We start from the raw sequence: 57,671 nt of genomic DNA on the forward strand, positions 1-57,671 counted from the left end.
CAAGCTCCTCGTCCTGGCCTACGGCGTCCTTAAGTCCGGCCGACCGTTCGATCCCAATCATGGGCTTGCATCGTGATTTCTAAGACGGTATCTACAATCGCTGAGTAGGTCGGCAATCCCTTGCCGACAAATGCGCCTCTTCGTGCGCATTCGAGGCCCTCCCAGCCGAATTACCTCGATACTCCCCCCAAGGCGCATGAGGGAGGCGGTTTGTAGGAGTCCAGGGAGCCCACCGGCACGTTCGGACACTGTTCGACGCTGCGTCGGAAATCGGTCGTGATGGTGTTCGCATAAAAGATCCAGGTGTTGTAGGGCTCGGCGGCCTGCCGCTCTTCCCGCGGATCGCGGGTCAGGTCGACTACCTTCGGCGCGGTCGAGAAGCGCTCGACCGGACTGTATTTCGTCTCCTGCCAGGCGTAGTGGATTTTCCAGTTCCGCCACTTCACCGCCCTCAGGTCGTCGCCCACATAGATCACGAAACCCTCGCGGCCGGAGTCTTCCCGTTTTCCCAGAAAGAAATCGGCCATGTCGATGCCGTCGATGGGGCGGTCATCGGGAACCTTGGCTCCGGCGAACGCCGCCAGCGTCGGGAAGATATCCACCAGGTGCACGATCGCGTTGTTGACGGCGCCGGCAGGCACTTTGCCCGGCCAACGCATGATGAAGGGCACCCGTATGCCGCCCTCCATCGCCGTGACGTAGGTGCCGGCCCAAGGTCCGCTCCAGCCGCTGAATTGGCCGTCTCCGGCATCGGGGTCCTCCACCCCGTTATCGGAGGCGAAGATCACCACCGTGTCGTCCTCGACGCCGAGTTCGGTGAGGGCATCGAGCATTCGGCCGACGTAGTGGTCGGTCTGCACCAGCATATCCGCATAGTCGCCGTGGCCGCTCTTTCCCGCGAAGTCGGGATGCGGGAGAGTGGGATAATGGGTCGCCGTGAGCGGCACATACGCGAAGAACGGCTTTCCGCTTCTGACGTTGCGTTTCATGAAATCGATCGCCCGCCGGGTGAGTTCGGCGTCGATCAGCCGGCGCTCGTTCAGATCGTAGAGCTTGACCCGCTGAGGCTCGCTTCCCTTGCGGCCCTCCATGATCCAGGGCTGGTCGGCTTCCGGAACCTGGGCGTCCGCCGGGACCGAATACTCCTGAAGCACTTCAGGCGTCGTCCAGACGGCTTCGTCGGTACTGTTGGGGATGCCGTACCATTCGTCGAACCCCTGATCGGTCGGCCAGCGTCCGGGCGTGCGGCCGAGGTGCCACTTGCCGAAGGCGCCGGTGGCGTATCCGGCGTCGGACAGCGCCTCGGCAAGAGTCACCTCCCATGGCACGAGGCCGTAGAAGGAAGTCCCGATCGGCACATTCTGCGCGCCGCTGCGGACGGCGAGCCGCCCGGTCATCAGCGCCGCGCGGCTCGGCGTGCACTGGGCCTCGGCGTTGAAATTCTCGAGCCGCATGCCTTCCGCGGCGAGCTGGTCGATCCGCGGAGACGGCGCCCCGCGCAGCGCTCCGCCGCCATAAGCGCCCCAGTCCCCCCAGCCGGTGTTATCGGTGAGAATCAGCAGAACGTTCGGCTGGGCGGCCTGTGCCTCCGCGCAGATGAGGGGCTGGAGCAGAGCAAGGCAAAACGCCATCAGCAGCGGTCGCCTTGTGAGTGGAAACGTGTGGCGTTCAATCATTCGATGCCTCTTATCGGTCGTAGGGCGGCGCCGTTCATCCCCTCGAGAGTGTGGCCGCGACGCCGCCCGTATCGGGAAAAGACCGATCCCGCCGCATTGTGGCGGGACGCTTCACTATCGAGCCACCTTCAGAAGCCTATCTTGATGTTGGGCGGGTACTTTTCCAGGACGGCTTCGTAGCGTTCGGCTTCCTGGCTTATCACCGTCGTGACGGGGAGGTGCCTGATGCCTTCGCCGACATCTTCGCCCGGGTTGGTGTAGAGATTGACGACCGCGCCTCCGGGGATCGTTTCGACGATGGCACCGGTGAACCCGCCCGTATAGCCCCGGTCGAAGACCGCCTGCTCGAGCTCGACGACCATATACATTTTGAATTCATCGAGGCGAATCGCGGACATTTGATCACCGAGGGTATAGATGATACTGCGGCGATTCGATTCGCCCTCGTCGGCCAGCAGGAACGAGGTCTGGTCGATGCCGTCGATATAGTACCCGGTCGCGGGCACGTACTTGGCCACCTCGGCGCCGGGCGCTCCGGCCAGAGATGCCGCGGTGTTGAAGAGGTCGGTCAGATCGAACAAGCCGTCCGAGATTCTGGGCTTGATCACCCCTTTCCAGTAGGCGAAAGTCGGTACCCGTACGCCGCCTTCCCAGGTCGAGCCCTTGCAGCCGCGGAACGGGGTGCGGCCGTGGGGCGGCACTTCGCATTCGGGTCCGTTGTCGGAGCTCAGGATAATCAGCGTGTTTTCGATTTGCCCACTGTCCTCCAGGGCCTTGTACAAGCGGGCCAAAACATCGTCCATTTCCACCATGCAGTCGCTGTAGACGGTGCGCGCCGGGGACTTGCCCGCGTACTCCTCGTTGGGATAGTTGTCGAAGTGACAGCCTCGGGGCGCATGATAGAGGAACCAGGGCTGGTCGTTGTCGGCTCTATCCCGGATGAATTTTTCGCTGTAGGCGGCCCAGTCCTGATCCAGGTTCTTGATCGTCGTCAGGTTGATCTCGTAGGTGTTTTCGCACTGTTTCTGACCCTTCACGCAGTGCACGTTGTTGCGGTTGAAGGGCAGTTTTTCCATCATCTCGGTCCGCGAAGGACTCAGGGCGATTTCCGGGTTGAAGTACACGTCCCGCCACTCTGTGTACATGTCCGACACCGACAGGAAGCCGTAATAGTCGTCGTAACCCACATTTTGAGGCAGGGACCCTTCGTTCTCGCCCATGTGCCACTTGCCCACGCCCTGGGTGAAATAACCCAAATCGTCGAGCACGTCGGCGATAGTCACCGCTCCGTCCAGTCCGCCGGGTTCGGCGTACAGGGCCGGCCGCAAGAGCCCGTGGTGCAGGGGGTTCTGACCGGTATGAATGCTCGCTCGGGTCGGGGTGCAACTCGGCGTCGAATAGGCCGAGGTCAGGATCAGACCTTCCCGGGCCAGCTTGTCCATGTTCGGGGTGGGGTTGCCGACCGCGGTGCCGCCGCCGTTTAACCCTGGGTCCATCCAGCCCACGTCGTCCATCAGGAAAATAAGGATATTCGGCTTCTTACCGAATTTCTGTTCCAGTTCGTCGAGCTTCTGCCGGGCTTCCCGCTCCTGGTCGGCGTGCGGGATCACCGGTTCCATGTTTTCCGCGATGCTTTCCGCCTGAACGTGAAGGTATTGGTTGGGATGGTCGTACCCCGGGGCGTCGGTTTGGCCCGTGGTCGATCCGCGGGTAATGTCTGCGGCAGTCGCAGCCCCGGCAGTCAGCATCACGCTCGCCGCGAACGCGCATGTCAGCACGATCGAGTTGCCGCCGCTGGGACGTGGTGGTTTCCTACCGTACATGCTGTGCCTCCTTGTCGGCGTGTCATGCTCGTTCGACTCTCTCGCCGCTCAAGAACGATCGAGAGCCAGCCGACGATGCGCAAGATAACGCCTATTTGACAAGGGACGCGGACAACGATTCACATTTGAATCACGTTGTCGAACTTCGAAGGCGAAATCATCCTTGAGAGGAACGCACAGGATCGTTCTTCCGAGGCAATTCCTGTCTAATTGAGGAAGGAAAGGAAGCGAAACCACGAAAGGAGATCGAAATGGACGCACCCCGTTTTCAGAAGCGGCGCTTGGGCATGTTCCCCTGGTTGCCGTTCAGGGTGATCATACTGCTGGCGTTCTCGCTTGCCGCCGCATGGGCAGAGGGCCCGCGCGGCACGGTGCTGCCCGCGCCGGAGCCTGCCTTCAAGGGCAAGATCGGACGCACTTACAAGGACTCTCAGCCGGACAAGATTCCGGTTGTCAAAGCGCCGGCCGGTGCTCCGAACGTCCTGGTGGTTTTGATCGACGATTCCGGGTTCGGCCAGTGGGGCACCTTCGGCGGGCAGATTCCGACGCCCAATCTCGACCGGCTGGCGAAGGCCGGGCTAAGCTACACGCGTTTCCACACCACGGCTCTCTGTTCGCCCACCCGCGCGGCTCTTCTGACCGGACGCAATCACCACTCGGTCGGTACCGGCACGATCACGGAAACCGGCACCGCCTATCCCGGCTACACCGGCCAGATTCCCAAGAGCGCCGCGATGGTCTCCGAGATTCTGCGCCAGAACGGCTATAGCACCGCGTTCTTCGGCAAGAACCACAATGTCCCGGACTGGGAGACCAGCGTATCGGGCCCCTATGACCGCTGGCCGGGACTGCAAGGCTTCGATCATTTTTACGGCTTCCTCGGCGGAGAGGCCAACCAGTGGGCGCCGGCGCTCTACCGCGACCATCAGCGGGTGGAGATGCAGGTTCCGAAGGGCCGAGAAGGGCGCTACACGCTCAACGACGCGCTGGCGGACGAGGCCATCGACTACATCTTTCAGCAACAGTCGGTCACGCCCGACCGGCCGTTCTTCGTCTATTACGCTCCGGGCGCGACGCACGCCCCACATCATGTGCCGAAGGAGTGGCTCGACAAGTTCAAGGGACAGTTCGACCAGGGCTGGGACAAGTACCGCGAAGAGACCTATCAGCGCCAGCTCAAGCTGGGCGTGATCCCGCCGGATACCAAGCTCACACCCAGGCCGAAGGAAATACCGGCCTACGACTCGCTGACGCCCGACCAGAAGCGGGTGGCCGCGCGGCTGATGGAAGCCTTCGCGGCCTACACCGCCCAGACCGACTACGAGGTGGGCCGCGTGCTCGACGCCATCGAGCAGGTCGGCCAGTTGCACAATACCGTCGTCTTCTGGATCATCGGCGATAACGGCGCCTCCATGGAAGGCACTCTCTACGGCGCTTTCAACGAAATGGCGGCCATCGGCGGTTTATCCGAAGATCCGGCTTTGCTGGTGCAGCACCTGGACGAAATCGGCGGGCCCAACGCTTACAACCATTACCCGGTGGGCTGGGCCTGGGCGATGAACACGCCGTTTCAATGGGGCAAGCAGGTCGCCTCGCACCTGGGCGGCGTACGCAATCCGATGGTGGTTGCCTGGCCGGATCGCATCAAGGACAAAGGCGGCATTCGCACGCAATTCCACCACGTCATCGACATCGTGCCGACCATTTTGGAAGCGGCCAAGATCCCGATACCCACGGAGGTGAACGGCGTCAAGCAGAAGCCGATGGAAGGCGTCAGCATGCTGTACGGCTTCGATAATGCGAACGCAAAAGGCACGCGGCAGGTACAGTATTTCGAAATGTTCGGCAACCGGGCGCTGTACAGGAACGGCTGGATCGCCGCCGCCCGTCACGGCCGGCTGCCGTGGACCACCGGGACCTTCGATTTCGACGAGGATCAATGGGAACTTTACGACCTGGATCGCGATTTCAGCGAAGCCGACGATCTGGCCGCGAAACATCCCGACAAGCTCAAGAAGCTTCAGGACGAGTTTTGGGTGCAAGCCAAGAAGTTCCAGGTTCTCCCACTGGACGATCGCTTGACCGAGCGTACCGATCCCGGCTTGCGGCCCAGCCTGATCGAGGGACGGACACGGTTCACCTACTACCCGGGAGGTGTGCGCATTCCGGAAGGCTCGGCCGCTCCGGTCAAGAACCGCTCGCACATCATTACGGCAGAGATAGAAGTGCCCCAGGGCGGAGCGGACGGCGTACTCGTTGCCGAGGGCGGCGTGGTGGGAGGCTTCGCCCTCTACGTCAAGGACGGACGGCCGGTTTACGAGTACAACTACGTCACCCAGGCCCGTTACAGCGTAACCGGCTCGGAGCCGCTGTCTCCGGGACCGAATACCATACGCATGGAGTTCCGCTACGACGGTGGCGGCATAGGCAAGGGCGGCACGGCGGCGCTTTTCGTCAACGACAAGAAGGCCGGCGAAGGCCGGATCGAACATACCACCTGGGGACGTTTTTCCGCCGACGAAACCTTCGACATCGGCGAAGACTCGGGATCTCCGGTAAGCGCCGCCTACGCTTCGCCCAATCGGTTCACCGGCACCTTGAAGAAGGTGGAAATCGATGTTCAGCCCGCGAACCTGAGCGCCGACGATCGGGAAAGACTCCGAAGCATGGCGTCAAAGGCGAGGCAAGTCATGGACTAAGGGCCGGGGAAGGCGGGTCTTGCGATACCCACCCTCGGGGAACGTCATTTGGTCGTTTCAGGCTGGGCGATATTCGTCTGACTTTTGCGTTTTCGCGATGATGAGCAAAAATAGCCGGGACGTGGATGGTGCTCGTCCATGAATTTACCTACGTTTCCGATCGGCTCTTCAAAAAAGGATTCAACATGCTAAGAAATCGTCTTGTTGTTCTCGGCCTGATCGCCTCGGTTGTTTTTACCCCCCTGGCCCTGGCCGAACAGGTGCTGAAAATGGCGACCACGACGAGTACCGAGAACACGGGGCTCTTGCCGGTGCTTAATGCGCCGTTCGAGAAAAAGCACACGGCCAGGATAGACGTGATCGCCGTAGGCAGCGGCAAGGCGATGAAACTGGGCGAAAGCGGCGATGTCGACATCGTCTTCGTGCACGACCCCGATGCGGAAGAGAAATTCATGGCGGCGGGACACGGTGTGGACCGCAAGCCCGTGATGCACAACGACTTTGTCGTCGTCGGCCCGGAAACGGATCCCGCCGGTGTCAGGAGCGCAAAGACCGCGGCCGAAGCTTTCAGGAAAATCGCCGAGGCCAAGGCGGGCTTCGTTTCCCGCGGCGACGAATCGGGAACGCATGTCAAGGAAAAGACTCTTTGGCAGAAGGCGGGGCTGCGGCCGGAAGGCGAATGGTATCTTTCGGTAGGGCAGGGCATGGGAGCCGTGCTGCGAATGGCCGACGATAAGGCCGATTACACGCTGACCGACCGGGGAACCTTTCTCGCGGACAAGGACAAATTGACCGTGAAGCTTCTATTCGAGGGAGATCCGGCGCTGTTCAATCCCTATCATGTCATGGCCGTAAATCCGAAGAAGCATAAACACGTGAATTACGAGCTGGCCAAGAAATATATCGACTACGTCACGGGCACGGAGGGGCAAAAAACCATTGCCGACTTCAAAGTCGCCGATCAGCCGTTGTTTTATCCGGATGCGATTCCGAACGCCGAAAAATCGAAGAAATAGTTCGGAGGAACCAAAACCCTGAAAATGTGCCCAATTTAGAGGATTATCCGAATCCGGATACCGATATCGCGGGAACAGTTGCGCCACTGATGTTCCCGATTTTGTTATCGTAACAGGGAGATATCGATATGTTGCTTTGGATTATTTTCGGCGGGATCGCCGGCTGGGTTGCCAGCATGATCGTCGGTCGGGGAGACGAGATGGGAATGCTGGGCAATATCGCCGTGGGTATCATAGGCGCCTTTCTCGGCGGCTGGATTGCCGACCGTTTGGGATTCGGAGGAAAGCCGGGTGTGGAGCGTCCGACATCTTTGATAAGCTTCGCGACAGCGGTGCTCGGTGCCGTTATTTTTTTAGCCATTCTCAATGCCTTGATTTAGTGCGGAGTTCCGGAGAATCCGGTGTGTTTTGCCCGCCGATCGTAGGCGGTGGAGTTCTCCAGGACGATGTCGTTTTGGGGCGAGTACGAGAAACGGCTAAGGCGATCGCTGCAACCGGAAGTCTTGATGATTCCGAAGGCGGTGTAAACCGCTGAGCGAGGCAAAGGCCTCATGCCCGAATAGAGAGGCAGGCTCGCATAGATTTTCGCGGGGGATGATAGTGAACAATTGGTCAGTGAAGGCTTTGGGGGGATTTCTCGTCATATGGGCGTTTTCCTGCCCGGCCACGGCTCAGAAGTTCGGTCCGGTGCCGGACGTTGACGAAGGATTCGAAGAAGTGGAATCGGCCACCCTCAATGACGTCGATCTTGAATTCAGCGAGGACGAGCGGGTGAGGCTGAAGGAGCTGAGAGCATGGCTGCATCAGCGTAGTCGCGAAAGAGCGCGAGCCGCGGCGTTAAGTTCCGGAGACGTGGATGAAGCAAGCCGATTTGATTCGAGTGCCACATACCGAACGGTGCGCCCGCCGCAGCTCCTGCACGATGCACGAAACTGGCAAGGCCGGCCCAAGCTGCATATCGGTCGGGTACCCGACGATCGAGTGCGCGGCAGCTACGAGCCTCTCGATCCGAAAACCATCGTTTCTCCACGGCGGCAACCGACTCTAGACCCGGCCTCCGGGCGTCAAGCCGGCACTGCGGCGCCGCTGGAAACCAAGGCCAAAAAAAGCCGCGTCAGGCTGGTCTGGACCGCCGATGTGGCCCGGCACAAATCCGATTCATCCCCATCCTCCTCCAACGGCCGCCGCTGACATTGGCGCAGTTCTCGATCGGACCGGCTTGTCTATCTCTGGCTATGGCAGGCTAGAGCATTTTCCGATTCGGTGTCAGAGAGTCCAATATGTAGGTCGGCAATCCCTTCCCAATCGCAAACGGTCGCTTTAGTCGCGACCCTTCCAATCGCAAACGGTCGCTTTAGTCGCGACCCTTCCAATCGCAAACGGCCGTCCTGGGAGCGCCAGGACGCCCCTTCCCACAAAGTCCTTTGCCGAGCCGATAAGTCGGCAAGGGATTGCCGACCTACGTTCTTCCCGCCCGACACGAAGCCGTACACCGGGATGAAAAACGCTCTAGATCTCGCTAGTCTGCGCCTCGTCCGCTTTCGCGAGCTTGCTGTGGCGTACCGAGTAGACGAAATAGACGATCAGCCCGATACCGAGCCAGATTATGAACCGGTACCAGGTGGTTGTCGGAAGAAAAACCATCAGTGCTCCGCACGAGAGGACGCCGAGTATCGGGAGCACGGGGTTGGCCGGCGCCTTGAAAGGACGGTGCATGCCGGGGTCGGTGATGCGGAGAATCATGACGCCGAGGCAGACGAGTACGAATGCGAACAGCGTACCGATGTTAACCAGTTCGGCAAGCTCGCTCAGCGGCACGAAACCCGCTACGGATGCGATCAGAAAGCCGCACAGGATGATGACTCTCACCGGCGTTTGGGTTTTCCGGTTGACGGTCGAAAACCACGGAGACAGGAGACCGTCGCGGGCCATCGCGAAAATGATCCGGGTGAGCGCGTAATAGAGCACAAGCATGACCGTGGTCAGCCCGGCAATGACGCCAGTCGCCACCAGTGCGGACGCCCAGTTCAAACCCAATAGCTGGAGCGCGTGGGCCACGGGAGAGGACACGTTGAGTTCCGTGTAGGGAACGACCGCGGTCAGCAGGCCGGCGACCAGGATATAGACCAAGGTACAGAAAGCCAGCGCCGTCACGATGCCGACGGGCACGTCCTTTTTCGGGTTGCGCGCTTCTTCGGTGGCGGTCGAGACGGCATCGAACCCGACATAGGCGAAGAAAACGATGGACGCTCCCGCGAAAATGCCGATAGGTTTGCCCTCGGCCGTGTGGTCGAACCAGCCGAAAGGCATGAAGGGCTGCCAGTTGGCCGGATCGACGTTGAACAGCGCGACCGAGACGAATATGCCTATGGTCAGCAGCTTGATGAAAACCATCAGCGAATTGAGCCGGGCGCTTTCCTTGACCCCGATGATCAGCAGGATCATGAGAATCAGCACGATGCCGGCCGCCGGAAGATTGATGATGCCGCCCAGCTCCGGCGCATGGGTCAGGTAATCGGGCAGCGGCAAACCGATGGCGGTCAAGGCGTTATTGAAATAGCCGGACCAGCCGTTGGCCACGGCGGCTACCGATAGCCCGTATTCCAAGATCAGGTCCCAGCCGATGATCCAGGCTGTCAGCTCGCCGAACGCTGCATAGCTGTATCCGTAGGCGCTGCCGCATCCGCCGACGCTCGAGGCCAGCTCGGCATAGGCCAGCGCGGCGAAGGTGCAGGCGAGCCCAGCGATCACGAAGGAAATGATGACCGCGGGCCCCGCCTGAGTCGCGGCGGCAATGCCGGTCAGTACGAAGATTCCGGTACCGATGATGGCGCCGATGCCGAGGAGAGTCAGATCCATCGCTCCGAGGCAGCGTCTCAGTCCACTGTCCTGGAAGTCGTCCGTGGTGGTTCTTTTGGTGCGGAAAATCTGCATCATCGAATTCTCGCGGGCTGGTTTTATTAAAGGAATTATGCCTGATAAATTCGACCGATGACGATTTCCGCCGTCCAGCGAGCGGGAGATCTCGATTGGAGCGGAGGGCCGCCCCGCACGCGGTTGTCGTGGCCAAACCTGTCGTTGATCGACAATCCCTTGCCGACAAATGCGTCCGTTCGCCGGGAACGGCCAAGCATTCTCGCCCCGCCCTCCCCAAACTCCTTATTCGGCCAAACAGGAGGGCGAATTGGGGAGGACGTAGCGAGAGGGGACAAAGCGGGTTTGGAATGGGGAGCGCTTCATCTCGGCTTGCTTGGACTGCGCTCCTTTGGTTTTCAGTCAAAAGGCGATGGCCGATCGGGACTTGAAAGATGACGCGGCAAGCCGTGTTCCGCAGCCATCTCTCGGAGCCTCGCTTTAGTGGATTTCACCGCGCCAGGCGCCGGTTTCGTGTCCCCGTGACTCGAGAAAGTCCCTGAAGTTCTCCAGGTCCTCTTCCACATTGGAAGACACCATTCCGAGCATATCGCCGACCTTCTCCATCGTGGTCTCGGGCTGATATTCGATATCCACGCTGACACGGGTGCGGTCGCCGCCCACCGGCTCGAAACTCACGATCCCGTGGTTCTCCGGTCCGGCCGTGGTACGCCATGCGATGCGCTGATCCGGTACCTGCTCGACGATTTCGGTGTCCCATTCCTTGTGTTTTCCGCCGATCTCGGCATGCCAATGCACATGGCTATCGTCGATCTGGCGCACCTCCACGATGTTCTCCATGAAACTGGGAAAATCCTCGAACTGGGTCCACTGGTTATACGCAACTCTTACCGGCACGTTGACCTCTATGGATTTGTGCACGCTTGCCATTTCACACTCCTTCGGATCTGGTCTATTCGGTTTGTCCGGAATGCACCGGTCGAACGATGCATGGGTTCAATAAGTCGTTACCGATGGTGCCCAAAGCGCCGCAATCGCCGCCGTTCGATCACTCATCAGCTCAAAAATTAGACACCGGGCGATTGGCACGGTTCGAAAGGAATCCAGAAGCCAAGGGCGGCGTATGCCCGGATCACATCCGTGTGTTTTGGATGCCGGCATCTAGGACAAAGGTCTGCAATTCGGTCCGGCTCCATCCTTGGCTTCTTCGGCCAGTTTTCCACAGAACGCCGAATCTTCGGGAAAACCGCTTCGGTCATCGCGTATCAGTCTTATCAGGCCGAGTTCGTAAGCTTTTTCTGACTTGACGCGGGTAACAAGAACAATTCAGCATTCCGGCGCTTAACAGGATGGCGAAAAACTCTGACTGGTGCGCCGGGCGTCAACGGCGTGACCATATGAATGCCCGTCCGGCTTACCTGAAACAGTCCGTAGGGCGGGTTAGGCGATAGCCGTAACCCGCCTTGCCGCGGAATCGGCGGCTATCGCCTAACCCGCCCTACGAGCTGACCCATTCACGATTGGGCTGTGTGGCATAAGCGGTGAACAATGGATTACGAACTTAGACCTGCTACTTCTGATGACTACGCATACTGTTACCGTCTCACCAAGAGGAACATGCATGATTTATTCTGTAAACACTGGGGAGGCTGGGTTTCAACCGAGTTCCGTAACGGATTCGTCGTTGAGAACATAACCATGGTGATCATTGCCGGTAAACGAGCTGGTTACCTCAGCGTAATCAAAGAACCCACATCGATTTACATCGACAACATCCAGTTATCCCCTGCCCGGCAGGGCCAAGGTATTGGCACAAAGCTCTTGAACCGTCTACTTGCTACTTATTCAAAGGTCAGCATTCGTCTTACGACCTTTGAAGACAATCCGGCCAAAAGGCTGTATGAGCGAATGGGGTTTGTCGTCGTAGAAAGAAATGGCATGACAGTTAAGATGGAAAAACAGCCTAACGAGGCGGTGCACCGGAGCTGCTAACGCGGCCCGATTACCGGTGACGTTAGCAAAACGGCCCACGCTTTGGTTATTCGCTTTGATTTTTTTACGCAAAATGACGAAGTTCACTTAGCTGAACCAAGCCGAAGTTAAAACAACAAAAGCTTGACCCAGTCACCAAGCGCCGATTGTTCGGCACATGAGGCCACGTACCATATGTCCATCGCAAAGCTCAGATACTCAGATCTCCTTGATGCCTTCGAATTCGTGAGTTCCGGCGCGCCCTTTGACAGCAGGGCCTTCATCGATCGGGACACCGGAACGATTCACTATTTGTCACCCGAGTTCGACTTCGAAGAAGAAGTTCCCGACGATCTCGAAACATCAGACAGGTACGTCGAAGTTCCTCACAAGCACGATCTGGACTTGGGGCATAACCTGGTATTGTCATTCGTAGAGCAAGAACTCCCCGGCGAATACGAAACCGTTTCCGAGTTTTTTCGAAAGAAAGGCGCTTACGGTCGCTTCAAAGATTTCTTGAATAGCCGAAACCAGCTTGAACGCTGGTACGAATACGAATCCCGCGAGACTGAAAAGGCGTTGCGCCTTTGGTGCGACGAAAACGCCGTTGAGCTCACCGATGATTCATCTATGCCCTAGCCTCTCGGTCAACCGGGCCGTCTGCTGGTTGCGCTTGCAGGTTCCCGCCGCCTTATCGGCTGCTGCCCGGTCCGGGATTCCAATTCCGCGCGGTGCGGCCGGCGACAAAGAAAGTATTTTCTTCCGTTCTACGGGGCGACGATCAGTCGCGCCGCACCAGCTTGAAAAAACGGCTTATCTCTCCGCTCTGGGTCCTTTCCTGATATAGAAAAGCCAGCTTTTGCTCTTCGAACTTGTCGAAGAACGCCTCCCAGGAGATCCGCTCCAGCGTTTCACCGCCTTCGGTGAACCGGATGCGCAGGATGCCTGCCTCGTCGCCTTTGCCGGCGGTACCTTTAACGGTGGCGGGCCAGCCTCCCCGTTCTTCCACCCAGCGGCGAATCTCCTCGTGATTCGTCGTTTTTTTCGATTCGTGCGACATGACGACACCTCCTGGCATTGATCATTCGGTAATGAAGCCTTGCGGCGAGAACATTTTTTAGTTCGGTGTAGGGTGTGACGGTTTCGTATGCCGCCCGTTCCTGCACCCTAGTAAAAAACGTTCTAACCGTAGCTATGAATGATGCGGGGTCTAGGGAATCCCCCGCGTGCCCGGCGCACATGGTTTTCCAACTCTATGGCCCGATGAATCGAGGTATGGGCCGAAAGCACCTTGGCACGCGCCCGCTCGCCGATGCGGGTCCGTTCGGCATCCGAGGTCTCCTGGAGATGACGCAGAACGTCCTCGGCGCGTTCGGCCACCAGAATTTCTTCACCGATCTTGAAGAAGCTGTTGAGACCTTGCCAACGATCCGAGATGACCGGCGTCCCGCAGGCGGCGGCTTCGAACAGGCGCACGCTGGGCGAGTATCCGGCGCGTACCATCTCGTGGCGGGTGACGTTCAGCGTGAAACGCTGCGAGGTATAGAAGCGCCGGTGAGCGGCGGGCGGCAAGTGTTCGACGCGGTGAACGTTCGGAGGCCAGGCTATCGTTTCCGGGTATTGCGCTCCGACGATCGCAAATCGCCCCTGTGCCCACTGACGCGCGGGTTTCAGCAGCAATTCCTCGACCGCCGGCTGCCGGTCTTCGCTGTAAGTGCCCATGTAGCCGAGGTCGTACTCGATGGGGCCGAAGTCTGAAGAATGTAGATCCGGGTCTACCGAGCAGTAGAGCGGTTCCACCCGTTGAGCGCGGTACGAGCGTTTGAGCCAGGACAGGAGCGGACCGCCGGTGAAGGATAGATAAAGCTCGTAGCGGGGGATTAGATCCGGGTGCAGATATTCACAATCGCCGTGCACCAGTTTAGCCAGCGTGATCGGCGTATCGATGTCGTAGAAAGCGGTAAGGCCGCGCGCCGTGGCGATCACCCATTGTCCGACCTCGACGCCGTCCGGAACGTACGAGCCGACGATGACCAGATCGGCTTGCGCCACCTCGTCGGTGAACCGATCTTTCAGTTCGTCAAGATCGGCATAAAGGCGGGTCGTGCCGTAAGGCGGGTTGGGCAGGTCGCGGTTTTTCGCATACCAGGGCTGGTCGCGTTCCAGAAACAGTACGCTATGGCCGCGCGCGCTCAAGCCGTGTACCAGCGCCCGATAAGTCGTGGCGTGGCCATTGCCCCAGGATGACGTAATCGAGAGTCCCAGTATGACGATGTTCAATGGCTCGGACATGATCAAGCTCCTGTGTGTGGGTTTAAGGAGGGGTTGAACCGATCGGGAAGAGAGTTCTCCTCAGCATTGGATCGAGGCGCGGGCGTATTGCTCGAAACGCCGCCATCCGCCAGTCCGGTCAGAATACGGTGGACCAGCGCCGCCCGGTGCGCATAGGTATGCTCCGCGATCACCCGCCGCATGGCGGCGGCGCCGATCGCCCGAGCACGTTCTTCGGACGTCGTTTCAAGATGCCGGACGACATCGTCCCCGGTCCGGGCAACCAGAATTTCCCGGCCGGGTTCCAGAAATTGCTCGATGCCCTCCCAGGCGTCGGTGACGATGCAGGCGCCGGCACCCGCCGCCTCGAATACTCGGGTGGCGGGGGAGTAGCCGAAGCGCGCCATGCTGCTGCGGTTGATGTTGAGGACCATGCGCGAGCTGCAATTGAACGCGTTGTGATCCTGGGCGTATACATGGCCGAGATAGCGGAGATTGGGGAGTTCCGGTATGTTGCATTCCCACCCGTTTCCGCCGAGCAGGAAATCGGCTTTCGGGAGTTTCGCCGCGGGACTGAAGAAGAATTCGTGCACCCGCGTTTCCCGGTCGGGGAGGCGGTTTCCGAGAAATCCCAAAGTGGCGGCAAACCGGGGATCCGGTGTCACGGGATAATGAATGGCCGGGTCCAGCGCGTTATAGACCGGCACGCAATCGCGTGCGGCCAGTGCCCGGTAAGCCTCTACGACAGGCGGTCCGCCGCCGTAGGTCAGGATCAGGTCGTAATGGGGAATCAGGGTACGGAACGGATCGTTGGGATTCTGGTGAACCCGCTCCAAGGTGGCCGGGGCATCGACGTCCCAATAGATGACCATTCGGTTTGGCGCCCGAAGGCCCGGGATTTCGCGTTCCAGCCAGTCGTCGAACACGCCGACGCCGCTTGCCTTGACCAGGATATCCGCCTGCCGGGCGGCTTCCAGCGCTTTCGAAACGCCCTGTTCCGTGGCTGGATAAACCACGACGTTGGCCCAGGTCGGATTGGCCATATCGCGATGCTGCTGCCGCTCGAAGGCATCCGGCTCGTAGAAGGTAGTGCGGTACCCCAGCACGCTCAAGGCGCGAATCAGTCCGCGGTAGTACGTGGCCGCGCCGTTCCAGTAGGACGAGACCAGACTGGAGCCGAAGAATGCGACTTGCAGCCGGTGTTTCATGAAGACGTCTCCTATGTGACAGCGGGCTCTTTCCTCGATTTGTGTTCCGCGGAGCGGGACAGGCGCAGTTCGCGGCAGATGTCCAACAGCTCGTCGATTCGGTGCGCGCAGGTGTGGCGTCTGAGTATGGTGGCGCGTCCCTGCGCGGCCAGACTCTGCGCGAATTTGCGGTCGCGCAGAACCGCTGCGACGGCTTCCTCCATTTCGTGACGGGTGCGGGCGACCAGGAAATCCCGGCCGGGCGTAAACAAGCCCTCGACATCGTCCCAGGGCGCGCTGACCAGCGGAATGCCGCAGGCCAGCGCTTCGAAGGGGCGTATCGTGGGTATGCCCGGCAGCGCCCTGCGATAAGGCCGCCGCGGAATGTGTACCGTCACCTTGAAACGGGCGAACATTCGGGGAACCTCATAATTCGGCAGCCATCCGCCGTATTCGATTCCGGCGTCGGACAAGACGTCGAGCGCCCGTGCCGGGTAGCGCACGCCGTAAATGCGCGTCCTCAGCTTGAGCGTCTTGACCGGATCGATGAGAAATTCCTTGAGCTCGCGGGTGCGCTCGTCGTCGCCCCAGTTGCCTATCCAGATCAAATCTCCTTCGTCGGGCTCGCGCGGCATCGGACGGAATACGCGGGTATCGGCGGCCTCGTGCCAGGTCCAGGCCCGCGAGGCCCAGCCCCGGTCCAAATAGATGTCGCGCAGTACCTTGCCGAAGGCCAGCACCCCGTCGTAGTGTTCCAGATCGTATCGGGCGATCGATTCGGGATCGGTCACCGCCCGATGATGGGTGTCGTGGAACAGCAAGACGTAGTGCCCCGATCGGGCGCGATGGCGTCCGATCTTTTTGACCAAAGCGGGATCGTTCCACTCATGCACGATGACCACGTCGGCATCCGCCAGAACGGCGCCGATGTCGATATCGTCGACGTTATAAAAGCGGCTGAGCAGCTGTGGATAGGCCTCGAAAAAGCCCATCAGCGAGCCGGGAAGCCGCTCGGCGCGGAGGTTCTGAAGACTCCAGCCGTCGGTCGGTTCGTAAACCTCGACGCGGTGGCCGCGCTGCAGCAGTTCGGTGGCGATGCCCCGCAGGAAATGGGCATTGCCGTGGTTCCAGTCGGAGATCAGAGAGTGATAGAAGAGGACAAATTTCATTCTAAGATTCCATTGTTTTAGTTAGACGTGGTGATCGGGTCACACCGGCGCTCCCGGCGATGCCGTTTGCGAGTGAAAAGAGACGTTCGTCGTCTTGCCGGCCCGGCGTTTGGTCGTCCGTCGGTCGGCGATCAGATCGTGATAAGCATTCCAGTACGCGGCGGCCATCCGTTCCGGCGTGAACCAGGCCGCTCTGATCCGGGCCTTGGCCGCCCAGTCGTGCCGCAGGTCCGGCCGGTCGATCAGTTCCTGAAGCGTCGAGCGGAGTTGCTCGGTATCGTTCGGCGATACGAACAAGGCAGCGTCCTGCCAGATTTCGCGAAGGCTGGGGATGTCGCCGAGCACCAGGGCGCATCCCGCCGAGGCCGCTTCCAGCGCCGATAAACCGAATGGTTCGTAGCGGGCGGGCAGGGCGTAGATAGCGGCATGGGCGAACCAGTTCGCGAGTTGCTCGGGAGAAAGCCGCCCGAGGCAATGGGTGTCCGCGAAGTCGGACGTTCCGCCGTCGGGATGTCGGGCTTCGCCGGCGATGTAGACGGGCCATGACAGGCGCGGGGCGATTCGGGCGAGAGCGGCGATATTCTTGGCCGGGTCCCATAATCGGCCGGCCGAGAGGATAAAGGGCTTTTTGTTGCTCTCGGGCTGGCCGGCGCGCCCATTGGAGATCACGCGGGCTGTCGGCAAAGGACCGTACAGCCTGCGCAATTCGGCGAGCATGGCCGCGGTCGGTGCGACCAGGCAGTCCGCCGCCCGCAGCCCGGTTCGAACGACGTCCCGATAGCGGTCCAGGCGCTTCGGCGCCGGCTCGCCATATACCGCTTGCCACCACGACAGCACGCAGGAGTGGCCGACCATCAGGACCGGAGCCGGCCAGGCCAGATGGCCGTGGGGGTAATCGTTCAAATGAATCAGCGACGGATTGGCGTCCTTCGCCAGCTTCAGCAGCCACCGGCCGGCTGCTTCGAGATCCTCCCAGGGATCGTCCATCCAGACCAGTTTGTAGCGGCTCTCGGCCACCCGGACATGGTGAAGGGCCGCGGCTTCGCGCCGCTGTTCGGCGGACAGGGGGGCGCCCATCGTGGCCAGCACGATGTCCGCCCCGAAAGCTTCCAATCCGCGGGCCAGCTCCAGCGCGTACCGCCAGACGCCTCCGATCGTGTCGGCCGTCATGAGGATTTTCATCGTCCGTAGATCCTGTCGAGTACGGTTGCGATTTCGACGAACTGCCGGGCTTCCGGGGCGAAGCGCCCTTCTTGGCCGAGCCTCCGTGTCCAATCGATGAGCGCCCTCCCGCCCCAGGGGTCGGGAGGGCTGGCGACGGCTTCGCGCCGGGTTCCGTGGAAGCGTTCGACGATGAAGTCGTAGAAGGAGCCGTCGACATTGCGGAGCGCGGCCCCGCCCCCGGTGCCGTGGAAAGAGAAATCGATCGCCGCATCGCGGCCGGCCGAAAGCCGCCAGGAACAGGCGATGCGAGCGACGGCGCCGCCTCGGAATCCGATCTCCGCGACGGCATAGTCTTCGATCTCGGCAGCCGGTTTTGCCAGGAGCCTCCCGCGGGCGTACAGGCGGCTGACGACCTCGGTGACGTCCGGAAAATCCAGCATCCACAGCGCCAGATCCACGAGGTGGACGCCCAGATCCATGACGCAGCCGCCGCCCGCCAGGGCGAGGTCGTAGAACCACGGCTTGTCCGGGCCATAGGCGTTGTGGAAGGTCAGGTCCACGGCATAGATTTCGCCCAGATCGCCCCGGCGGATGGCGTCGCGAATTTCCGCCATGCCGCGTACGTAGCGGTAGCTCAAATCCACGCCCAACAGCTTGTCCGCACGGCGCGCCGCATCGACGATGCTTCGCGTTTCCTGCCGGGTCCTGGCCAGCGGTTTTTGGCAGAACACCGCAAGGCCTCTTTCGAGAGCGGCCATCGCTTGCCGGGCGTGAGCGGCGCTGGGCGTGGCAATGACTATCCCGTCCACAGAGTTCTCGAAGAGGCTCTCCGGACGTTCGCTCAGGGCGGCTCCGGGCGCGAGGTGCGACGCTTCCTTCAGGGCTTCCGGGGACGGATCGGCGAGGGCGACGATCTCGGCGCAACCCTCTTCCGCCAGGGCGGCCATCCGGTTGCGGCCGATCCAGCCGACGCCGAGAAAGCCCAGCCGCGGACGGTTCGGCCGAACTTCCGTAGTCGCGTTTTGTACCGGAGTCGCGCTCATAGCAGCACCACCGCTTTCAGAAAGCCATCCGGGCGCGACCGCATCAGCTCGAAAGCCTGGGGCAGCTCCTTGAGGGCGAATCGGTGGGTGTAAAGCGGCGACGGATCGATGCGTCCGGTGGCCACAGCCGCGATCGCGGCGTGCAGACCGTCGGCGTATCGCTGCGGGTCGCGTTCGTGGGCGTTGATGACGTCCAGGCCGCGCCAGTTCCACAATTGCATGTTCACCTGGCGCGGCCCGTCCTGATGGTAGCCGGCGATCACCAAGCGACCCCGTACTCGGGTCAATTCGGTGGCCAGATCCAGGGTGTACTGTTCTCCCCCGACCTCGATCACGCAGTCGCAGCCGACATCCCCGGTCAGTGCTTTGACGCGGTCGACGGCAGCCTGAAAATCACCGATCGACAGGGTTTCGTCGGCGCCTTGGCGGCGTGCGACATCGAGTGCGTAGGGACGGCGGGACAGTGCGATCACGCGGGCTCCGGCCTTGGCCGACAGGCCGACGAGCAGGGCGCCCAGAAACCCGATGCCGACGATGGCGACCGTTTCTCCGGACTTGATGCCGCTGCGGTGAAACACGTTCATCGCGCAAGCCAGGGGTTCGCCTGGGAAGATCTGGTCGTCGAGCACGGCGGGAAGAGGAATGGCGGCGCTGGCTTCGACCAGATCGTATCCGGCGTAGGCGTGATAGGACAAAACCGCTACCCGAGTGCCCACCGCCGGACGCTCGACGTCCGCGCCCACTGCCTCGACGCGGCCCCAGCCTTCGTGTCCGGGGGCGCCGGGCGGGAAGGGGTAGTCGAACCAGGGGCGTCCTTCCCAGACCGGGAGATTCGAACCGCAGACGCCGCAGCCTTCCAGCTTGACGCGCACCTGCCCAGGACCCGGTGGGGGCACCGAGACGGGCATTACTCGAAGGTCCTTCGGTCCTCTGAAAACCGCCGCCAAGCAGCGAATCTGGGCGACGGTTGCCTGTAAGGGAGCTTGTTCCGTTGCCGGTCTCACGCGTTGATGTCCTCCTTGTGCTCAGCCATCCATGCTGAGATTGTCCCGTTCCGGAAGCGGGCATCGGCCGGCAAGAGATCAGATGTTCATGCTGCTGACCGCTTCGCTATCGTTCCCTGTTTAAGCACTCTCGGATTCCACGCATCGGTCGGATTCCAAGGGGTGTCCAGTGCTAACTGTCGTGTTATTAACCCGGCCTATAAATATAGGCCGGGTTAATCCGGGGCAGGGATGCCCCGGCGCGGCGACAAGCCGCGTGAGCCCAGGCCGGGCGTGTACCGGGCCTGGGCGGCGGCCCGAAATACCAGGAGGGTATTTACGGGCCTGATTAATAAGTAAAGCTTTGAAAAAAGCCATCTCCCTCTGACCAAAGGTATCTACACAAGTCCGCAAAATCGTCATTCCGGCAGGGAAGGGTTGCGACTAAAGCAACCGTTTGCGATTGGATGCCGGAATCCAGAACACATGGATGTGAGAGGCCGTTGCCGTCCTTAGCCTCTGGACCCCGGCAATCCCTGCCGGGGTGACGATTTGTACAGATACCTCTACTCTCCGGGAGAGGGTTGGGCGAGGACCCTTTAAGTCAGTCAATTACGCAAGTTTTTTACTCCGAACAGAGATTTACTGCGCGTAAATAAAGTTGCGTAAAGTTAAGCCCTATTCAACTCACCCGCACCCTAGCCCAATCACTCCGCACGTTCCCTATGCGGAGCCGCAAGCGGAGCTCGCGCGTGCAAATCGGCCTCGCCACGCTACGCTGTCCCGCTTCGCTCGCGAGTCCGGGGCAGCCCATCCCTGGCCTGCCCGCTCGTCGCGTTGCGCCTCGCCCTGCCGATTTTTCCCAGAGGGAGAGGGAGTGTTTGTGGCTTTACTTTCCCGGCCATTCGTAATCAAAGCTTCCTTTTAGTCCCTTCGACCGCACTGCCGCTGTCTTGCCGGGGTTGTACCGCGTCTTTTGGTCCGAGTACATTAGTAACCATTCGTATGTCGCCGCCACCCCGTCGCGCACGGCGGTTTCCGGTCGCCAGCCGATGGCGCGGTCCAGCTTGCGGATGTCGGAGACGTAATATTTCTGATCGCCGGTGCGCCAGGGCGCGAATGTCAGCTCAGGCCGGCGGCCGTGCAGCTCCTCGATGAGGTCCACCAGTTCGATCAGGCTGGTCGTCCTGGCCGGTCCGCCGCCGACATTGAAGGCCTGTCCGCGCAGCCGGCCGATGTTGTCTCCGGCGAGCCGCAAGGCTCTTACCAAGTCTTCGACGAACAGCACATCCCGGACCTGAAGGCCATCGCCGTAGATGGTAATCGGCCGATCCTGCAAGGCTCGAATCAGAAAGTGAGCCACCCAACCCTGGTCCTCGGTGCCGTACTGGTGCGGCCCGTAGATGCAGCTCATGCGGAACACGGCCGTAGGCAGCCCGTAGCTGCGCGCATAGTCGAGGACGTATTGGTCGGCTCCGCCTTTCGAGCATCCATAGGGGCTGTGAAAATCCAGGGGCCGGTCTTCGCCGACACCGTTTCGGGCGGTTTCCTCGTCGCGCGGCATATAGCGATCGCCCTGGCGGCGTACGCCGAGATCGCCGAGATCGCCGTACACCTTGTTGGTCGAGGTGTAAACCAGCGGCGGCGGATTCTGGGCCGAGCGCAAGCCTTCGAGTATGTTGAGCGTGCCGCGGAGGTTTACCTCGAAATCGGCGGCCGGATTTTCGATGCTGGTGGTGACCGCCACCTGCGCGGCGAAGTGGAATACCTGCCGGGCCCGGTGCACGGCGCTCCGGACCGCGTGAAAATCCCGGATATCGGCGATGTCGACCTGGACCCGGTTACCATGGGTGGAGCGGAGCCACTCGAGATTGCGCTCGACGCCCGGCCGGCCCAGATTGTCGAAGATCAGCACCGGAATGCCGTCGTCGAGCAGACGATCCGCGAGATTGGTCCCGACGAACCCCGCTCCGCCGGTGATCAGCACCGGCCTCAGGTCGTTTCCGGTAAAACCTTGCTTCGGATTCAACGGTTGCTGCTTGTCGTTCATAGCCGCAGTCCCCGCTGCGAAAGTTCCTCGTTCGCCGCCTCGAACCGGTCGAAAGCGGGCTGGGTTTGCAGCCATTCCGCCAGTTCGGCCATGCCGTCTTCCAGCTCGATGCGGGGGCGATAGCCGAGGATGTTTTGGGCTTCGCCGATATCGGCGAAGCAGTGGCGGATATCGCCGACCCGATATTGCTCGGTGATTACCGGCCGAATCTCCTCCCGACCGAGCAACCGACCCATCTGCTCGGCAATCTCGCGCACCGTATAGCTGCGGCCGCTTCCGACATTGAGTGCCCGACCGGCGGCCTCGTCGCGCTCGAGCGCGAGCACACAGGCCTGCACTACGTCCCGGATATTCACGAAATCGCGTCTTTGTTCGCCGTCCTCGAAGATCGACGGGCTGTTGCCGTTGAGATAACGCGAGGCGAAGATGGCGAGCACGCCGGTGTAAGGGTTGGACAAGGCCTGCCGGGTCCCGTAAACGTTGAAGAAGCGGAGCGCGACGGCCGGAATGTTGTAGGCTTGGCCGACCAGCAGGCATAAACGCTCCTGGTCGTATTTCGACAAGGCGTAGACCGACGCGGGCGAGGTCGTCTTCGATTCCGGCGTGGGCAGGGGTTGCAGCGGATCGCCGTTGTTGTCGGTCAGTTCCCACTGGCCGTGCTGAAGCTGCGTCAGCGGCCGTTCCGGGGGGGTGCAGGTCTGACCACTGGTGGTCCGGTAAAGTCCTTCGCCGTAAACGCTCATACTGGACGCCACGGCCAGCTTTTTCACCGGTTGTTCGATCAGAGATTGCAGCAGCACGGCGGTGCCGCGGTTATTGATGTCGGTGTATCGCTCGATCTGATACATGCTTTGGCCCACACCGACCGCGGCGGCAAAGTGGAACACGGCATCCACGTTCCGTAGCGCCTCTCGGACTGCGCCGGCATCGCACACGTCGCCGTGCATGAATTCGACCGCGGGATTGAGGTATTGCGGCGGCTGTCGGTTATTGCCGTGGACTTGCTCGCTGAGAGTGTCGAGCACCCGGACCCGGTAGCCTTGGTCGATCAACCCATCGGCAAGGTGCGAGCCGATGAACCCTGCTCCTCCGGTAATCAAGATCCTTTCCATGGTCACTCCTGTCGATCCATCGTTTCGGTGATGCTCCGGTGTCGTCGAGACGTGTTGTCGGCAAAGGATTGCCGTCCTGCGACTCCATCGATCTCTATAGGTCGGGAATCCTTTCCCGACGCAGCCCGTCGGCCAGCGGCTCGTCGGCAAAGGATTGCCGACCTACGAATCCGTATCGCCGGCCGGGGGCCGGAACGGAATCAGCTTCCGGTCATGGCTTTCGAGGACGTATGTCCCTTCGCCGTCAAGGTGCTCTCGAAATAGTCTATGGTGCGTTTTAAGCCGTCGACGAGAGACGTGGATGGCGTCCAGCCGAGTTTTTCGCGGGCGTGGCTGATGTCCGGGCAGCGCCGGATGGGATCGTCCACCGGCAGCGGCCGAAAGGTGATTTTCGAACGCGAGCCGGTCAGATCGATGATAGTGTCGGCCAGTTCGAGCATGGTGATTTCGGCCGGGTTGCCCAGATTGAGAGGGCCCGGCACATCGTCGGACGTCGCCATGAAGCGCTGCATCGCCTCGATCAAGTCGTCGACATAGCAGAAGGAACGCGTCTGGTTGCCGTCGCCATAGATGGTCAGCGGACGGTTCCGGAGCGCTTGCCCGATCAGGTTCGGAACCACGCGGCCGTCGTTGAGCCGCATATAGGGTCCGTAGGTATTGAAGATGCGGCCGACTTTGACGCGCACCGTGTGCTGCCGGTAATAGTTGAGAAACAAGGTTTCGGCGCAGCGTTTGCCCTCGTCGTAACAGGCCCGCGGCCCCACGGGGTTGACCGAGCCGCGATAAGCTTCATGTTGAGGATGGGTTTCCGGATCGCCGTAAACTTCGCTGGTCGACGCCTGGAATATCTTGGCTTTCGAGTAACGGGCCATTTCCAGGAGATTGAACGAGCCCTGCACGCAGGTCTTCAAGGTGTGGACCGGATCGGCCTGATAGTGGACCGGCGAGGCTGAGCAGGCGAGGTTATAGATTTCGTCTACGTTTTCGACGTGCAGCGGCAGGGTAATGTCCTGATTGATGATTTCCAAAGCACCCAGGTCCTTGAGTCCGAGGAGAATCTCCTCGCCTCCGGTTCGAAAGTTGTCGATGCAGGTGACCGCATGACCTTGCATAAGCAACCAGCGGCAGAGATTCGTTCCCAGAAACCCGGCTCCGCCGGTCACGACAACGTGTTTCCTTCCACTCTCTGTCATATCCATGATCTCCGCTTTTAGAGTGCATCCTTGACGTTCTTGGACGAATGACCTGCCGACTTCGGGATCAGCGGACCGTTTTGCGGATTTGCCTTATGCGTCGTTGTCCATTCCGGTAGCACACGGCTGTGCTCGATACTGTTCGGCAGCGGATAAACCCACCGCAGCAGTTGCTTAATTGGGCAGCAAAAGGCGTCGCATTCCTTGCGGTCTGTTTATGGTTTGACTGGGTAACTGAAAGCTTGCGGATGACCCTTCCCTGCTGAAAGCTTAAAACTATCCATGTCCCAGGCGTATTACCGGCTACTGATATTTTGGTCCGTGCTGTTTGTCAAAAGTTCAATGACATCTAAGTTGATGCTCGACTTCGGTAGCGGCAGTGTCTATCGGTCGTGCGTTTCGTCACCGGGATATCTATCGCCATGATCTATCGACGGTCTTCGCCGAAATGCCGGATAAACAAGCGACGCTCGGAGTCGAATATTTACATTTGAGGTTGATGTTCTCGGTTTGAGTCCGGGCGAACACGGGCCGATATCAGGCAAAGGAGCAAGCGTATGACGGGCGAGTTGCAAGAACCGAAACCGCCGTTTCCGGAACAACATCTGGAGCGGCCGGAGCTGGAATCCGAGCTGGAGCCCCGGCCGAGATATTCGGCGCCGCTCTACAAAGGAGCGGGCAAGCTCAAGGACAAGGTCGCGCTGGTGACGGGGGGAGATTCGGGAATAGGCCGGTCCGTCGCCGTGCTGTTCGCTCGGGAGGGAGCGGATGTCGCCATCGTTTATCACGAGGCGCATTCGGACGCCGAGGAAACCAAGCAGGCGGTCGAAGCGGAAGGGCGTAAGGCTCTCGTCATTTGCGGCGACATCAAGAACTCGTTGTTTTGCCGACAGGCGGTGGAAAGAACCGTTCAGTCGTTCGGCAAACTGAACATTCTGGTGAATAACGCAGCCTATCAGAAACACTGCGACAGCCTCGCCGAGATTTCCGAGGAGCAGTGGGATCTGACGTTCAAGACCAACATCTACGGTTATTTCCATATGACCAAGGCGGCGCTGCCTCACCTCAAGGGCGGCGATGCCATCATCAACACGGGATCGATCACCGGTCTGGAAGGCAATGCCGGACTTCTGGATTACTCGGCGACCAAAGGCGCGATCATCGCTTTCACCAAGTCGCTGGCGCAGAATTTGGCGGAATCGCGTATCCGGGTGAACTGCGTCGCTCCGGGGCCGGTTTGGACGCCTCTGAATCCCGCCGATCAGCCGGCCGAAAAAGTCGCCAAATTCGGCATGCAGACCAAGTTTCAGCGACCGGCCCAGCCTGAGGAAATATCGCCGGCTTACGTGTATTTCGCGTCCGAGGCGGATTCGAGTTACGTGACGGGCGAAGTGCTGACCTTATTGGGAGGGAATGTTCGCGCCGGTTGAGTTAATGCGGTCTTCACGCCGGTCTCGCGCCATGCACTGGAAAACGTCCCGCCTATTCAAAAGGCAGGCCGAACCGAGTGGTCGTCGGTCGGCCATCGTTTGCCGAGCAATCCGTGATGTCGGGAAAGGATTCCCGACCTACCCGGAGTGATTGCCTGAGTTCGTAGGTCGGCAATCCTTTGCCGACTGCAATGTCGGGAACGGGGCGACTCGAGGTCCGTTTGCTATCGATCCGGCGATACCGACCTTGAATCCAACGGCATCGCCCTCCGTGCTTCGACGGGTCGCTTTAGGGCGCGGCGGAAATCGCCCTGACCAAGTCCCCTACCTTGGAGGTGTCTATGCTCGTGGCCAAGTCGCCTTGGCTCACGACGCCGACCAGCTTGTGCTCCTCGATGACCGGCAAGCGCCTGACTTTATGGTCGATCATCTTGCGCAGCGCATCGTCGATGGAGTCACTGGCATGGACCATGACGGGAGTGCCCTGAGCGACTTCGCCCGCGGTAGTCGTTGAAGGATCCCGATCTGCGGCCAGAACCTTCACCACGATGTCGCGGTCCGTCAGCATGCCCTTGAGGCGCTTGTCGTCGCCGCAAATAGGGAGTGAGCCGATGTCGAGCAGTTCCATTCGCTTCGCGGCTTCGATGATGGTTTCGTGCTCGCCGATACACTCGGCGCCCTTGGTCATAACATCTCGTACCTGTTTGTTCATACCGTTTTCCTGCGCTCCAGTGATTGACCGGACGTGAGTTGCCGCTGCGAATGCAGGCATCATCGTCTCGGATGTTGCCTCGAATCGTCCGTGTTGTCCCTTCCTTTGTCCCCATAGGCTTTGCCGATGGTGTCGGCCACGTATGCACGACGTTCGCCCAAAGGCTCGGGTTCGCCTATGGTGGTGTCCTCCTTGGTTTGATGCTCCATTTCGGCGTTGAGCTCGGCGCCCAGGAGCACCACGTAAGCCGTGAGGTAAAACCAAGTGAGCAGAATGACGATGGCGCCGACCGAACCGTAGGTTTCGTTGTAGTTTCCGAAATTGGACACATAAAAAGAAAACAGCCCCGAACCGATCAGCCACAACACTACCGCCAGCACGGCACCGGGGCTGATCCATTGCCAGCGGGGCGCATTGCGGCAAGGGCCGTAATGGTAGACGACCGCCAAACCGAAGATGAAAGCCAGCGCCAGAAGCGGCCAACGCAGGAGAGAAAACAGGAATGACAGAAATCCGCGGAGGCCGGTAAAGCTCAGAAAAGCAGGCAAGCCGGCAATGAGGCCTATGGCGACCAGGGCGAAGAGGATTCCGCCGAAGGTGAAGGCTAGAGCCAAGCCGTTCAATTTCAAGAAGCTCCTTTTCTCCTGCTCGTTGTAGACGATGTTCAGCGCGGTGATCAGGGAGGTGATGCCCTTTGTAGCGCTCCAGATCGCCACCGCTAAACCGATGAGGACACTTAAGCTCAGCGCTGTGTTGGCATGACTGGCGATGTCGTTCAACTGCCGGCTCAGCAGCGCATGGGCCTCCGCAGGGACGATGTTCGCCAGCGCTTCGATCTCTTTCTGAACGTCGGCGGGATCGGCGACCAGACCGTACAGGCCGATCATTGCCGCCAAGGCGGGGAAGATCGCCAGCAGGGCATAGAACGCTACGCCGGCCGCGACGATCGAAATATTGTCGTGGACGACCTCGTTCTTGACACGGTAGGCAATGTCCCGCCAGCCTGCGAGCGGGATATCCCAAGGACGCACTGCCGAGCGGCCTCGGTCGTTGTAAGCGGAAGCGTCAGTCGATGTGGGCATTGGGAAGACCTCCCTGACTGATTCGGGAAAAGCGATTTCCGGCGCGGAGACGGCATCGACTGTGCAATCTCGACGCCGTCGTTCATGGCGCGCTCCGTCGTCGCTTTTTATGCGAATTCGCCATGACGCGTCGAGCGCGCCATGGCGTTTTTCCAACGGTTAACCGGCTTGAGGACCGTCGCTTACGGCGTGTTCGGAGACTCGTAGCCGGGTCCTCGGCTCATGGAGCCGGACATCCGGCGATCGGGCATGCCGTGCCGCCGCTCTCCGGCAGGCGGTACTCGCGTGACGTTTCCGATCGTCTCGGCCAAGAATCCCTTGCGGCGGTCGCTTACGCCTCCGCGGCGCTCGCCCATCGGTGGCACGCCTTTCATGGATTCGGCGGCGGCTGCCTCACCTCCCGTGGCTCGTGTAACTCCGCCCATACCTTCGGTGGTCGTACCGCCGGCCGTGGTGCCTCCCACCGTAGTTCCACCGGTGCCGATGCCGGTTTCGCCGCTTTCCATGCCATGAAGTATTTCGCCCGAACTCGAGCCAGCCGTAATCGGGCTGCTCTCGGCTTCGGTCGGACCCTCGTGCATCGGGCCGGCGGTAGCCGGTTCGCGTTCGGCTTCGACGGCGCCCTCATGCATGATTTCCCGGCCGGTTTCGCGAGCTTGACGCGCCAATCGGTCTCTCGTCTCTCCCATCATTTCGTCTTCCATGCGTGTGCGGGGCACGGCGGCACCGAGCGCCGCTCCGATGGCGATCCCCAACACGCCCAGGACCAAGGGTTGTTCCTGAACGATGTGCTGATACTGGTCTTGGGCCGCATGGCCGAGTCGTACCGCCTGATCCTGCGCTCTGTGAGAGACTTCTCCGGCTTTTTCGCGGACGCTGCTCATGGTGTCGCCGACGGAGTGCCGAACATGGCTCGCCTTTTCGCCGAGCGTTTCCCGGACATGGCCGACGGTCTCCGATACTCTGCCTTTGGCGTGTCCAAGCTTTTCGCTCATGGCGCCTTCGCCCTTGGTTCCGCCCATGCCGTGGGAAACGGACCGTTCTATCTCGCCATGGCTGCTATGCAGACTTTCCATGCCGTGAGAAGGCTTCATGAGCCCAGAAACGGATCGGCCGCCTTTGCCTTTGGTTCGGCCCGACAGCGCCAGCCAAGCGAGCCCGGCGCCGAGCAGAGTCATCGGAATCGGATTTTCCTTGACGACAGTCCCGGCACTGGTGCCGAACCGTCGCAAATTTTCGTTTATCTGCTTCTCGTCCAGATAGTTCAAGGCTTGATCCAGGAGCTGTCCGGGCGAAAATCGCTCTTGAATCGTGTCCAGAGTCTCCGCCATCTGGCTTCGTGTCCGTTCGATATCGGTTTCGATTTGTTCGGGACTTCTGGTCTCGTCATATGTAGCCATAACATTCTCCACTATGCTTGCTAGAGAGCACCCGTCCCAGTCGTAGCCTGGGGGGACGCTCTTTAGAACTATGCTGATAGGATGTCCTCAAAACAGTCGGACTACCCATTAATCGCCATCGAAATACGGTCACATCAGTGTCAATCGCTCTTCGATCCAGGCCCGGTGCCTCCGTTCGTCCGCCAGATTGCGCTCCAGCAGCGGACGGGCTTGAGGCAAGATATCGGTCCGCTGGAGTGCCTGGCTGTACGCCTGGTTGGTGTCGTCCTCATTGGATTTCATGGCCTGGAGAATGCCTTTATCGCCGGCAATGTTGCCGATGATGACCTTGCCTTGCGTCAAAACGGCTTTGAAGTCGGCCTCGGTAGGCGGCATTTGGCCAAGATCGCGTACGATGCGACTCAGTTCCTGGATATGGCGCTGGTGATCGCTCATGAATTCACCGAGCCGATCACCGACGGCACCATCGTCGATCCTTTTAATGGCGGCTTCGTATGCGGCGACGGCATCGAAGTCGAGCTCGATCAAATTGCAGAGCGTTTCGATGAAGGATTCCTCATTTCCGATTAGGGTAGGCATATGGTTCCTCGCTCGTCCGAGCGGTTCTCTTTTCTTAACGATGACGAGTTACTTGATATGCTCACGCAAAACTTCCGAATCTCTGCGGAGTGACTCGCCGGACTTCTTTGGCATCAAGTTTTTCGCCTTGAGATTGCTGCGGCCTTTTTGCAGCAATACCAAGCCGATGATGAGAACGATCGATCCGACGATCAGCGGCGACAGCCACGGGTTGTCGACAGCGACGGCTCCCATGATGTCGTTGAGGGCGGCGACCGCTGCGAGCAAGAGAGTCAAAAACCCTGCAAACACGATCGCACCGCCCACCGTCAGCGAGCCGACCCCGGCACCTGCTTCCGACACTTTCTCGGAAAGCTCCGCCTTCATCAATTGTCCCTCTTGACGGACGAGAGTCGACAACTCCCGCGTAAAGTCCGTTAGGAGTCCGGCAAGCGAAGAATCCTTCTTGCCTGTAACTTCATCTGGTTGCATGACAGCACTCCTCTCATAAATGGTTGTGCCGGCGCCTTTGACGCCGGATGTTTCGCGTGTCGGATATGTAGCCCTTTTGGAATCGGAAACCTCAGTGGGTATATCGGGTTTCGGTTCCCACGCGCTCCGTGGAGCCATACGCCGGCTCGGTTTCTCTCCGTTCTGCCGAGCTCTTGAGAAATCGTGAAAGCATGAAACCCACGAGTACGCTTCCACCGAAGAAGACCCCCGGATTTCGGCGGGCGAAGTCCTCCGTCTTTCTCATCATGGTGCGAAGATCTCCTTCGCGAATGGTATCGACCATTCTGTCGAGAGCTCCCGCCGCACGATCGACATAGCGGGCGGTCGTACCTTGTTCCCGCTCGTTCAACTGTTGAGCGGTTCGATGCAAGGCTTCCGCCATGCCGCCGACTTCCGAGGCCGCGGCGTTGCGCTGACCCCTGAACAATGATTCACCTCTTTGCTTGGCTTCTTCCTTCAGCCGTTGCATTTCGTGCTTGATTTCGCCGGCTACTTCCTTGGCTTCGGTCTTAATATCCGACGAACGCATTTCCGTGCTGCCTGTGGTACCCATTCCAGTACCGGACTGAGTCGAGGAGGCAGGTTTGGTGCTATCTAAATCAGTATCTACGTTAGCCATGACATCACCTCGCCTTCTGATGGTTGATAATTGACAAATTATTCTTCGAGATACCAGGAAAAAACAGTCGTATTAATTCGTATTCTTAGTTAAAAATCATGGTTTTCCGATAAACTAGAACTGCTGGTATATTCCTTTTGGCAAATCGATCTAAATACCTTGACGATCTGTGAGAAGGTAAATAAGACCAGGTTATGAATGTTTTTAAGAAGATGGTCTAAAGCGGCTGGCGAATACGTACTTGAAGGGTGATATGGAATAGTATAAGAACGAATATATTGCCCTTATGAACAACAGGCGGCCTGTTGTTTTGTCTCTTGTCTACAACAAGTTGGGAAAAAGACTAAAAATACAAAGCTAAGTTGCCGATCTCCAATGATGGTTAAACCGAGGCCCGCCTCGATACCGAGTCTTGATATAGGTTTAAGACCATTGATAGGGATTGAATATCCCTGATGTCGAGGTAACGATGGCTCGTACGTGCGGACATCTATTTCCGAATGAGACCCCGCCTCCGGGAGAGGTTCAGGCTATTTATCGGGATTCGGTAGAACGTTGCCGGCTTCGGCAGTTCGTGGTGTCGAGCGTCTGGAGGAGTTCAGGTAAAGCGCCGCGCCAAGACCGGCGAGCAGGGCCAAGGTGCCCGCAGTCCAGGCCGTCTTTCGATAGCGTTGTTGATGGGGTTCCAGCCAGCCGCCGCGCACGGTGTCGAATTCGGGCATGGGTTCGAAAAGGTTTCCGGGCGAATCCGGTCCGGGCCGGTCTTGAAAGTGACGTCGCTCCACCTTTCTTGCCACCATCCGTTCCGCCAGCGGCGGCGCAAGATTCCACATGGCGATCATGCGCCCCGCGTTGCCCACGGTGACCTCCCTCTTCGGATGGCGAATCGTCTCCAAGATCGCCTCCGCTACGTCTTCGGGCGCATAAACCGGCGGCATCGCCTGAACCGCTTTTCCGGAGTAGTTGGCGGCATGTTGGAACAACGGGGTATCGATGGTTGCAGGCAGAATGGTGCACACGTGAATGTCGGGCGTATCGCGAAGCTCCATGCGCAAGCTTTCCGAGAATCCGGTGATGGCGAACTTGCTGGCGACATACGCGCTGGCATACGGCGCCGCCACTTTCCCCACTACCGACGCCACGTTGACCAATACACCGTATCCTTGCTTGTGGAAATAGGGCAGAACCGCCCGTGCACCGTGAACATAACCGAAGAAGTTGGTTTCGATGACGCGTCTAAATGCATCCGCAGGCGCGTCCTCGAACCGGGACAGCATGGTAACGGCGGCATCGTTGACCCACACGTCGATTCGCCCGTAAGTCTCGATGGCACGGCGCGCCAATTGCCTGACTTGCTCTTCGTCGGTGACGTCGGTCCTTACCGCCAACGCGCGTCCGCCGATTTGCTCGCATTCCCGCACCACTTCGTGCAACACGTCCGCTTGGCGGGCCGCCAGCACGACCGTTCCATGCTGTTCGGCGACCTTCATCGCCGTCGCTCTGCCGATGCCGCTGGACGCTCCGGTAATGACGATCACGGAGTCGGCAATATTCAATCGCATGGAAACGTCCTCTCATTCCAGCCGGGCACCGACTCGAAGATCGGTATAGTTCGCCGAAACAAACGAGGCGCGGTGGACAGAGCGCCGCAGCGAGATTCCCTCTCTATCGGCTCTCTGCGGCCGCGCCGCAACAGGATCAGGTGGTCCCGATGAGCCTGTTCAGAACGTTGAGGTGTTGCTGTTGTCTCGGCAACAGCGTGGTTTGAATCAAGTTTCGGACATCGGCCGGAATATCCGCATCCAGCAGGGCTTCCTGGTAATCCTGAATACCGTTTTCCTCTCCTTGGCGGAGGGCGGTGAGAGCCGCCTTATCACCTAATAATTTGGCGCCGCCCATGACCATTTTGGACCAGGTTCCCCAGGCTCCGGAGTCCTCCGTGGGTTTGCCTCCGGACTGAATGATCCGCTCCCTGAGCTTGTTGGCGGAGTCTCGATGATCTTCGCAAATCGAAGAAATCTGCTGCACTTCTCCAACCTGCGGCTCATTACGCAATTTATCCAGAGCCTGTTGATAGGTTTCGACGGCGGATATTTCGTCTCGCAATAGGGTATTAAGTTTGGATTCGTCCCATGGCATATACGTCTCCTGATGTTTGCTCCGAAGCGAATTTGTCCGATGGTTAGGTGACGCTCGCTTCTCCGCTCACTGCGATGTCTTCCGCATTAGCCTGTTCGAAAATCTCTTTGGCTTTGGACCTTTGGTGGCTGTCAGTGGTATGCACGGAAATCAGAATGTTCCCGCTCTTGATCTTGCCCTCGTAACGTTTGGCTTCGTACTCCGGAATTCCCATGCCGACCAGAGCTCCGATGATTCCTCCGGTTGCTCCGCCGATAGCTGCGCCGGTCAGTGCCGCCGCGATAGGTCCGGCAGCGATAAAGGGGCCGACACCAGGTATTGCAATAGTGCCGATTTCTGCAAGCCAACCGAGCACGGCACCCACGCCCATGCCTGCGACTCCTCCGGCGGTAGCTCCCTCCGGTGCCTTGGTGTGCTGCTCGTGGGCGAAATCTTTGGTCGTGGACTTATCGGGAAAAAGGACGGAGATATCGTTGTTTGAAAATCCCGAGGATCTCAAACGATCGATAATCAACTCGGCTTGTTCTCTCGTCTTGGCGACACAAAATACGGCTTTTTCCATGTCAATCTCCTTATGAAAAGTGCGTGATTAGAATATATTGACGCAAGAAGATACCGAAATGGCTTGAGTTATATCTTGAATTTATCAGCAAAAGGTAACTACCTTAAAAGCGGCAATGCCCCACTTATTCTATTCAAGTAGTCGACGCGCTAACTGACGGTACATCCCTGATTGGTGGCGCTCGAGGAGCGTGGAAAGACGGCGTTACCGTCAGCTAGCCAAGTATTCGATTTACATCTTCATACCTTCTACTTGCCTTTCCGCTTCTTCACGGGCTATCCCGTATCTTTCCTGAATCTTGCCTATCAGTTTTTCTCTTTCGCCATTAATCTCGTCAAGCTCATCGTCGGTCAACCGACCCCATTGAGCTTTAATCGTGCCTTTGACTTGTTTCCAGTTTCCTTTGACTTGATCCCAGTTCATGACATTTCTCCAAATATTCGCCATCGACAAAGCATCTGCCCTGACTGGCTCATAACGTTGCGTACATATACGTATTGACGAAATATGTACCTTTCTTCGACCGTATTTATTCCACCGGTCGAAAGTTTGTAAAAGTTCGACAAAACCTCTCGCGAAAGATTCCTTACTGATAATATTTTCGGACGCCAGCCGCGAAGAGTGTCGCGAACGGCTTGTGATCACTTCCCTGCCAAGGTATAAAAGCCATAAAACAGGCTTCGGAGGAGTTGTGTCATGACTGAGGAACTCAAGTCCTCAAACAGCGATCAAGAATTGGAGAATGGGCAAGCGACAAAATCCGAATCGCAAGCTGCTCCGCGCAAGGACGCAGAGCGCCCAGAGCCTACCCGCTACGGAGATTGGGAAAAGGACGGACGGTGTATCGATTTTTAGTTTCCATGCACGCGGTTCTCGGCGCGTCCGGCAAAGATTGCTGGGCGCAGGTTTGCCATCGCAGCCAGGAACAAGACCCTAGGTGTTTCGCCAAGTTATGAGTGAGCGTCCGCTGTCGCCCCATCTTCAGATTTACCGCTTGCCGCTGACCGCGGTCTTGTCGATCACGCATCGAATAACCGGAGTGTTATTAAGCGTCGGCCTGGTTTTTTGGGCAGTGTGCCTGATGGCCGTCGCCGAGGGAGAGGCTCAGTTCGCCTGGATACAAGCCGTTCTGCGCTCGTTGCCGGGGCAATTACTGTTGTGGGCCTGGCTTTTTTCTTTGTTCTTTCATTTTTCCCATGGCGTCAGACATCTGATCTGGGACACCGGGCACGGTTTCGATCGTGACACTTTGGATCGGTATGCTTATTTGGAGTTGGTCGCTGCGGTGTTGCTGACCCTGGGGTTATTCCTACTCACATGATCACGATTTTCTAAGGGCCCATGAACTATCGATCACCGCTTGCCCGTGCCCGGGGACTCGGCTCGGCCAAACAGGGAACTCATGAATGGTGGCGGCAGCGGGTGACCTCTATTGCGCTGATTCCTCTGATATTTTGGCTTGCGCCCGTAGTCGTTTCGCTGCCTCATGCCGATTACGAGCAAGTCGTTCGGTGGATAGCGACGCCTTGGAACAGTATCTTCCTGTTGTCTTTCATCATTCTGGTCTTCTATCACGCCACGCTGGGGTTGCAGGTGGTGATGGAGGATTACATTCATACCGAATGGCTGAAAATGCTCAGCATTCTGGGCATGAAGCTGGTTTTTTCCTTTCTGGCGCTGGCGTCGCTCTATGCAACGCTGCGCGTCGTATTCATGGGGTAGCATGACCAAGGCCTACGAGATCATTCGCCATACCTATGACGCCGTGGTTGTCGGAGCCGGCGGCGCGGGTTTACGCGCGGCGCTGGGACTGGGCGAAAAAGGTCTGAAAACGGCGTGCCTTACCAAGGTCTTTCCGACACGCAGCCACACCGTGGCGGCTCAGGGCGGTATCAGCGCCGCATTGGGCAACATGGGCGAGGACGATTGGCGCTGGCATATGTACGACACGGTGAAGGGGTCCGACTGGCTAGGCGATCAGGACGCGATCGAATACATGTGCCGCGAGGCGATTCCCGCCGTCATCGAGTTGGAGCATTACGGCGTCCCTTTTTCGCGTACCGAGAACGGCAAGATTTATCAGCGCGCTTTCGGCGGCATGACCACCCATTTCGGGAAGGGCTCCGCCCAGCGCACCTGCGCGGCGGCGGACTTTACCGGCCACGCCATTCTCCATACGCTCTACCAGCAATCGCTCAGGCACAAGGTGGAGTTCTTCACCGAATACGTCACTCTGGATCTCATCATGGACGAGGGCGAATGCCGCGGGGTGCTCGCATGGCGCCTGGATGACGGAACCTTGCACCTGTTCCGCTCGCACATGACGATCCTCGCAACCGGCGGTTACGGGCGTTGCTACTTCTCCTGCACGTCCTCGCACACCACGACCGGAGACGGCAACGCCATGGTCCTGCGAGCCGGATTGCCGCTCCAGGACATGGAATTCGTGCAGTTCCATCCCACCGGGATCTACGGAGCCGGCTGCCTGGTCACCGAAGGCGTGAGAGGCGAGGGCGGTTATCTCACCAATTCCGAAGGCGAGCGTTTCATGGAGCGCTACGCGCCCCACGCCAAGGACCTGGCCTCGCGCGACGTGGTGAGCCGCGCCATGACACGGGAAATCCTGGAGGGGCGGGGTGTCGGGCCGGACAAGGATCACATCTACCTGCATCTTGAACATGTCGATCCTGCGGTAGTCGAAGAAAGGCTGCCCGGCATCAGCCAGACCGTCATGATCTTCGCCGGCGTGGATGTTACGAAGGCGCCGATTCCGGTCATTCCGACCGTCCATTACAACATGGGCGGCATTCCCACCAATTACAAGTGTGAAGTGGTCACGCTGAAGGACGGCAACCCCGAGACGCCGGTGCCCGGCTTGATGGCGATCGGCGAGGCGGCTTGCGTGTCCGTGCACGGGGCGAACCGGCTCGGGTCCAATTCCCTGCTGGATCTGGTCGTGTTCGGGCGGGCGGCGGCATTGCGTTGTGCCGAGCTGATCCAGCCCAAGCGGCTCCACAAACCGCTTCCGCCGGATGCTTACGATCCGGCGCTGGCCCGCTTCGACCGGCTGCGCTACGCCAAGGGCTCGCGGAAAACCGCGGACATCCGCCTGGCGATGCAGAGGAGCATGCAGAGCCATGCGGGCGTATTCCGGACGGGCGAGGTACTGAAGGAAGGCGTCGACCAGTTGAAAGGCGTCATGGACTCCTTTCAGGATGTGCGCGTTTCGGATCGTTCGCTCATTTGGAATACCGATCTGGTCGAAACCCTGGAGCTCGAGAATCTTCTCGCCCAGGCCATGGTGACCATCGCCGGAGCGCTCAACCGCGAAGAGAGCCGGGGAGGGCATACCCGTGAGGACTTTCCCGAACGGGACGACGAAAACTGGCTGAAACACTCGCTGCTGTGGCTCGATGAGCGTCACAATGTCCGTATCGATTATCGTCCGGTCCACCTGTACACCCTGACCGACGAGGTCGAAGTCATTCAGCCGCAAAAGCGGGTGTACTAGAGTAAAGGTTATGGGGCTTTTTTCACTACCCAAGAATTCTACGGTCAAACCCGGCAAGGTATATTCGGCGCCCGAGGGCGCCACCAATGTCAGGCGATTCGAAATCTACCGCTACGATCCCGAGTCCGGAGAAAATCCGCGCCTCGACGTTTTCGAGGTCGATCTGGATCGCTGCGGGCCGATGGTTCTCGACGCCATCATCAAGATCAAGAACGAGATCGACAGCACGCTGGCGTTCCGCCGCTCCTGCCGGGAAGGCGTGTGCGGTTCGTGCGCCATGAACATCGACGGACACAACACCCTGGCTTGCACCATGGCGATCGCCGATTGCCGCGAGGTGATAAGAATTTACCCTCTGCCGCATCAGCCGGTGATCAAGGATCTGGTGCCCGATCAAACCCACTTTTTCGCCCAATATGCCTCGATTCGGCCGTGGATTCAGACTCAAACGCCGCCGCCGGCCGATCGGGAGCGTCTTCAGAGCAAGGAGGAGCGAAACCGGCTCACAGGCTATTACGAGTGCATATTGTGCGCATGCTGCTCGACGGCTTGTCCCAGTTACTGGTGGAACAGCGAACGCTACCTGGGGCCTGCGGTTTTGCTGCAAGCCTATCGGTGGATCGTGGACAGCCGGGACGAGAACACCGGCGAGCGGCTGGACGAACTGGAAGACCCGTTCAAGCTGTACCGTTGCCACACCATCATGAACTGCACGCATGTGTGTCCGAAAAATCTGAACCCGGCCAAGGCCATCGCCGAAATCAAGAAGCTCTTGATCGAGCGGCAGCGTTGAGAGAGGGTGAAAAAAACGTGGCGCGCGGCCCATATTCGCTACGAGAAGCGCAGGCGTACAGGGGGTACGTTGAGCATCGCAGGAGCGAATATGGGCCGCGCAGTAGTTCTGTTCACCCTCTCTGAGCCGATGAAAGCGGCTCAGCTCCGATGGCGCTGTCGCCGCGGCATGCGGGAACTCGATCTGCTGTTGCAGCGCTACCTGGATAGTGCTTACGATCAAGCGCCGGAAACGGAAAAATCGACCTTCATCCGGCTTCTCGATGAACCGGACGAAAGGCTTTGGCGCTATCTTTATACCGACTGCGTCCCCATAGATTCATCGCTGGCCGAGCTTGTCCTCAAAATCCGTTCCGCCTCTCCGTCTTCTTCTTAATCCGTCCCGCAGCCTGGCCGTCGCCGTGACAGCGGTTCACGCATTGGCGGCGTTTGCGTCCCTGGCCAACCCGCTGCCGGCGTGGACGAGGCTGGGGCTGCTCGGCGCCGTGTTGTTCAGTTTGTTCCTTTGTCGTAGGGAATATTCATTGAATCCGGCCGTCAGGGAACTGGTCCTCAAACCGGGAGGCGAATGCGAGATCTTCCTGCGGTCCGGTATGCAATCCGGAACCGTGCTGGACAGCAGCATCGTCACCACGTGGATAGTCATTTTGCACATTAAAACCGAAACGAAGACACACGCCGTTACGGTGTGCCGCGACGGCATGGACGCCGAGTCCTTCCGGATGCTTCGGGTCTATCTTCGCTGTCGGTATTAGTTTGCGATCGATGGGGTTCGCAGGTTCAGCCGATCCTCTACATACTGCGATTGGAAAATCAGAAAGCGCACAAGACATGATGCCGCTAAATTGCCGGAAGAATATTGAAATGGCGCTGATCGAATACGCATCCTGGCACATATTCACGGCAGCCGGTATTTCTTGCAGTAGTCCGGGTAATCTGAAACTTCTGCCGAGTTTATGGGTCGAAGTTTATAAAATCAGGCGCGTAATCTGTTATCGGATATACGTCCGAACGCGTAACATTATGGTTACGATATTCGCATGAAAGTATCTCACGCTCTTATCGTGCCGATAAACACATAAACTGGCGATCTTATGCCATGTTATAAAGTACTAGGCACGCAGAACTGTTCTACGACGACAAACGGTATCAGGAATTCAAGAGAATAGTGGGAGGCCACCTTTTTTAGGGAGAGCGTGCCCTATGCAAAAAGTATTTGGATCGACTGGATTCGAATTCGGTTTTCTGTTCGTCATGCGGGCGGAAAGAGCCATGGATCCGGAGGCTTTTGAGCCGTTTTTCAGCAGTCTTCCCGTCGACCCTTATATCAAGGGTGACTATCGTCTTCGAAAGCTATCACGGTTCAAGGTTTCTGAGGATGGCATCGTTAAAATGCCGCATGGCTTTCTTTTCCAACCCAAAGAATATAATCCCCTGGTCGGCGGTATAAAACGAGAATTTTCCGAATTGGATGAGGAGCTCGTCAATTTCGGAATGTTCAAAAGCCTACTATCGATATTCAGAGATTTTTGCAGTCTCGATATCGGTGCTGAAATAGGCGTTCATCAAATACGAACCACATGCTCCCCGGATAACTTTGGAAATCCGGCGCCAGAAGGTATACACAGCGACGGTGCCGACTTTGTTTGTATCTATTCTATTGACCGGAGAAATATTCAGGGCGGGGAAACGCATCTCTACAAAAATAAAACCGGTAATCCTGTTTTTGACAAAATCTTATACCCCGGAGAACTTTTGTTGATTAACGACCGGAAGTTCTTCCACTATACCAGCCCTATCCAGCCTCTCGGGGAGAGCGTTGGCCACCGGGACGTATTTGTTTTGACATCTCCGAGCTTGCTTATGGATTCCCGAGAAACGGCAGTTGACCGTTGAGATGGAGCGGAAAAGTCCTCGCGCATTTTTCACCGCGATTTAGCAGTGGGCATCGCAATGTGTAGGTCGGCAATCCTTTGCCGACAAAGTCCCTCGCCGACGGCGGGTGTCGGCAAAGGATTGCCGACCTACTTCGGGCGCTAAGCCAAACTGCAAAAGCGGGAGTTTTGTGAAGCAGGTTCCCAAACGGGAGCATGGGAAACCTGCTTTACCTGCGTAGATTCCGAAGGGGGCGCTTTATTAATCAGGCCCGTAAATACCCTCCTGGTATTTCGGGCCGCCGCCCAAGCCGGTTACACGCCCGGCCTGGGCTCACGCGGCTTGTCGCCGCGCCGGGGCATCCCTGCCCCGGATTAACCCGGCCTATATTTATAGGCCGGGTTAATAATCCCGATTCTTCGACGGGGCTCAGGACCCACGGCCTTAGCTTGCTTGAACCGCGACACCCGTGGTCGACTCTGTCCCGTCCGGAAGCCTCGTTAACGTACCAACCGCTCCAAGCGGCGCAGAATCCCGTCGGGTTCGGCCACCGCCATGCGGGCGATGGCGTCGGCACGCGCCTGAGTGTCCGCGACCGCGTAGATTCGCAGTTCGTCGGCGTTGCCGGAAGGCCGCAGATGGGCCACGTCCCCGTTGTCGAATCGTATGCGTACCCCGTCGATGAAGTTGAGCGTCGTAATGGCGCCGAAGCCGAGATCTGCCGTGAAGAAACCGGTGAATTCCCGCCGAATCGTATCGAGTTTAGGAACTTCCACATCCGCGGTTTCGAGTTTCCGGCCGTCTGTACTCAGCACCGAGGTACCGTCGGGCGAGAACCGAACCTCGCCGATGGCTGGCTCGGAAGGCGAGAAACGTTTGACGATCTCGAGGCCGACCGATCTCGGAAACTGCTTGAGCAGTGCGGCGCGGCTGTAGCGTTTGGGTAATGAAGCGAACAGCTCGGTTAGACCGAGTCCCTGTTCCCGGCCGGCACAAAGCACGGCGAGAATGGGCAGGACAGCGTCGCGCGTGGGCAGCGCCTTGAGGGTCTTGCCGTTCCTGAGGATATCCGAGCCGGTCAGAAATCCGCCATTGGCTTCCCAGCCGCAGACTGCTTTTTTGCCACGCGCGCACGCGGCTTCCATGCCTGCAATGACGAACGGCGACCCGATGCGCGTTTTGGGTTCGGTGATGTCCTTGAGTGCGCCCCGGTCTATGCCATCGTTGCAGCTGATCGGCACGACCGCGGCATCTGCCCCCAAATATTCCGCCGTAATCATCCCCACCAGATCGCCCCCGAAAAAGCGCACGGCGGAGGTTTCGGGATCCACGCCGAGAATCAGCGGACGATCGCTGTCGCCATCGGTGGAGACTACGGCATCGATCCGGCCGTGTTTCGCCACGGCTTCGTCGAACAGCGTCTGAATAACCGTGAGCTGTTCCGCATTGATGTTTTCGGTATCGATCGGGACGAAGGTTTCGCTGCGGCCGGCGACGACGACCTCGGCGCCGAGTTCGCGCAGGATTTCGACCACGAGATCCCGTCCCACGGCCGAATGCTGGTACACCAGGAGGCGTAGCCCTTTCAGCGACTCGGCACCGAAGAAATCCGCGTAGCGCTTGATGTAGGCGGTGGCGGCCTCGCCGCTTTCGGCGGAGAGTTCGAGGTGGCCAGCCTTGAACTGCCCGTGCTCATCGAACAGGGAATCGGCAAAAGACTGGCCGTATAGCTTTTCCCGCACCTCCCGCACCTTTTCGTTGATGGGCTGCTCATGCTGTTTCAGCAGTTCCCCGCGCGACGTGTTGGTCTTGTAACCGTTGCGGTCGAAAGGGATATGGCTGCCCGTCACCATGATGCTGCCCTTGCCGCGCGACACGGCATAGTAGGTCAGCGCCGGCGTCGGAATGCGGCCGAGATTCACCGGCCTCATGCCGGCGGTGCGGATGGCGCACTCGACGGCCTGGGCAAGTTCTCCGCGCCGAGGTTCCCCGTCGATGAAGCGGCTGGAACTGGGGCGCAGATCGTAGGCGAAAAAGAAATCCTCGCCGCGCACGATGCCGCCCTCGGCAAGCGGCAACGATTGCAGGTATTCGAGCTCGGCGAGGGCATTGATGAAGATTTCCAGTTGGCTGAGGTGAATCAGCAGGCCACGGCGCCCGCTGGTTCCGAATTGTAGTGTTTGCGGCTCATGCTCCAGCCGCGAACGAAGCGATTCTTCTCGAGGAATAACGGATGTCATGTTGGGCAGGTGTGTCCATGGTTCGAATATCGCCTAAGTGTTCCATCAACCGGGCGACTGGGCAAGCCGAGCGCAGATCCGACCGGGGAGAACGACGGACTTTGAAAAACTGGTCACAGGCTGATTTCAAACCAAATCGAAACCACCGCCCCGGATTCGACCGAAACGAGCGTCTCATCCTTCGCCGGCATCCTTTGTGTTAACCTGTCCGCGGTCCAATGCTAAGACCGACGAAAAACCGGTTGGCGCTCCGATGGACAGGCCGACCGTATCACAGAGGAGTCCGCCATGGCGTCTATTGATCTCGAATGGATACGTTCCCAGTTCCCGGCACTCGCTCAAGGCACCGGCAGCCAGCGCCCCGTTTTCTTCGATGGACCCGGCGGAACCCAAGTGCCTCAATCGGTGATGGATGCCATGAGCCGCTATCTGGCAACATCGAACGCCAATGCGCATGGCGCTTTCGTCACCAGCCGGCGGACCGATGAGTTGATTGCCTCGGCTCGCGCCGCAGTCGCTGATTTTTTGGGTTGCAGTCCCGATGAAGTGATCTTCGGCGCCAATATGACGACGCTCGCCTTCGCTTTCAGCCGAGCCATAGGGCGCAGCTTGAAGCCCGGCGACGAAATCGTCGTGACGCGGCTCGACCATTACGCCAATGTTTCCCCTTGGTATGCGCTGGAAGAAGTAGGCGCGGTGGTCCGCGTGGTCGATATCCATGTGGAAGACTGCACGCTCGATATGAGCGATCTGGAACGGCAGCTCAGCGACCGGACCCGCGTGGTCGCCATCGGATATGCTTCCAACGCGGTCGGCACCGTCAACGACGTTGCTAAAGCGGTACGTCTGGCCCATGCGGTCGGCGCGCTGGTTTTCGTCGATGCGGTTCACTACGCGCCGCACGGCCCGATCGACGTACGCGCTCTCGATTGCGATTTTCTCGCTTGTTCCGCCTACAAATTTTTCGGTCCGCATGTCGGCATCCTGTTCGGCAAACGCGAGCATCTCGCCCGCTTTCGGCCTTACAAAGTGCAACCGGCTCCGGATGAAGTTCCTTCGTGCTGGGAAACCGGAACCCTGAATCACGAAGGCTTGGCCGGGTTGATCGCGACGATCGATTATTTGGCGGAACTCGGCCGGCGTGTTTCGTTTTCCCCCGAAAATTGCCGCGACGCCCTGATCGCGGCGATGGAAGCAAGCCGGCAATACGAACGTCGCCTGAGCGAACGTTTGATTCAGGGCCTGTTGCAGGTAACCGGCTTGAAGCTTTATGGCATAACTGATCCTGCTCGCTTCGACTGGCGAACGCCGACCGTTGCCGTGACCCTAGCCGGCCACACGCCTTATGCGGTCGCCGAACGATTGGGCGATCGCGGCATCTTCACTTGGCACGGCAATTTCTATGCGCTCGGCCTTACCGAAAAATTGGGCCTCGAATCAACGGGCGGCCTGCTGCGAATCGGACTTTTGGCCTACAACACCTTCGACGAGATCGATTGTTTGTTGAATGCGCTGGACGAAATCAGCGCCGCTTCGGCCTGAAGCGGCCGAAGCGGCGCTTTTTATTTCCTGGTCAGCGTATCGTTCCGCGATTGCCGGTATGGGGGGCGATTTCTAAAACGATCCCGCGATATCGCCGATTGCTGTTTAGGACGGAATCCTCCCGGCCGTTTACACAGCGATCACCGTTCGCGATCAAGGCTGCCGCTCCATCGACCCTATCGCCGCCGCTGTCCTTCCATAGAGCCGTCGTCGTCGCCTTCATCGTTATCGTGATCGTTGCCGCCGTCGGTCGGCGTAGCGACGGCTACCCCTGTCGGCTCCACGATATTCGGATCGGTAATGGAAGTCAGCAAGGCGCCGGTGTCGGCGTCGTACACGTTCAGGGCGTTGGCGAAGTATTCCGGGACGTACAGCTTGGTCCTGTTCGGATGCAGTGCCATTTGATCCATCCCGTAGAATCCGAACGTCACCGAAATTGGAATCGACAACCGCGGCCTGGCGCCCAATTCCGCTGTCGCGGCCTTATAAGAGAAAACATCCACGAAACCGTCGTAGCTGCTTCTGGCAAAAACCCGGTCCCCGGCCGGATCGACGAAGCCCGAAATTCCGAAGTTCCCGGATAGGGCGCTTGTATTGACTCGCTTCAACCCCGGCACCGTAAACGAGGTTATATCGCCGGACAAAGTGGTGACGACGAGACCCGAGCGACCGTCCGGGGCGCAAAAGACGTTGTTGGGTTCGTCATTGAGAGACAAGACCTCGCCGGTATCCGTTAAGGCGCCGTCGCCATCGATCGTCAGCCGGCGCACCGTCCCGCTGGTAGAGGTCGCCAGCACCGAACCGTCGCGGCAGATATCCACCGAATTGGTGTCGGAGTCCACCGATAAGGTTTGGATTTCGCGCTGGGCGGCGATATCGATGACCGAAATCGGTTGAACGGCGTTGCCATCGGACGCCACCAAATATTTGCCGTCGGGGCTGATCGACAGATCCTCGCCAAAATTGGAGATGCGAATCGGATTGGTGCCCTCGGCAAGGCGGGGAGGAGATGCGGTCAAGTCGATGACGGAAACTTCATTATTGAAGTTGGTCACAAAACCCCGTTTCTGATCCGGCGTGATGAGCACATCGCCGATGGTGCCCGGAGGTATGGGCACCGTTCCCAGCACGCTATCGGTGTCCGCATCGAATACCGTGACCGTGGATTCGGTGTTATCCGCCACCATACCGAGAGTCCTGGCGGAAACCGCGGGCGACTGTAAGGCCAAGGCCATGACCGCGCCATTGAGTACCGCCATCAGGCGCATCCTTTTTCCGTAATCGTTTGTCATGATTATCCATCCCTGTCGATGTGAGAGACAGCCGCCGTTTATGCGGCCTCCAAGTCCACGCTGCCGCTATGGCGAGACGATCCCCGATAGAAACGCCTATCCGGCACGGCCTCGCAGCCGACACACGAAGTTCGGTCGGAGAAAAAGATGTAAAACCTTTAGACAGGTTTTGCATCGGACCATTCGCATCGGACCCGAGAATTTGCGTAGAGTGCCCGTACCTTGCGGTAGACACATCTTCCAGGCAGTATGGACACCAGCGCTCTTAGGGAAGCTCTATCGTTTCGCTGGTTTTCAGGCACGACGCTGGCGTCTGTATGCGGGACGGAACGAATCGCAAACGGGCTTTGAACTTAGAGCATGACAATCGCTCTATGGGGCAATGCTGTTTGAATTACAACAAACATGTTCTCTGCGATAGTTGAGCAGCGCGGCCGGGGTAATCACGCTATGCGTCTGACAGTGCGGTTTGGGAGACACAGCGCCGCGCTGTTTGCGGTTTCCAGGGAATGAACATGGACATCGCCGTGGCCGTTCGAAAAGACCTGGGACAGACTTGCCGACCCACCGTTCGGGTGCATCCGAAAGCCGGTTTCGGACTGAACTCGGCGGCGTGGTTTCGGCGGTGGCTCGTACCGTGGAGCGTGCGACTAACGCTCTTCCTGTGCTTGATCGTGCCCTGCTTGGTCCGGGCCGAGCCGGATCGTCCTCTCGTTGTCGGATCGGAGATCGGCTTTCCGCCCTATGCCGATGTCGATGCCGAGGGCCGACCGACCGGCTTCGCCGTCGAGCTGTTCGCCGCGGCGGCTGCGGCGGTGGATATTCCCGTCACTTTCCGTCCGGGCCGATGGGACACCATCTGGCAAGCCTTAAAGGCGGGCGAACTAGATGCTCTGCCCCTGGCCGCACGCATCGACGAACGTGAAGGGCAAGTGGAATTCACCCGGCCGCATACCATCGGATACGACAGTTTCTTTGTCCGCAAGGATCGTCCGCACATTCATGCCGTCGGCCAGGCCCGCGGCCTGAGCATCATCGTCTTGCGCTCGGATGCCGCTCACCAGGCCCTCGTCAGCCGCGGCTTCACCCATCAACTGGTGATCGTCGACAATCTGGCCGACGGCTTTCGTCTGTTGGCATCGGGGCAGCACGACGCGGTGCTGGCGCCGAGGCTGCAGGGAGACATGCTGGTGCAGACGAGCGGGCTCGCCGGAGTCATCGAAGCCGGTCCGCTGCTCAGGGATTACCGGCGGGAGTTCTGCTTTGCCGTGCGCAAGGGCCATACCGAACTGCGCGACCGTCTCGACCAGGGTCTGGCCATCGTCAAGGCGAACGGGGAGTACGATCGGCTTTACAGGAAATGGCTGGGCATCTACGAAACCCCGACGTTTCCGGTCAAACACGTCGCCTGGGGCGCGGGAGCGATCGCCGTCCTGCTCGCGCTCCTGGGCCTTTGGACCAGACAACTGCGCCGGCAGGTGGCGCTCCGCACCGCGGAACTGGGCCGGGCCGTCGCGGCCGTGCAGGCGGAACGCGAGCGGCTGCATGACGTGCTGCAGGCGCTTCCGGTTTCCGTGGTATTACTGTCGCGAGACTACCGGATCGTGTTCGCCAATCGCTTCTTCGAACAGCGCTACGGCAAGGCATTCGGGCGGCGCTGCCACGACTACCTGTTCAACCGCGCCGAGCCTTGCGAGGTCTGTGAGACTTTCAAGGTCCTGAAGACGGACGCGCCTCTGGATTGGGAGTGGACCGGCCCGGACGGTTACGACTACCAGATTCACGATTTTCCGTTTACCGACACGGATGGTTCTCCGATGATCATGGAGGTCGGCATCGATGTCACCGAGATCAATCGGGCCAAGCAGGCCCTGAGGGAAGCCAATGCGTCGCTGGAACAGCGCGTCGCCGAGCGCACGGCCGAACTGGAGGCGGCACGACGGGAAGCGGAGGAGGCACGCGACCTCTTGCACGTAACCATGGACAATGCCCCGGCCCTGATGTCCTATATCGATGCCGACGGCCGATACCGCCGCGTCAACAAGGCCTATGAGCAATGGTTCGGTTACGGCTGCAAAGAGATGTATGGGCGTCGTATCTGGGATGTCCACGGCGAAGCCGCGTGGCAGTCCCTCGCTCCTTATGTCGAGAGGGCTCTGACGGGAGAACGGGTCGCTTTCGAAATTCCGGTGTCCTACGCCGAAGGCGGAAAGCGCTGGATTCACGCCACGTACTCCCCGGATCTCGATGCGGCAGGGCGGGTCCGAGGATTCGTGGCGCACGTGGTCGACATCACCGAGCGCAAACAGGCCGAAGATGCGTTACGCGAAACCGACCGGCGCAAGGACGAATTCCTGGCCATGCTCGCCCATGAACTCCGAAATCCCCTGGCGCCGATCCGCAACGCCGTTCAAATCATGCGCAGGCTGGGGGCGGCGGATGCCAAGCTGCCATGGGCGCGAGACGTGATCGATCGCCAGGTCGAGCACTTGACCCGGCTGGTGGACGATCTCCTGGATGTCTCCCGGATCAGCCGCGGGAAGATCGAACTCAAGAAAGAACCGCTTGCCCTGGCCGATATCGTGCAGCGGGCGGTGGAGACCAGTCGGCCGCTGATCGAGGCCCGTCGGCATCGATTCGCCGTGCATCTTCCGCCGGAACCGGTCAGCGTCGAGGGCGACCTGGTCCGTCTGGCGCAGTCGGTGTCGAATCTGCTCAACAATGCCGCCAAGTACACGGACGAAGGGGGGCAGATCACTCTGACCGTCGAGCCGTCCGAATGCGATGTCACGATTCGGGTCCGCGACACCGGCCGCGGCATCGATCCCGCGCAGGCAGCCAGCCTGTTCGACCTGTTCTATCAGGTGGATCACACCCTCGACCGGGCCGAAGGAGGCCTTGGGATCGGCCTCTGCCTGGTGAAACGCCTGGTGGCGATGCACGGCGGCGACGTATGGGCTTTAAGCGAGGGACTGGGTAAGGGTAGCGAGTTTGCGATCCGCCTGCCGCGCTTGCCGGAATACCCGGCGGTTCATCCTCTTGCCGTTCGGGGCGGCGCCGGCGAGCGGCGGATCTCGCTGCTTGGGCCGTCATCTTGAGGTCGGGACGTAAGGCTTGCAATCGCCCTACGGCCAGTATCCGGTGCGGGTTGTTCGCGCCGGAAAGCCGGAGCGTTCCGGCCGGTCGGTCAATAGACCGAAGCCGGTCCGCGCTTGCCTTTCGGTACGATGGTGATCCGGGGCGGGGATGCCGGACTTTGGTTCTTGTCGAGATATCGTCCGTCGCCGATGACGGAACCGGGCGGAATGATGTTGTAGCGATCGACGATGGTCCGGCGAAGTTTCGAGCCCCGGCCGATGACGGTGTAATCCATGATGATGCACTCGTCGATATCCGCGTCCGGCTCGACGATCACTTCGCGCCGAATCACCGAACGGTTGATCCTGGCGCCCCGGATAATGGTGCCCGCGCCGAGAATGCTGTTCCGGACTTCGCCGTCGATGATGCGGGTGTCCGGGCCGAGATAATTGTCGGAATAGATCGGCCAGCTCGGATTGAAAATTTCAAAGCGCGGCTCCTCGCCCAGCATATCCATATGGGCCGCGAAATAAGCGTCGATCGTGCCGACATCGCGCCAGTAAGGCTGCTCTTCGTACGGTTTGATTCCGGGGACCTGGTTCAAGGCGAAATCGTAAACGCACACCTTATGCGTGTGGATCAGCCGCGGCAGGACGTCCCGCCCGAAATCCTGTTCGCTGCACGGCCGAATGGCTTTGAGCGTGTCGATCAATACCTCGGTGCTGAAGATGTAATTGCCCATGGACGCGAGCGCTCTCCGGGGATTGCCAGGCATCGGCCTCGGACTGGCCGGTTTTTCCTCGAACTCCGCCACCCGCCCGGCATGATCGGGACGGATGATGCCGAAGGCCGAGCATTGCTCCAGCGGCACGGGCAGAGCGGCGACGGTCACATCCGCGTGTTGATCGAGATGAAAGCGGACCATTTGATTGATGTCCATGCGATAGACGTGATCGGACCCGAACACGGCCACCACGTCGGGGCGGTGATGATCGATCAGCCCCAGATTCTGGTGGACCGCATCGGCGGTGCTTTGGAACCAGTCCGGTCCGTCCCGCATCTGGGGAGGCACGACGGTGACGAAATGTCCCGCAATCAAATGAGATATCGACCAAGCCCTGCGCACATGCTCGATCAAGGATTGGGACTTGTATTGGACGAGCAGGTAAATCGAATGGATTTCGGAGTTGACCAGGTTGCTCAGCACGAAATCCACGATGCGATACCGGCCGCCGAACGGAACCGCCGGTTTCGAACGTTCAGCCGTGAGTGGAAGAAGGCGGTTGCCCGCGCCGCCGGCCAAGACCATGGCCAAGACTTTGGGGGGCGCCATTGTTAGGCCTCTGTTGTTTTAGTTGAACAGTTCGGATAGCAAACGAACACGATTCTCTTTCCGGGTGTCCCAGGCAATACGGACGATTACTGACGGCTAGACCTTGCCGGCAATTTCCGCCACGATTCGTCTTCTTGCGAATGCGAGGGGGCCGGTATGGTTTCGGCCGAGGTCCGCATAAGGAACGCTTTGACCGGCACCTGACTCCAAGCCAAGGCTTCTTGCCAATCCAATCTTTAAGGTATCAACGCGATGTCCATGTTCAGGTTTTTGCCGGGAATCCTCGTCGTGGAAGCGGCGACGGTCGGCGTGGTAATGGCGGCGAGAGGGGCTTCCGGCGAGGCGGATTGGGTTCCGCTCGGGTTGCTCGCCTTCATCATCACGCTGCTGATTTCCGTGTGGTTCGGCTCTATCGCCGATCATGTGAAGAAAGATGCACTGGCCGAAGCCCGGAACAGCTTTGCCCGAGAACGGGAGAATCTCTTGGTCGCCGCGGAAACCGACAAGCGGGCGACGCTCGAGGAAACTCATCAGCGGCTGGTCCGCGAAGTGAGCCGTGCCAACCGCAGGGCCAATATCAAACTCGGCCTCGGACTTTTCGCTCTCCTGAGCGTTGGAGCGATCCTTTTGGCTATCGAGTTGGTGACGGTGGGTTTGCTGACGTTCGCCGCTGCCGGCGGCGCGGTCGCGGGTTATCTCGTTCGCAGCCGGCAGGACTCCCTGGCGTACCAGCAGAAGACTGGCCAAGGCGCGCCGCCTCAGCTCGATCGCGTGATCGAGGTCAAGCAGGCGAAACCGATGTCGCGCCGCCTCATTCGGCAGAGACGTCGGGACGAAGAGAATGATGGGCGTTAGACGGTATGTGGGAGCGGGCTTCAGCCCGCGACTGAAGGCGCCGAACAGATCGCAGGTCGGCAATCCTTTGCCGACAAGGCCCGCTTGCCGACCCAGGGTGTCGGGAAGGGATTCCCGACCTACTATAGCCAGGAAGTGCTATACCAGACCGGAAAATGTGGGAGCCGTGCGCCGCTTTAGCGGATGCACGACATATACCGCCTTCGCTACAGGCGAGCTCCGGCCGACGGCCGTTTACACCGGATCACGATCGTTTTTTCGACGATGGGCGCCGTTTTTCCCTGCCGGATGGCTCCCGTCACCATATCGAAAATTTCATTCATCTGCCGTTCGTCGTTTAAACCGATTTCGTCGTATCCCCGCGTCCCGCAGAGATCGCCGGCCTTCCGATAGCAGCTGTCTTTCGCGAGCCCTCGCTCTTCGCAGGTGATCTGATAGGCCGGTTCGCCGCTGGGCAAATAAATGGACCTTGCGGTCGGCTCCGACAACGAGTGGGCGCACCCGGTCAGCCCGCAAATCAAGCACATCATGCCCAGCCGCTTTTTCATGGATTCGCGCCTCGCGTAAGCCTGGAGTTCCTTAGAATTATATTTCACTCGGAGCTTTGAGCGGTCTTCGCCTCGATATATTTCCGGTGCGAATCCAGATAAGTCGTTCGAACCAGCTCCCGCGCCGCCGCCCAGGATCCGAAGCCTTCGGAGAAACCCGGTACGACCGGGTCGATCGTCAGCCGGGCCGTGCCGATCAAATGCAGGATCAGATCGAGCGGATCTTCGTCGCCGACGGCGACGCGAATGGTGGTCGGCGAGATGCCGGCTTCGCGCAGCGCCTTTTCGTCCAGTTCCGAATGCGTGGTCAGGGCCGGACAGGCCACGATCGTGTTGCTCTGGCCGAGGCTGATCATATGGCCGAAAGTCGGCGACAGGTTGTCGAAGAACCGCTGGAAAGCTTCCCGAGGCAAATCGCCCATATCCAGGGTGAACAGCGGTGCGGGCAGCCCGAGCGTCGCGGTCCTCTTCATGATCAAGCGGTTGGGATTGTCGGGCAGCGCATTGCAGTGGACCGTGATATTCGGATGGGCGGCCAAGAACCGCGCGAGTATCTGCGTGTTGATGCATTTCTTGAGCATGCGCACATCCAGCGTACGCAGTCCCTGGAGTACGTCGAAAGCGGCATCGGCGTTGAGAAACGCGCCCTTGACGTAATACACGTTCCAGAACAGGGTTTCGTTCCACGGGACGCCGTTCATCGAATCGCCTTTGGGGGTGAACATGTCTTCGTTGCGCCCGATGACGACGCCGGCGATGACCGAGCCGCTGCCGGAAAGATCCTTGGTATAGCTGTGGATGACGAAATCCGGGCGCTCCGCGCGATCTTTGCGCTGCAGCGGGGTGTAGAGGAAGGGTGTGCCGACGGTGGAATCGAGGATGACGCGCAGTCCGAGCCGGTGGGCTTCCCGGCAAATGGCCGGCACGTCCAGCACATAGCCGTGCGGGTTGCACGGCGATTCGAGGTAGACGTAGGCGCGCCGCCCGGCCGAGAAACGGTCGGCGTATCCGGCGAGAGCACCCTGCCAGGCTTTCAGGAAATCGTCGACGGTATAGCCGTCGAAGGTTTCGACGGCGATTTCCAGGTTCGCAGATTTAGCGAACCAGTGGTGGATGAGCTGATGAGTGCCGCCGTAGACATTACGGCTGGTGATCAGAATGTCGTCGCGTCCGAGAACGTGCGACAGCACTCCGTCGATGGCGGCCATTCCGCTGTTGAAGTTCCAGGCGAAATACTCGTTAGCATAAGGTCCGGCTTCAAGATCGACGATGTGATGGGCCAATGCGATCGATGTCGGGTTAAGCAGTCGCGAATAGATTTCCAGAAGCCGCTCCTTGCCCTGGAAGGCGTCTTCTATCCACTCGGCGCAGGCGTAGACGTACGTCGCCGTGCGGGTAATGACCGGATTCGCGGAGAAAATCGCGGGAACGTTGTCGAAGACGCTGTAAGGTCCTTTGCTGGCGGTCGTCGCGGTACTGTAATTCAGGCTCTGGTAACAGCGCCGGTTAGGGCGCTGCAAGTTGTCGAGCAATTTCGCCAGTTGAAACGAGAGGAACTTTTTCGCGTTGAAATAGGCGATCCGGTCGGAGCGATCCAGGCTTTGAATGGTCTCTGCGGTTTCGACCCAAAGCCGGTCGATATCGGCGCAGCTCTCGTACATCCGCCGCGACACGCGTGCCAGCGTTTGGCCGAAAGTCGTTTGGGGATCGATACCGAAATGGGCGAGCTGTTCCCCTACCAGTTCATCTAACGAGCGAGCCGCCGTCGATTTCCGTCGTGGCGAAAGAATGCGCAGGCGATCGATGCTCTCGGAGGCATCGCCCGGCTGCGCCGGTTCACGGGGCCTCGGAGGCGAAGCTAATCCGGTGTTGTCCATAATTCGACTCTTCCTCTTGATCTAGCTTGCAATGAGGCGACGGCCGATCGGTCGCCTTCGGCAATCATTAGACCAAATCGGCGGTCGATCCGCTCGCATAAGGTGCTGTTGCGCCCCTGTTTGGGGCGGGAAGGGACTAGTTCGGTAAATGTGTTCGTCTCCCGTGGTCTGCTCGACGGCTCTTGCAGGCACTTTGTCGATTTTTGCGGATCGTCGCACGAGTACCTGTCACTTTTCGGTACACTAACCCAGTCGTGATGTCCTGGCCCCGAGGATGGCATCGCAACCAACCCCGTGCGAGCTCCAAGCAGTAGCCGTTCCGAACGGTTCGGCAGATGGAGCGGGGTATCGCCGCCGCAGGTCGAATTTTTCAGACCGCGTGAAAGTTCCCCTTGCGCGATGACTGGCATGAGGCTAATCCGTTGATCGCCTATATCCCCACATATGCACAGTCTGAGTTTGCTTGAAAATATCGCCGCTACGCTGAGCTTCGCGTTTCTGGGCGGGCTGATCGTTCAACGCATAGGCCTGCCGCCCATCGTGGGTTATTTGTTGGCGGGCGTCGTCATTGGTCCTTTTACGCCAGGGTATTTAGCCGATCCCGAAACCATCAACCAATTGGCCGAATTGGGCATCGTCTTTCTGATGTTCGGCGTGGGCCTTCATTTTTCCTTCGCGGATCTGTGGAAAGTGCGCGACATCGCCGTCGTGGGCACGCTGGGACAAATGCTGACCATGCTGGCTTTGGGGTTCGGGCTCAGCCAGCTCTGGGGCTGGACGCCCATGGCGGGGTTGGTGTTGGGTTTCGTGCTTTCCATCGCCAGCACTATCGTCATGCTGCGCGGTTTCATGGACCGCGGCTGGCTGAATACCCCGGACGGACAGGTCGCGGTCGGCTGGCGGGTCATGGAGGACATCGCCACCGTTCTGATCATCATGATCATGCCTAACCTGGCTGACACCGGAGAATCCATAAATTGGAACACCCTCGGCCTGGCTTTGCTGTCCGCTTTAGGCTTTCTCGTGTTCATGTTGTTCGTGGGCACGCGCTTCATTCCCTGGCTGTTGCTGCGGGTGGCCCATACCCGCTCCCGTGAACTCTTCGTTTTGGCCATCCTGGCGATCTCTTTGGGAATTGCCCTGGGCGCCTCGCAGTTGTTCGGCGTTTCGTTGGCATTGGGCGCTTTCGTCGCGGGCGCGGTGGTCAGCGAATCGCCGCTCAGTCATCGCATCACATCCGATCTGCTGCCGTTCCGGGAGGCCTTTTCCGTCCTGTTCTTCGTATCCGTCGGCATGCTTCTGGATCCGGGCTTTCTGGTGCAGCACCTCGAACCGGTCCTCATTCTCACCGGTCTGGTGGTCATCGGAAAGTTCATCGTCTCGGGGCTTTGGGTCTTGCCGTTCCCTCGACCGGCCCGCACCGCTCTCGTCGTGGCGGCGGGCTCGTGTCAGATCGGCGAATTTTCCTTCATTCTGGATCAGACCGGGCTGCGCCTCGGGTTTCTCGACGAGGGGCAACATTCGACGATTCTGGCGGCTGCATTGCTATCCATCGTCGTCAATCCGCTCATGCTGCACGCAGTCGACCCGCTACAGCGCAGTTTGCGGGCCATCCGGCCACTGTGGCGATGGCTGAATCGGCACGGCTCGACGCAGACGCCGGTGGAGGATTCCGTGGCCGACCATGTGGTGGTGGTCGGCTACGGGCGGGTCGGTTCGCACATCGTCGATATCATGGGCGAACTGGGGATTCCTTATTTGGTGATCGATTCCCGCATCCACCGGATCGAACGGTTGTCGAAAAGGGGCATTCCCACGCTTTTGGGCGATACCGCCAATTCCGACATTCTGACTCACGCCGCGCTGCACCGGGCCCGTCTGCTCGTGGTGACCTTGTCCGAGGAAGCCGCCACCGAACTGACGGTTGCGGCAGCCCGGGACATCGCCCCGGACCTTCCGATCATCGCTCGCGCCGCAACCCGGGCCGGCGTTAAACGGCTTTCCGACTTGGGTGCGCAACTGGTGATCCATCCGGAGCTCGAAGGCAGTTTGCAGGTGATCCGGCACACCTTGTTGCAGCTGGGGTTTCCGTTGCATGAAGTGCGGCATTACGCGGACACGGTTCGGCGCGAGCACTACGATGCGCTGGTCAAGGCACACGGCGAGCACGCGCTGCTGAGAGACTTGCTCGATGCCCACGAGTTGATCGACATTTCCTGGCGAAAAATACCCGCGGAAAGCCCAATGGTAGGGCAGACACTGGGCGAAGCTGCGTTCCGGGCGCGCACCGGCGCAAACGTGGTGGCCATCAAACGCAAGAACGAACTCGTGGTGAACCCGTCCACCCAGACCGTATTTCTTCCGGGGGACCGCATCGGCCTGCTCGGAAATCCTGAGCAGATCGAGGCTGTCGAGCGGTTATTGGCTGCGCATCAGCAAGCTTGAACCGATGTGAGGTAAGCCGGAAAAAGAGGACACCAAAGTTTCAAACTATGCGATGGAAGTGTTGAATGCAAAAGTTACCGAAAGGAACGTATACCAAAGAACCCGCGAACAGGCGGTGAAATTGGTGTTAGGAGAAGGGTTATTGTTGCGAGAGGCCGGCGTGCGGCTTTTTTGACTATCCACAGATTCCGTGGACAACCTTGTGGATAAGTGTGGGGGTAAAACGGACGGGACCTGATCTCACGGGGCTTTAAGTTAGCCTGGCTAGGTTTTTTTCAGGTCCTGGTTTCGCAGCAAGATAAAACGTAAGTAGTTGATTCTGAGGTTTTAATTTATTACGAAATAATGAATTAATAATTTACGGGGAGCAGTGATAAGTCGCCGCTTGCTGAAGTTCCTGCCAAGTCTTGACAGTGGATAAACTTTCAAGCTGGTATCCCGAACGGAACTACATGCATCAGAAAAGCGCCGCCGCAGCCGTTGGCCAAAAACGCCCGGGCGCGGTTGACGAATTCCGCACTTTGCCGGAAAGTTGTTCTCTGGGTCGCGGCGGGTAAGGGAAATGCCTATTGGTCGCTAGTCGGAAATGAGTTGCCCTAGCGTCCGAGCATTCGGTCATAATCGAATAACACTATGAGTTCACGAAAACACCCGGCAAACGGCGGTCTCGTATATTCCACCGAATTTGGACGGATGTGCCCGGCCTGTCGCAAACCCGTCGCCGAATGCCGTTGCAAGAAAGACCCGCCGGCGCCGAAATCGGACGGCATCGTGCGGGTGCGCCTGGAAACCAAGGGACGCAAAGGCAAGGGCGTGACGGTAATCACGGGGGTTCCGCTGGACGCCACGGGTCTTGAAAACTTGGGCAAACAGCTCAAGCAGCGCTGCGGTTCCGGCGGGACCGTCAAGGACGGCGTCATCGAGATTCAGGGAGACCATCGCGAACGGGTCGTAGAAGACCTGTCCAAACAGGGCTGGGCCGTCAAGCGGTCGGGTGGCTGAATCAATCACCGTCTCGGTCGATGAATATCCGCCAATGCACCAATTTAATGCTATTAGCATTCGATGATATTCTTCTGCTATGCTCTACTTCTAAGCCCTATTTCTCACATTTCGCCGCAGCCAGGGCATCGTACGGACCGCGCGGCAGGAGAACAGAGAAATGCGGGCTAATATTGTCGGGAGGCAGACCCGCGATTCTTGATGCGTTTTCCGCCATCAATTCATCCGGCCTTATGGAACGCGACTTGCATTAATCGGGACAGAAAGGGTCGAAGGCATAACGCCTGTCATTTTTCCATACTGGAAGAGACGATATTTCGCCGTTGGATGATCTTTTAGTGCGTGGCAATGCCGAGGACCGGCATTCCGTGTCGAAACTTTGGAGCCGTTGTATGTACGCCATATTGATAATCCTGTTCGCACTCTTGCAAGTCGCAGATGGAATAGTGACTTACTTCGGGCTGAGCTTTTCCGGTTTGGAAGAAGCGAATCCTGTTCTCAATTTTTCCGCCGAACTGGTGGGGCTCGGATATTCGATCGTCCTGATCAAGGCCGCGGGCCTAGCGTTCATCGCGTTTTTATTCAGCGACCGGCATAAGGCGAGAAGCCGCTGGATCAAGGCGACCCTGACCTCGTCCGTTGCCTTTTACAGCTGGGTCGTGACGAACAATGTGATGTTGGTTATCGAGGCGTAGTACTGACGGCAGCCGCTTAACGTCCCCAAGCCGAGAGTCCTTGAGGGACGTCCTGCTCTGCGGCAGCCGGCCATCAAGCGCTCTGTACGTTACACGCCGGCTTCGCTTCCGTCTCCGCTTTGCAGTCGCCGAGCGGCAGCCGCACGATGAATTCGCTGCCCTTGCCGGGGCCTTCGCTTTTTACCTCCACCCGCCCTCCGTGCAATTCCGCGATCTTCTGTACGATGGTCAATCCGAGACCCAACCCGCCCTGAGCGCGATCCAGCGTCCGTTCCGATTGGGTGAACACGTCGAAAAGATGCGGCAGCAGCGCGCTGGGGATACCTTCGCCGTTGTCGCGCACCGAAATCGCGACCTCGTTACCCGTATGATCCACGCCGAGCCAGATCCGTCCCCCCGCGGGGGTATATTTGTTGGCATTATCCAGCAAGTTCGAAACCATTTGCGTCAAGCGCACCGGATCGGCCTCGAACCATAAGGGATATTTCGGCAGGGTCGCGGTAAGCAGATGGCGGCGGGCATCGAGCTGCGGTTTAGTGGCCTCCATGGTTTGATGAAGAAGGGCGGTGAGATTCACCGGCGTTTTCTGAAGCTTCAATTTGCCCTGAACGATCCGCGAGACATCCAGAAGGTCGTCCACCAGCCGGGTCAGGTGATCCACTTGCCGGTTGATGACTTCCTGCGCCCATTGCATCCTCGGGTTCGGCGGGGCGAACTTGCGTATTAAATGAGCCGCGTTGCGGATCGGGGCGAGCGGATTTCTCAGCTCATGGCCCAGCATGGCGATGAATTCGTTCTTGCGAAGATCGGCCTCTTTGAGAGCGGTCTCGGTCTGGGCTCGTTCGATAATATCCGCGGTTTGACGCGCCAACAGGTCGAGCAGGCGCAATGCCCGCTCGTCCGGCCAGTGGGGTGTTCCGTAGTGGGTCGAAAGCACGCCGAACAATCGGCCGCCGCGGCTCAGCAGTGGGGTGCAGTGGACCGCGCGCACCCCCGCGTTCAGGATCGCCTGAAGCTCCCGCGCGTCGTTAAAGATAAGACTTCGGGTAACGTCCTCCACGATCACGCGCTTTACCCATTCCATCGTAGCGCCCCAGGGCCCCGGCCCCACATGGGCACTATGCCAGAAATCGACGTAAGCCGGCCCGAAGCCTCGCTGAGCAACGATCCGGAGAGAGCCGGACGGCGTGTCGACCAGTTGAATGTGGCCGCGATCTGCGCCTGCGATGGCCATAGCCGTTTCCACGATCTGATCGAGTACAACCGGCAGCCCGTCCTCCCGTACGAAGAGCGCACCGACCGCTTGCAGTCTCGTCATAGCCTCCAAATCGGCCGCCAAG

At 59.2% G+C, this 57,671-nt stretch carries 51 protein-coding genes (1 of these 51 running past the window's edge); 21 read left to right on the top strand and 30 right to left on the bottom strand.

Features of this window, described 5'->3' with window-relative positions; genetic code table 11:
- Positions 1-170: 170 nt before the first annotated feature.
- The gene (locus JOD69_RS14175; protein WP_210023997.1) at positions 171-1,676 is read right to left on the bottom strand and encodes an arylsulfatase; all 1,506 of its coding nucleotides are present in this window, start codon (positions 1,674-1,676) and stop codon (positions 171-173) included.
- Positions 1,677-1,804: 128 nt separating this feature from the next.
- A complete protein-coding gene (locus tag JOD69_RS14180; protein WP_210023998.1) occupies positions 1,805-3,499 on the bottom strand; it encodes a sulfatase-like hydrolase/transferase in 1,695 nt (564 codons plus the stop codon).
- A gap of 251 nt (positions 3,500-3,750) precedes the next feature.
- Here JOD69_RS14180 and JOD69_RS14185 point away from each other — a divergent pair, with 251 nt between their 5' ends.
- From JOD69_RS14185 to JOD69_RS14200, 4 genes are all read left to right on the top strand, one after another.
- Complete coding sequence (locus tag JOD69_RS14185; protein ID WP_086133968.1) at positions 3,751-6,198, top strand: arylsulfatase; 2,448 nt, start codon at positions 3,751-3,753, stop codon at positions 6,196-6,198.
- Between the two features lie 185 nt (positions 6,199-6,383).
- A complete protein-coding gene (locus JOD69_RS14190; RefSeq protein ID WP_210023999.1) occupies positions 6,384-7,214 on the top strand; it encodes a substrate-binding domain-containing protein in 831 nt (276 codons plus the stop codon).
- Between the two features lie 128 nt (positions 7,215-7,342).
- The gene (locus tag JOD69_RS14195; protein WP_205781033.1) at positions 7,343-7,594 is read left to right on the top strand and encodes a GlsB/YeaQ/YmgE family stress response membrane protein; all 252 of its coding nucleotides are present in this window, start codon (positions 7,343-7,345) and stop codon (positions 7,592-7,594) included.
- Between the two features lie 220 nt (positions 7,595-7,814).
- Positions 7,815-8,405, top strand: a complete 591-nt coding sequence (locus tag JOD69_RS14200) for a hypothetical protein (RefSeq protein ID WP_210024000.1) — start codon at positions 7,815-7,817, stop codon at positions 8,403-8,405.
- A 318-nt stretch (positions 8,406-8,723) separates the two neighbouring features.
- Here JOD69_RS14200 and JOD69_RS14205 read toward each other — a convergent pair whose 3' ends face one another.
- Both JOD69_RS14205 and JOD69_RS14210 read right to left on the bottom strand, forming a co-directional pair.
- Positions 8,724-10,151, bottom strand: a complete 1,428-nt coding sequence (locus JOD69_RS14205) for an amino acid permease (RefSeq protein WP_240502442.1) — start codon at positions 10,149-10,151, stop codon at positions 8,724-8,726.
- Positions 10,152-10,568: 417 nt separating this feature from the next.
- Positions 10,569-11,018 carry an SRPBCC family protein gene (locus JOD69_RS14210; protein ID WP_077729339.1) on the bottom strand — a complete coding sequence of 150 codons (450 nt, stop codon included), beginning with the start codon at positions 11,016-11,018 and terminating at the stop codon, positions 10,569-10,571.
- A 768-nt stretch (positions 11,019-11,786) separates the two neighbouring features.
- Here JOD69_RS14210 and JOD69_RS14215 point away from each other — a divergent pair.
- Positions 11,787-12,080 (top strand): GNAT family N-acetyltransferase, encoded by a 294-nt coding sequence (locus JOD69_RS14215; RefSeq protein WP_245245607.1) that lies wholly within the window; start codon positions 11,787-11,789, stop codon positions 12,078-12,080.
- 174 nt (positions 12,081-12,254) lie between these two features.
- Entirely contained in the window at positions 12,255-12,698 is a 444-nt protein-coding gene (locus JOD69_RS14220) for a UPF0158 family protein (protein WP_208110110.1), read from the top strand.
- Positions 12,699-12,840: 142 nt separating this feature from the next.
- Here the strand turns inward: JOD69_RS14220 and JOD69_RS14225 are convergent, their stop codons facing one another.
- The 10 genes from JOD69_RS14225 to JOD69_RS14270 form a co-directional block, all read right to left on the bottom strand.
- Positions 12,841-13,119 carry a hypothetical protein gene (locus JOD69_RS14225; protein ID WP_077729343.1) on the bottom strand — a complete coding sequence of 93 codons (279 nt, stop codon included), beginning with the start codon at positions 13,117-13,119 and terminating at the stop codon, positions 12,841-12,843.
- 122 nt (positions 13,120-13,241) lie between these two features.
- The gene (locus JOD69_RS14230) at positions 13,242-14,351 is read right to left on the bottom strand and encodes a glycosyltransferase (RefSeq protein ID WP_133717398.1); all 1,110 of its coding nucleotides are present in this window, start codon (positions 14,349-14,351) and stop codon (positions 13,242-13,244) included.
- A gap of 2 nt (positions 14,352-14,353) precedes the next feature.
- A complete protein-coding gene (locus tag JOD69_RS14235) occupies positions 14,354-15,538 on the bottom strand; it encodes a glycosyltransferase (protein WP_086133970.1) in 1,185 nt (394 codons plus the stop codon).
- An 11-nt stretch (positions 15,539-15,549) separates the two neighbouring features.
- Positions 15,550-16,686 (bottom strand): glycosyltransferase, encoded by a 1,137-nt coding sequence (locus JOD69_RS14240; protein WP_086133971.1) that lies wholly within the window; start codon positions 16,684-16,686, stop codon positions 15,550-15,552.
- A gap of 39 nt (positions 16,687-16,725) precedes the next feature.
- Positions 16,726-17,868, bottom strand: a complete 1,143-nt coding sequence (locus JOD69_RS14245) for a glycosyltransferase family 4 protein (RefSeq protein WP_205781034.1) — start codon at positions 17,866-17,868, stop codon at positions 16,726-16,728.
- Positions 17,865-18,893 carry a Gfo/Idh/MocA family oxidoreductase gene (locus JOD69_RS14250; RefSeq protein WP_086133972.1) on the bottom strand — a complete coding sequence of 343 codons (1,029 nt, stop codon included), beginning with the start codon at positions 18,891-18,893 and terminating at the stop codon, positions 17,865-17,867. The genes JOD69_RS14245 and JOD69_RS14250 overlap by 4 nt, the downstream gene beginning before the upstream one ends.
- A complete protein-coding gene (locus JOD69_RS14255; RefSeq protein WP_205781035.1) occupies positions 18,890-19,897 on the bottom strand; it encodes a zinc-binding dehydrogenase in 1,008 nt (335 codons plus the stop codon). Before JOD69_RS14255 ends, JOD69_RS14250 begins: the two co-directional genes overlap by 4 nt.
- 868 nt (positions 19,898-20,765) lie before the next feature.
- A complete protein-coding gene (locus JOD69_RS14260) occupies positions 20,766-21,926 on the bottom strand; it encodes an NAD-dependent epimerase/dehydratase family protein (protein WP_086133974.1) in 1,161 nt (386 codons plus the stop codon).
- The gene (locus JOD69_RS14265) at positions 21,923-23,038 is read right to left on the bottom strand and encodes an NAD-dependent epimerase/dehydratase family protein (RefSeq protein ID WP_086133975.1); all 1,116 of its coding nucleotides are present in this window, start codon (positions 23,036-23,038) and stop codon (positions 21,923-21,925) included. The genes JOD69_RS14260 and JOD69_RS14265 overlap by 4 nt, the downstream gene beginning before the upstream one ends.
- 200 nt (positions 23,039-23,238) lie before the next feature.
- A complete protein-coding gene (locus JOD69_RS14270; RefSeq protein WP_077729354.1) occupies positions 23,239-24,231 on the bottom strand; it encodes a UDP-glucuronic acid decarboxylase family protein in 993 nt (330 codons plus the stop codon).
- 557 nt (positions 24,232-24,788) lie between these two features.
- Between JOD69_RS14270 and JOD69_RS14275 the strand changes: the two genes are divergently transcribed.
- On the top strand, positions 24,789-25,661 hold the full coding sequence (locus tag JOD69_RS14275) for an SDR family oxidoreductase (protein WP_077729355.1): 873 nt from the start codon (positions 24,789-24,791) through the stop codon (positions 25,659-25,661).
- Between the two features lie 289 nt (positions 25,662-25,950).
- Here the strand turns inward: JOD69_RS14275 and JOD69_RS14280 are convergent, their stop codons facing one another.
- The 10 genes from JOD69_RS14280 to JOD69_RS14325 form a co-directional block, all read right to left on the bottom strand.
- Positions 25,951-26,373 carry a CBS domain-containing protein gene (locus JOD69_RS14280; RefSeq protein ID WP_205780699.1) on the bottom strand — a complete coding sequence of 141 codons (423 nt, stop codon included), beginning with the start codon at positions 26,371-26,373 and terminating at the stop codon, positions 25,951-25,953.
- 59 nt (positions 26,374-26,432) lie between these two features.
- Entirely contained in the window at positions 26,433-27,455 is a 1,023-nt protein-coding gene (locus JOD69_RS14285; RefSeq protein ID WP_077729357.1) for a YihY/virulence factor BrkB family protein, read from the bottom strand.
- 182 nt (positions 27,456-27,637) lie between these two features.
- Positions 27,638-28,855, bottom strand: a complete 1,218-nt coding sequence (locus JOD69_RS14290; RefSeq protein ID WP_077729359.1) for a DUF3618 domain-containing protein — start codon at positions 28,853-28,855, stop codon at positions 27,638-27,640.
- Between the two features lie 129 nt (positions 28,856-28,984).
- Positions 28,985-29,434 (bottom strand): ferritin-like domain-containing protein, encoded by a 450-nt coding sequence (locus JOD69_RS14295; protein WP_077729361.1) that lies wholly within the window; start codon positions 29,432-29,434, stop codon positions 28,985-28,987.
- Positions 29,435-29,482: 48 nt separating this feature from the next.
- Entirely contained in the window at positions 29,483-30,043 is a 561-nt protein-coding gene (locus JOD69_RS14300) for a phage holin family protein (protein WP_346425836.1), read from the bottom strand.
- Positions 29,997-30,545: a hypothetical protein gene (locus tag JOD69_RS14305; RefSeq protein ID WP_139841080.1), complete on the bottom strand. Its 549-nt coding sequence runs from the start codon at positions 30,543-30,545 to the stop codon at positions 29,997-29,999. The genes JOD69_RS14300 and JOD69_RS14305 overlap by 47 nt, the downstream gene beginning before the upstream one ends.
- A gap of 530 nt (positions 30,546-31,075) precedes the next feature.
- Positions 31,076-32,107, bottom strand: a complete 1,032-nt coding sequence (locus JOD69_RS14310) for an SDR family oxidoreductase (RefSeq protein WP_077729366.1) — start codon at positions 32,105-32,107, stop codon at positions 31,076-31,078.
- A gap of 136 nt (positions 32,108-32,243) precedes the next feature.
- Entirely contained in the window at positions 32,244-32,684 is a 441-nt protein-coding gene (locus JOD69_RS14315; protein ID WP_077729367.1) for a DUF2383 domain-containing protein, read from the bottom strand.
- A 43-nt stretch (positions 32,685-32,727) separates the two neighbouring features.
- Entirely contained in the window at positions 32,728-33,246 is a 519-nt protein-coding gene (locus JOD69_RS14320; protein ID WP_077729368.1) for a hypothetical protein, read from the bottom strand.
- A gap of 231 nt (positions 33,247-33,477) precedes the next feature.
- Entirely contained in the window at positions 33,478-33,669 is a 192-nt protein-coding gene (locus JOD69_RS14325; protein ID WP_077729369.1) for a CsbD family protein, read from the bottom strand.
- 273 nt (positions 33,670-33,942) lie between these two features.
- On the opposite strand from JOD69_RS14325, the gene JOD69_RS14330 reads away from it, so the two are divergent.
- The 8 genes from JOD69_RS14330 (at position 33,943) to JOD69_RS14365 (ending at position 39,445) form a co-directional block, all read left to right on the top strand.
- Entirely contained in the window at positions 33,943-34,101 is a 159-nt protein-coding gene (locus JOD69_RS14330) for a DUF1674 domain-containing protein (RefSeq protein ID WP_077729371.1), read from the top strand.
- An 82-nt stretch (positions 34,102-34,183) separates the two neighbouring features.
- Positions 34,184-34,567 (top strand): succinate dehydrogenase, cytochrome b556 subunit, encoded by a 384-nt coding sequence (sdhC, locus tag JOD69_RS14335; RefSeq protein ID WP_348529963.1) that lies wholly within the window; start codon positions 34,184-34,186, stop codon positions 34,565-34,567.
- Positions 34,568-34,587: 20 nt separating this feature from the next.
- Positions 34,588-34,968: a succinate dehydrogenase, hydrophobic membrane anchor protein gene (gene sdhD / locus JOD69_RS14340; RefSeq protein ID WP_210024001.1), complete on the top strand. Its 381-nt coding sequence runs from the start codon at positions 34,588-34,590 to the stop codon at positions 34,966-34,968.
- A gap of 1 nt (position 34,969) precedes the next feature.
- On the top strand, positions 34,970-36,757 hold the full coding sequence (sdhA, locus tag JOD69_RS14345) for a succinate dehydrogenase flavoprotein subunit (protein ID WP_210024002.1): 1,788 nt from the start codon (positions 34,970-34,972) through the stop codon (positions 36,755-36,757).
- Between the two features lie 10 nt (positions 36,758-36,767).
- A complete protein-coding gene (locus JOD69_RS14350; protein ID WP_156880676.1) occupies positions 36,768-37,550 on the top strand; it encodes a succinate dehydrogenase iron-sulfur subunit in 783 nt (260 codons plus the stop codon).
- 90 nt (positions 37,551-37,640) lie between these two features.
- Complete coding sequence (locus tag JOD69_RS14355) at positions 37,641-37,925, top strand: succinate dehydrogenase assembly factor 2 (RefSeq protein ID WP_240502445.1); 285 nt, start codon at positions 37,641-37,643, stop codon at positions 37,923-37,925.
- Between the two features lie 25 nt (positions 37,926-37,950).
- Complete coding sequence (locus JOD69_RS14360) at positions 37,951-38,304, top strand: protein YgfX (RefSeq protein ID WP_133717410.1); 354 nt, start codon at positions 37,951-37,953, stop codon at positions 38,302-38,304.
- 448 nt (positions 38,305-38,752) lie between these two features.
- Complete coding sequence (locus JOD69_RS14365; RefSeq protein WP_086134277.1) at positions 38,753-39,445, top strand: 2OG-Fe dioxygenase family protein; 693 nt, start codon at positions 38,753-38,755, stop codon at positions 39,443-39,445.
- A 479-nt stretch (positions 39,446-39,924) separates the two neighbouring features.
- Here the strand turns inward: JOD69_RS14365 and JOD69_RS14370 are convergent, their stop codons facing one another.
- Positions 39,925-41,664, bottom strand: coding sequence for a hypothetical protein (locus JOD69_RS14370; protein ID WP_086134278.1), 1,740 nt, complete (start codon positions 41,662-41,664; stop codon positions 39,925-39,927).
- Between the two features lie 288 nt (positions 41,665-41,952).
- Here JOD69_RS14370 and JOD69_RS14375 point away from each other — a divergent pair, with 288 nt between their 5' ends.
- A complete protein-coding gene (locus tag JOD69_RS14375; RefSeq protein WP_086134279.1) occupies positions 41,953-43,206 on the top strand; it encodes a cysteine desulfurase-like protein in 1,254 nt (417 codons plus the stop codon).
- Between the two features lie 176 nt (positions 43,207-43,382).
- Here the strand turns inward: JOD69_RS14375 and JOD69_RS14380 are convergent, their stop codons facing one another.
- Positions 43,383-44,498: a hypothetical protein gene (locus JOD69_RS14380; protein WP_139841081.1), complete on the bottom strand. Its 1,116-nt coding sequence runs from the start codon at positions 44,496-44,498 to the stop codon at positions 43,383-43,385.
- A 515-nt stretch (positions 44,499-45,013) separates the two neighbouring features.
- Here JOD69_RS14380 and JOD69_RS14385 point away from each other — a divergent pair.
- Positions 45,014-47,596 carry a transporter substrate-binding domain-containing protein gene (locus JOD69_RS14385; protein ID WP_077729490.1) on the top strand — a complete coding sequence of 861 codons (2,583 nt, stop codon included), beginning with the start codon at positions 45,014-45,016 and terminating at the stop codon, positions 47,594-47,596.
- Between the two features lie 89 nt (positions 47,597-47,685).
- Here JOD69_RS14385 and glgC read toward each other — a convergent pair whose 3' ends face one another.
- Positions 47,686-48,909 carry a glucose-1-phosphate adenylyltransferase gene (gene glgC, locus JOD69_RS14390; RefSeq protein ID WP_086134281.1) on the bottom strand — a complete coding sequence of 408 codons (1,224 nt, stop codon included), beginning with the start codon at positions 48,907-48,909 and terminating at the stop codon, positions 47,686-47,688.
- Between the two features lie 252 nt (positions 48,910-49,161).
- On the opposite strand from glgC, the gene JOD69_RS14395 reads away from it, so the two are divergent.
- Positions 49,162-49,764: a hypothetical protein gene (locus JOD69_RS14395; RefSeq protein WP_210024003.1), complete on the top strand. Its 603-nt coding sequence runs from the start codon at positions 49,162-49,164 to the stop codon at positions 49,762-49,764.
- A gap of 206 nt (positions 49,765-49,970) precedes the next feature.
- Here JOD69_RS14395 and JOD69_RS14400 read toward each other — a convergent pair whose 3' ends face one another.
- Complete coding sequence (locus JOD69_RS14400) at positions 49,971-50,312, bottom strand: hypothetical protein (RefSeq protein ID WP_139841082.1); 342 nt, start codon at positions 50,310-50,312, stop codon at positions 49,971-49,973.
- A gap of 44 nt (positions 50,313-50,356) precedes the next feature.
- Positions 50,357-52,189 (bottom strand): PLP-dependent transferase, encoded by a 1,833-nt coding sequence (locus tag JOD69_RS14405; protein ID WP_086134284.1) that lies wholly within the window; start codon positions 52,187-52,189, stop codon positions 50,357-50,359.
- A 459-nt stretch (positions 52,190-52,648) separates the two neighbouring features.
- Here JOD69_RS14405 and JOD69_RS14410 point away from each other — a divergent pair, with 459 nt between their 5' ends.
- From JOD69_RS14410 to JOD69_RS14420, 3 genes are all read left to right on the top strand, one after another.
- Positions 52,649-54,634: a cation:proton antiporter gene (locus JOD69_RS14410; protein ID WP_205780700.1), complete on the top strand. Its 1,986-nt coding sequence runs from the start codon at positions 52,649-52,651 to the stop codon at positions 54,632-54,634.
- Positions 54,635-55,267: 633 nt separating this feature from the next.
- Complete coding sequence (locus JOD69_RS14415) at positions 55,268-55,636, top strand: translation initiation factor Sui1 (protein ID WP_086134285.1); 369 nt, start codon at positions 55,268-55,270, stop codon at positions 55,634-55,636.
- A 392-nt stretch (positions 55,637-56,028) separates the two neighbouring features.
- On the top strand, positions 56,029-56,331 hold the full coding sequence (locus JOD69_RS14420) for a DUF5658 family protein (RefSeq protein ID WP_086134286.1): 303 nt from the start codon (positions 56,029-56,031) through the stop codon (positions 56,329-56,331).
- A 73-nt stretch (positions 56,332-56,404) separates the two neighbouring features.
- Here JOD69_RS14420 and JOD69_RS14425 read toward each other — a convergent pair whose 3' ends face one another.
- Positions 56,405-57,671: the end of a PAS domain-containing protein gene (locus tag JOD69_RS14425; RefSeq protein WP_210024004.1), read on the bottom strand. It continues 2,510 nt past the right edge of the window; only the last 1,267 of its 3,777 coding nucleotides appear in the window; the start codon falls outside the window, past its right edge; its stop codon occupies positions 56,405-56,407.

The organism is Methylocaldum sp. RMAD-M (assembly GCF_017832375.1).
In the GTDB taxonomy this organism is placed as follows: domain Bacteria; phylum Pseudomonadota; class Gammaproteobacteria; order Methylococcales; family Methylococcaceae; genus Methylocaldum.

Excerpts from the sequence above, each read along its gene's own strand:
- JOD69_RS14205 (WP_240502442.1), bottom strand. The coding sequence starts at position 10,151 with ATGATGCAGATTTTCCGCACCAAAAGAACCACCACGGACGACTTCCAG.
- JOD69_RS14180 (WP_210023998.1), bottom strand. The coding sequence starts at position 3,499 with ATGTACGGTAGGAAACCACCACGTCCCAGCGGCGGCAACTCGATCGTG.
- JOD69_RS14240 (WP_086133971.1), bottom strand. The coding sequence starts at position 16,686 with ATGAAATTTGTCCTCTTCTATCACTCTCTGATCTCCGACTGGAACCAC.
- JOD69_RS14400 (WP_139841082.1), bottom strand. The coding sequence starts at position 50,312 with ATGAAAAAGCGGCTGGGCATGATGTGCTTGATTTGCGGGCTGACCGGG.
- JOD69_RS14190 (WP_210023999.1), top strand. The coding sequence starts at position 6,384 with ATGCTAAGAAATCGTCTTGTTGTTCTCGGCCTGATCGCCTCGGTTGTT.
- JOD69_RS14285 (WP_077729357.1), bottom strand. The coding sequence starts at position 27,455 with ATGCCCACATCGACTGACGCTTCCGCTTACAACGACCGAGGCCGCTCG.
- JOD69_RS14370 (WP_086134278.1), bottom strand. The coding sequence starts at position 41,664 with ATGACATCCGTTATTCCTCGAGAAGAATCGCTTCGTTCGCGGCTGGAG.
- JOD69_RS14375 (WP_086134279.1), top strand. The coding sequence starts at position 41,953 with ATGGCGTCTATTGATCTCGAATGGATACGTTCCCAGTTCCCGGCACTC.
- JOD69_RS14350 (WP_156880676.1), top strand. The coding sequence starts at position 36,768 with ATGGGGCTTTTTTCACTACCCAAGAATTCTACGGTCAAACCCGGCAAG.
- JOD69_RS14250 (WP_086133972.1), bottom strand. The coding sequence starts at position 18,893 with ATGAGCGCGACTCCGGTACAAAACGCGACTACGGAAGTTCGGCCGAAC.
- JOD69_RS14280 (WP_205780699.1), bottom strand. The coding sequence starts at position 26,373 with ATGAACAAACAGGTACGAGATGTTATGACCAAGGGCGCCGAGTGTATC.
- JOD69_RS14315 (WP_077729367.1), bottom strand. The coding sequence starts at position 32,684 with ATGCCATGGGACGAATCCAAACTTAATACCCTATTGCGAGACGAAATA.
- JOD69_RS14260 (WP_086133974.1), bottom strand. The coding sequence starts at position 21,926 with ATGAACGACAAGCAGCAACCGTTGAATCCGAAGCAAGGTTTTACCGGA.
- JOD69_RS14185 (WP_086133968.1), top strand. The coding sequence starts at position 3,751 with ATGGACGCACCCCGTTTTCAGAAGCGGCGCTTGGGCATGTTCCCCTGG.
- JOD69_RS14290 (WP_077729359.1), bottom strand. The coding sequence starts at position 28,855 with ATGGCTACATATGACGAGACCAGAAGTCCCGAACAAATCGAAACCGAT.
- JOD69_RS14385 (WP_077729490.1), top strand. The coding sequence starts at position 45,014 with ATGGACATCGCCGTGGCCGTTCGAAAAGACCTGGGACAGACTTGCCGA.
- JOD69_RS14305 (WP_139841080.1), bottom strand. The coding sequence starts at position 30,545 with ATGGCTAACGTAGATACTGATTTAGATAGCACCAAACCTGCCTCCTCG.
- JOD69_RS14235 (WP_086133970.1), bottom strand. The coding sequence starts at position 15,538 with ATGAAACACCGGCTGCAAGTCGCATTCTTCGGCTCCAGTCTGGTCTCG.
- JOD69_RS14300 (WP_346425836.1), bottom strand. The coding sequence starts at position 30,043 with ATGGCTCCACGGAGCGCGTGGGAACCGAAACCCGATATACCCACTGAG.
- JOD69_RS14295 (WP_077729361.1), bottom strand. The coding sequence starts at position 29,434 with ATGCCTACCCTAATCGGAAATGAGGAATCCTTCATCGAAACGCTCTGC.
- JOD69_RS14175 (WP_210023997.1), bottom strand. The coding sequence starts at position 1,676 with ATGATTGAACGCCACACGTTTCCACTCACAAGGCGACCGCTGCTGATG.
- JOD69_RS14310 (WP_077729366.1), bottom strand. The coding sequence starts at position 32,107 with ATGCGATTGAATATTGCCGACTCCGTGATCGTCATTACCGGAGCGTCC.
- JOD69_RS14245 (WP_205781034.1), bottom strand. The coding sequence starts at position 17,868 with ATGAAAATCCTCATGACGGCCGACACGATCGGAGGCGTCTGGCGGTAC.
- JOD69_RS14225 (WP_077729343.1), bottom strand. The coding sequence starts at position 13,119 with ATGTCGCACGAATCGAAAAAAACGACGAATCACGAGGAGATTCGCCGC.
- JOD69_RS14195 (WP_205781033.1), top strand. The coding sequence starts at position 7,343 with ATGTTGCTTTGGATTATTTTCGGCGGGATCGCCGGCTGGGTTGCCAGC.
- glgC (WP_086134281.1), bottom strand. The coding sequence starts at position 48,909 with ATGGCGCCCCCCAAAGTCTTGGCCATGGTCTTGGCCGGCGGCGCGGGC.
- JOD69_RS14215 (WP_245245607.1), top strand. The coding sequence starts at position 11,787 with ATGGTGATCATTGCCGGTAAACGAGCTGGTTACCTCAGCGTAATCAAA.
- JOD69_RS14210 (WP_077729339.1), bottom strand. The coding sequence starts at position 11,018 with ATGGCAAGCGTGCACAAATCCATAGAGGTCAACGTGCCGGTAAGAGTT.
- JOD69_RS14230 (WP_133717398.1), bottom strand. The coding sequence starts at position 14,351 with ATGTCCGAGCCATTGAACATCGTCATACTGGGACTCTCGATTACGTCA.
- JOD69_RS14365 (WP_086134277.1), top strand. The coding sequence starts at position 38,753 with ATGCAAAAAGTATTTGGATCGACTGGATTCGAATTCGGTTTTCTGTTC.
- JOD69_RS14415 (WP_086134285.1), top strand. The coding sequence starts at position 55,268 with ATGAGTTCACGAAAACACCCGGCAAACGGCGGTCTCGTATATTCCACC.
- sdhA (WP_210024002.1), top strand. The coding sequence starts at position 34,970 with ATGACCAAGGCCTACGAGATCATTCGCCATACCTATGACGCCGTGGTT.
- JOD69_RS14220 (WP_208110110.1), top strand. The coding sequence starts at position 12,255 with ATGTCCATCGCAAAGCTCAGATACTCAGATCTCCTTGATGCCTTCGAA.
- JOD69_RS14405 (WP_086134284.1), bottom strand. The coding sequence starts at position 52,189 with ATGGACAACACCGGATTAGCTTCGCCTCCGAGGCCCCGTGAACCGGCG.
- JOD69_RS14320 (WP_077729368.1), bottom strand. The coding sequence starts at position 33,246 with ATGGAAAAAGCCGTATTTTGTGTCGCCAAGACGAGAGAACAAGCCGAG.
- JOD69_RS14380 (WP_139841081.1), bottom strand. The coding sequence starts at position 44,498 with ATGACAAACGATTACGGAAAAAGGATGCGCCTGATGGCGGTACTCAAT.
- JOD69_RS14420 (WP_086134286.1), top strand. The coding sequence starts at position 56,029 with ATGTACGCCATATTGATAATCCTGTTCGCACTCTTGCAAGTCGCAGAT.
- JOD69_RS14325 (WP_077729369.1), bottom strand. The coding sequence starts at position 33,669 with ATGAACTGGGATCAAGTCAAAGGAAACTGGAAACAAGTCAAAGGCACG.
- JOD69_RS14275 (WP_077729355.1), top strand. The coding sequence starts at position 24,789 with ATGACGGGCGAGTTGCAAGAACCGAAACCGCCGTTTCCGGAACAACAT.
- sdhD (WP_210024001.1), top strand. The coding sequence starts at position 34,588 with ATGAACTATCGATCACCGCTTGCCCGTGCCCGGGGACTCGGCTCGGCC.
- JOD69_RS14330 (WP_077729371.1), top strand. The coding sequence starts at position 33,943 with ATGACTGAGGAACTCAAGTCCTCAAACAGCGATCAAGAATTGGAGAAT.
- JOD69_RS14270 (WP_077729354.1), bottom strand. The coding sequence starts at position 24,231 with ATGACAGAGAGTGGAAGGAAACACGTTGTCGTGACCGGCGGAGCCGGG.
- JOD69_RS14355 (WP_240502445.1), top strand. The coding sequence starts at position 37,641 with ATGGGCCGCGCAGTAGTTCTGTTCACCCTCTCTGAGCCGATGAAAGCG.
- JOD69_RS14395 (WP_210024003.1), top strand. The coding sequence starts at position 49,162 with ATGTCCATGTTCAGGTTTTTGCCGGGAATCCTCGTCGTGGAAGCGGCG.
- JOD69_RS14265 (WP_086133975.1), bottom strand. The coding sequence starts at position 23,038 with ATGGAAAGGATCTTGATTACCGGAGGAGCAGGGTTCATCGGCTCGCAC.